The sequence below is a fragment of the Henriciella mobilis genome, from assembly GCF_003576285.1.
In the GTDB taxonomy this organism is placed as follows: Bacteria; Pseudomonadota; Alphaproteobacteria; order Caulobacterales; family Hyphomonadaceae; genus Henriciella; species Henriciella mobilis.
Map to the genome: position 1 here is coordinate 334,025 of NZ_QWFX01000013.1, position 57,369 is coordinate 391,393.

Annotated in this window: 55 protein-coding genes and 2 tRNA genes (2 of these 57 only partly in view); 33 read left to right on the plus strand and 24 right to left on the minus strand. The window is 56.1% G+C overall.

The features are described 5' to 3' along the window. Together secD and secF are read left to right on the plus strand one after the other, a co-directional pair. A protein-coding gene (secD, locus tag D1223_RS12120; protein ID WP_119376689.1) for a protein translocase subunit SecD crosses the window boundary here: on the plus strand, positions 1-419 show its 3' end. The gene continues 1,258 nt to the left of window position 1, outside the view; the window shows 419 of its 1,677 coding nt (coding positions 1,259-1,677); its start codon lies beyond the left edge, outside the window; its stop codon occupies positions 417-419. A 12-nt stretch (positions 420-431) separates the two neighbouring features. Beyond that, positions 432-1,400: a protein translocase subunit SecF gene (gene secF / locus D1223_RS12125; RefSeq protein WP_119376690.1), complete on the plus strand. Its 969-nt coding sequence runs from the start codon at positions 432-434 to the stop codon at positions 1,398-1,400. Here secF and D1223_RS12130 read toward each other — a convergent pair whose 3' ends face one another. Then, positions 1,401-2,165 (minus strand): NAD kinase, encoded by a 765-nt coding sequence (locus D1223_RS12130; protein WP_119377129.1) that lies wholly within the window; start codon positions 2,163-2,165, stop codon positions 1,401-1,403. It abuts the gene before it with no gap. A gap of 115 nt (positions 2,166-2,280) precedes the next feature. Here D1223_RS12130 and D1223_RS12135 point away from each other — a divergent pair, with 115 nt between their 5' ends. Both D1223_RS12135 and hemA read left to right on the plus strand, forming a co-directional pair. After that, on the plus strand, positions 2,281-3,057 hold the full coding sequence (locus tag D1223_RS12135) for a class II aldolase/adducin family protein (RefSeq protein WP_119377130.1): 777 nt from the start codon (positions 2,281-2,283) through the stop codon (positions 3,055-3,057). A 109-nt stretch (positions 3,058-3,166) separates the two neighbouring features. Beyond that, complete coding sequence (hemA, locus tag D1223_RS12140; RefSeq protein WP_119376691.1) at positions 3,167-4,384, plus strand: 5-aminolevulinate synthase; 1,218 nt, start codon at positions 3,167-3,169, stop codon at positions 4,382-4,384. Here the strand turns inward: hemA and D1223_RS12145 are convergent. Then, positions 4,381-4,791 carry a MucR family transcriptional regulator gene (locus tag D1223_RS12145; RefSeq protein WP_119376692.1) on the minus strand — a complete coding sequence of 137 codons (411 nt, stop codon included), beginning with the start codon at positions 4,789-4,791 and terminating at the stop codon, positions 4,381-4,383. The genes hemA and D1223_RS12145 overlap by 4 nt on opposite strands. Positions 4,792-4,996: 205 nt before the next feature. Here D1223_RS12145 and glyA point away from each other — a divergent pair, with 205 nt between their 5' ends. The 9 genes from glyA to D1223_RS12190 all read left to right on the plus strand — a co-directional run bounded on the left by glyA (position 4,997) and on the right by D1223_RS12190 (position 13,413). Continuing rightward, entirely contained in the window at positions 4,997-6,304 is a 1,308-nt protein-coding gene (glyA, locus tag D1223_RS12150) for a serine hydroxymethyltransferase (protein ID WP_119376693.1), read from the plus strand. A 2-nt stretch (positions 6,305-6,306) separates the two neighbouring features. Continuing rightward, on the plus strand, positions 6,307-6,777 hold the full coding sequence (gene nrdR / locus D1223_RS12155) for a transcriptional regulator NrdR (RefSeq protein ID WP_119376694.1): 471 nt from the start codon (positions 6,307-6,309) through the stop codon (positions 6,775-6,777). A gap of 2 nt (positions 6,778-6,779) precedes the next feature. Next, a complete protein-coding gene (locus D1223_RS12160) occupies positions 6,780-7,436 on the plus strand; it encodes a RibD family protein (protein ID WP_233353141.1) in 657 nt (218 codons plus the stop codon). Between the two features lie 81 nt (positions 7,437-7,517). Continuing rightward, on the plus strand, positions 7,518-8,147 hold the full coding sequence (locus D1223_RS12165) for a riboflavin synthase (protein ID WP_119376696.1): 630 nt from the start codon (positions 7,518-7,520) through the stop codon (positions 8,145-8,147). After that, positions 8,144-9,271 carry a 3,4-dihydroxy-2-butanone-4-phosphate synthase gene (gene ribB, locus D1223_RS12170; protein ID WP_119376697.1) on the plus strand — a complete coding sequence of 376 codons (1,128 nt, stop codon included), beginning with the start codon at positions 8,144-8,146 and terminating at the stop codon, positions 9,269-9,271. The genes D1223_RS12165 and ribB overlap by 4 nt, the downstream gene beginning before the upstream one ends. Before the next feature lies 1 nt (position 9,272). Beyond that, complete coding sequence (ribH, locus tag D1223_RS12175; RefSeq protein ID WP_119376698.1) at positions 9,273-9,701, plus strand: 6,7-dimethyl-8-ribityllumazine synthase; 429 nt, start codon at positions 9,273-9,275, stop codon at positions 9,699-9,701. Beyond that, positions 9,698-10,174 carry a transcription antitermination factor NusB gene (gene nusB, locus D1223_RS12180; RefSeq protein ID WP_119376699.1) on the plus strand — a complete coding sequence of 159 codons (477 nt, stop codon included), beginning with the start codon at positions 9,698-9,700 and terminating at the stop codon, positions 10,172-10,174. The genes ribH and nusB overlap by 4 nt, the downstream gene beginning before the upstream one ends. A 15-nt stretch (positions 10,175-10,189) precedes the next feature. After that, entirely contained in the window at positions 10,190-11,131 is a 942-nt protein-coding gene (thiL, locus tag D1223_RS12185) for a thiamine-phosphate kinase (protein ID WP_158588463.1), read from the plus strand. 131 nt (positions 11,132-11,262) lie between these two features. After that, on the plus strand, positions 11,263-13,413 hold the full coding sequence (locus tag D1223_RS12190) for a sodium-translocating pyrophosphatase (RefSeq protein WP_119376701.1): 2,151 nt from the start codon (positions 11,263-11,265) through the stop codon (positions 13,411-13,413). Between the two features lie 109 nt (positions 13,414-13,522). Here the strand turns inward: D1223_RS12190 and D1223_RS12195 are convergent, their stop codons facing one another. Next, positions 13,523-14,002, minus strand: a complete 480-nt coding sequence (locus tag D1223_RS12195) for an outer membrane protein assembly factor BamE (protein ID WP_119376702.1) — start codon at positions 14,000-14,002, stop codon at positions 13,523-13,525. A gap of 70 nt (positions 14,003-14,072) precedes the next feature. On the opposite strand from D1223_RS12195, the gene D1223_RS12200 reads away from it, so the two are divergent. The 6 genes from D1223_RS12200 (at position 14,073) to D1223_RS12225 (ending at position 17,688) form a co-directional block, all read left to right on the plus strand. Then, on the plus strand, positions 14,073-14,597 hold the full coding sequence (locus D1223_RS12200; protein ID WP_119376703.1) for a ubiquinol-cytochrome C chaperone family protein: 525 nt from the start codon (positions 14,073-14,075) through the stop codon (positions 14,595-14,597). Positions 14,598-14,694: 97 nt separating this feature from the next. Beyond that, positions 14,695-15,732 carry a phosphate acyltransferase PlsX gene (gene plsX / locus D1223_RS12205; protein WP_119376704.1) on the plus strand — a complete coding sequence of 346 codons (1,038 nt, stop codon included), beginning with the start codon at positions 14,695-14,697 and terminating at the stop codon, positions 15,730-15,732. Then, positions 15,732-16,700 carry a beta-ketoacyl-ACP synthase III gene (locus tag D1223_RS12210; protein ID WP_119376705.1) on the plus strand — a complete coding sequence of 323 codons (969 nt, stop codon included), beginning with the start codon at positions 15,732-15,734 and terminating at the stop codon, positions 16,698-16,700. The genes plsX and D1223_RS12210 overlap by 1 nt, the downstream gene beginning before the upstream one ends. Before the next feature lie 50 nt (positions 16,701-16,750). Next, a complete protein-coding gene (locus tag D1223_RS12215) occupies positions 16,751-17,047 on the plus strand; it encodes an integration host factor subunit alpha (RefSeq protein ID WP_119376706.1) in 297 nt (98 codons plus the stop codon). 20 nt (positions 17,048-17,067) lie between these two features. Next, positions 17,068-17,559, plus strand: a complete 492-nt coding sequence (locus D1223_RS12220; RefSeq protein ID WP_119376707.1) for a MerR family transcriptional regulator — start codon at positions 17,068-17,070, stop codon at positions 17,557-17,559. 52 nt (positions 17,560-17,611) lie between these two features. Continuing rightward, positions 17,612-17,688 (plus strand) — tRNA-Pro (locus D1223_RS12225). Positions 17,689-17,713: 25 nt separating this feature from the next. Here the strand turns inward: D1223_RS12225 and glpK are convergent. Beyond that, a complete protein-coding gene (gene glpK / locus D1223_RS12230; protein WP_119376708.1) occupies positions 17,714-19,216 on the minus strand; it encodes a glycerol kinase GlpK in 1,503 nt (500 codons plus the stop codon). Between the two features lie 122 nt (positions 19,217-19,338). Here glpK and D1223_RS12235 point away from each other — a divergent pair, with 122 nt between their 5' ends. Then, the gene (locus tag D1223_RS12235; RefSeq protein WP_119376709.1) at positions 19,339-21,768 is read left to right on the plus strand and encodes a putative bifunctional diguanylate cyclase/phosphodiesterase; all 2,430 of its coding nucleotides are present in this window, start codon (positions 19,339-19,341) and stop codon (positions 21,766-21,768) included. 3 nt (positions 21,769-21,771) lie between these two features. Here D1223_RS12235 and D1223_RS12240 read toward each other — a convergent pair whose 3' ends face one another. Further along, on the minus strand, positions 21,772-24,342 hold the full coding sequence (locus D1223_RS12240) for an AsmA family protein (protein WP_119376710.1): 2,571 nt from the start codon (positions 24,340-24,342) through the stop codon (positions 21,772-21,774). 138 nt (positions 24,343-24,480) lie between these two features. On the opposite strand from D1223_RS12240, the gene D1223_RS12245 reads away from it, so the two are divergent. Continuing rightward, a tRNA-Asp gene (locus tag D1223_RS12245) sits at positions 24,481-24,557 on the plus strand. A 68-nt stretch (positions 24,558-24,625) separates the two neighbouring features. Here the strand turns inward: D1223_RS12245 and D1223_RS12250 are convergent. From D1223_RS12250 to D1223_RS12275, 7 genes are all read right to left on the minus strand, one after another. Further along, positions 24,626-25,438, minus strand: coding sequence for a crotonase/enoyl-CoA hydratase family protein (locus D1223_RS12250; protein WP_119376711.1), 813 nt, complete (start codon positions 25,436-25,438; stop codon positions 24,626-24,628). Between the two features lie 108 nt (positions 25,439-25,546). Beyond that, positions 25,547-26,578: a 1,9-bis(guanidino)-5-aza-nonane synthase gene (locus D1223_RS12255; RefSeq protein WP_119376712.1), complete on the minus strand. Its 1,032-nt coding sequence runs from the start codon at positions 26,576-26,578 to the stop codon at positions 25,547-25,549. Between the two features lie 106 nt (positions 26,579-26,684). Next, the gene (locus tag D1223_RS12260; protein WP_233353143.1) at positions 26,685-27,920 is read right to left on the minus strand and encodes a type III PLP-dependent enzyme; all 1,236 of its coding nucleotides are present in this window, start codon (positions 27,918-27,920) and stop codon (positions 26,685-26,687) included. 57 nt (positions 27,921-27,977) lie between these two features. Continuing rightward, positions 27,978-28,112, minus strand: coding sequence for a hypothetical protein (locus D1223_RS19160; RefSeq protein ID WP_267896314.1), 135 nt, complete (start codon positions 28,110-28,112; stop codon positions 27,978-27,980). A 142-nt stretch (positions 28,113-28,254) separates the two neighbouring features. Then, entirely contained in the window at positions 28,255-29,415 is a 1,161-nt protein-coding gene (metC, locus tag D1223_RS12265) for a cystathionine beta-lyase (protein ID WP_119376714.1), read from the minus strand. Further along, complete coding sequence (locus D1223_RS12270; RefSeq protein WP_119376715.1) at positions 29,412-30,257, minus strand: sulfurtransferase; 846 nt, start codon at positions 30,255-30,257, stop codon at positions 29,412-29,414. Before D1223_RS12270 ends, metC begins: the two co-directional genes overlap by 4 nt. A 4-nt stretch (positions 30,258-30,261) precedes the next feature. Next, entirely contained in the window at positions 30,262-31,263 is a 1,002-nt protein-coding gene (locus D1223_RS12275; RefSeq protein WP_119376716.1) for a cysteine synthase A, read from the minus strand. Positions 31,264-31,388: 125 nt separating this feature from the next. Here D1223_RS12275 and D1223_RS12280 point away from each other — a divergent pair, with 125 nt between their 5' ends. Together D1223_RS12280 and D1223_RS12285 are read left to right on the plus strand one after the other, a co-directional pair. Then, a complete protein-coding gene (locus tag D1223_RS12280; RefSeq protein WP_119376717.1) occupies positions 31,389-31,919 on the plus strand; it encodes a cupin domain-containing protein in 531 nt (176 codons plus the stop codon). Beyond that, complete coding sequence (locus D1223_RS12285) at positions 31,916-32,623, plus strand: DUF6134 family protein (protein ID WP_119376718.1); 708 nt, start codon at positions 31,916-31,918, stop codon at positions 32,621-32,623. The genes D1223_RS12280 and D1223_RS12285 overlap by 4 nt, the downstream gene beginning before the upstream one ends. Here the strand turns inward: D1223_RS12285 and D1223_RS12290 are convergent, their stop codons facing one another. From D1223_RS12290 to D1223_RS12305, 4 genes are read right to left on the minus strand one after another with little or no spacing between them, the layout of a single operon-like run. Continuing rightward, positions 32,624-33,853 carry an SAM-dependent methyltransferase gene (locus D1223_RS12290; protein ID WP_119376719.1) on the minus strand — a complete coding sequence of 410 codons (1,230 nt, stop codon included), beginning with the start codon at positions 33,851-33,853 and terminating at the stop codon, positions 32,624-32,626. Between the two features lie 11 nt (positions 33,854-33,864). Further along, positions 33,865-34,653, minus strand: a complete 789-nt coding sequence (locus D1223_RS12295; RefSeq protein WP_119376720.1) for a DUF1365 domain-containing protein — start codon at positions 34,651-34,653, stop codon at positions 33,865-33,867. Further along, complete coding sequence (locus D1223_RS12300; protein WP_119376721.1) at positions 34,650-35,978, minus strand: NAD(P)/FAD-dependent oxidoreductase; 1,329 nt, start codon at positions 35,976-35,978, stop codon at positions 34,650-34,652. Before D1223_RS12300 ends, D1223_RS12295 begins: the two co-directional genes overlap by 4 nt. Beyond that, entirely contained in the window at positions 35,975-37,465 is a 1,491-nt protein-coding gene (locus D1223_RS12305) for a cryptochrome/photolyase family protein (protein ID WP_233353144.1), read from the minus strand. The genes D1223_RS12300 and D1223_RS12305 overlap by 4 nt, the downstream gene beginning before the upstream one ends. Before the next feature lie 125 nt (positions 37,466-37,590). On the opposite strand from D1223_RS12305, the gene rfaE2 reads away from it, so the two are divergent. After that, entirely contained in the window at positions 37,591-39,042 is a 1,452-nt protein-coding gene (gene rfaE2 / locus D1223_RS12310) for a D-glycero-beta-D-manno-heptose 1-phosphate adenylyltransferase (protein ID WP_119376722.1), read from the plus strand. Here the strand turns inward: rfaE2 and D1223_RS12315 are convergent. From D1223_RS12315 to D1223_RS12325, 3 genes are read right to left on the minus strand one after another with little or no spacing between them, the layout of a single operon-like run. Beyond that, positions 39,039-39,935 (minus strand): DUF3089 domain-containing protein, encoded by an 897-nt coding sequence (locus tag D1223_RS12315; protein WP_119376723.1) that lies wholly within the window; start codon positions 39,933-39,935, stop codon positions 39,039-39,041. The genes rfaE2 and D1223_RS12315 overlap by 4 nt on opposite strands. Beyond that, a complete protein-coding gene (locus D1223_RS12320; RefSeq protein ID WP_119376724.1) occupies positions 39,935-40,315 on the minus strand; it encodes a DUF6285 domain-containing protein in 381 nt (126 codons plus the stop codon). The genes D1223_RS12315 and D1223_RS12320 overlap by 1 nt, the downstream gene beginning before the upstream one ends. Beyond that, positions 40,308-41,351 carry a phosphotransferase family protein gene (locus tag D1223_RS12325; RefSeq protein ID WP_233353145.1) on the minus strand — a complete coding sequence of 348 codons (1,044 nt, stop codon included), beginning with the start codon at positions 41,349-41,351 and terminating at the stop codon, positions 40,308-40,310. The genes D1223_RS12320 and D1223_RS12325 overlap by 8 nt, the downstream gene beginning before the upstream one ends. Positions 41,352-41,395: 44 nt before the next feature. Here D1223_RS12325 and D1223_RS12330 point away from each other — a divergent pair, with 44 nt between their 5' ends. Continuing rightward, positions 41,396-42,139: a DUF502 domain-containing protein gene (locus D1223_RS12330; protein ID WP_119376725.1), complete on the plus strand. Its 744-nt coding sequence runs from the start codon at positions 41,396-41,398 to the stop codon at positions 42,137-42,139. On the opposite strand, the gene recG is transcribed toward D1223_RS12330, so the two are convergent. After that, complete coding sequence (recG, locus tag D1223_RS12335) at positions 42,089-44,191, minus strand: ATP-dependent DNA helicase RecG (RefSeq protein WP_233353146.1); 2,103 nt, start codon at positions 44,189-44,191, stop codon at positions 42,089-42,091. The two genes, D1223_RS12330 and recG, sit on opposite strands and share 51 nt — an antisense overlap. 127 nt (positions 44,192-44,318) lie before the next feature. Here recG and D1223_RS12340 point away from each other — a divergent pair, with 127 nt between their 5' ends. The 4 genes from D1223_RS12340 (at position 44,319) to D1223_RS12355 (ending at position 49,966) form a co-directional block, all read left to right on the plus strand. Then, positions 44,319-44,519, plus strand: a complete 201-nt coding sequence (locus tag D1223_RS12340; RefSeq protein ID WP_233353147.1) for a succinate dehydrogenase assembly factor 2 — start codon at positions 44,319-44,321, stop codon at positions 44,517-44,519. A 62-nt stretch (positions 44,520-44,581) separates the two neighbouring features. Next, positions 44,582-48,034, plus strand: coding sequence for a transcription-repair coupling factor (mfd, locus tag D1223_RS12345; RefSeq protein ID WP_119376727.1), 3,453 nt, complete (start codon positions 44,582-44,584; stop codon positions 48,032-48,034). 126 nt (positions 48,035-48,160) lie between these two features. Further along, the gene (locus D1223_RS12350) at positions 48,161-49,258 is read left to right on the plus strand and encodes a CaiB/BaiF CoA transferase family protein (RefSeq protein WP_119376728.1); all 1,098 of its coding nucleotides are present in this window, start codon (positions 48,161-48,163) and stop codon (positions 49,256-49,258) included. 336 nt (positions 49,259-49,594) lie between these two features. Continuing rightward, the gene (locus D1223_RS12355; RefSeq protein ID WP_119376729.1) at positions 49,595-49,966 is read left to right on the plus strand and encodes a helix-turn-helix domain-containing protein; all 372 of its coding nucleotides are present in this window, start codon (positions 49,595-49,597) and stop codon (positions 49,964-49,966) included. Here D1223_RS12355 and D1223_RS12360 read toward each other — a convergent pair. Next, positions 49,953-50,936, minus strand: coding sequence for a LysR family transcriptional regulator (locus D1223_RS12360; RefSeq protein ID WP_158588464.1), 984 nt, complete (start codon positions 50,934-50,936; stop codon positions 49,953-49,955). The two genes, D1223_RS12355 and D1223_RS12360, sit on opposite strands and share 14 nt — an antisense overlap. Positions 50,937-51,063: 127 nt before the next feature. Between D1223_RS12360 and D1223_RS12365 the strand changes: the two genes are divergently transcribed. The 4 genes from D1223_RS12365 (at position 51,064) to D1223_RS12380 (ending at position 54,515) form a co-directional block, all read left to right on the plus strand. Then, positions 51,064-51,633, plus strand: a complete 570-nt coding sequence (locus D1223_RS12365) for a hypothetical protein (protein WP_119376731.1) — start codon at positions 51,064-51,066, stop codon at positions 51,631-51,633. Next, on the plus strand, positions 51,630-52,274 hold the full coding sequence (locus D1223_RS12370; RefSeq protein WP_119376732.1) for a GNAT family N-acetyltransferase: 645 nt from the start codon (positions 51,630-51,632) through the stop codon (positions 52,272-52,274). Before D1223_RS12365 ends, D1223_RS12370 begins: the two co-directional genes overlap by 4 nt. Before the next feature lie 115 nt (positions 52,275-52,389). Beyond that, positions 52,390-53,328 carry a bifunctional enoyl-CoA hydratase/phosphate acetyltransferase gene (locus D1223_RS12375; RefSeq protein WP_119376733.1) on the plus strand — a complete coding sequence of 313 codons (939 nt, stop codon included), beginning with the start codon at positions 52,390-52,392 and terminating at the stop codon, positions 53,326-53,328. After that, positions 53,325-54,515 (plus strand): acetate/propionate family kinase, encoded by a 1,191-nt coding sequence (locus D1223_RS12380; RefSeq protein WP_158588465.1) that lies wholly within the window; start codon positions 53,325-53,327, stop codon positions 54,513-54,515. The genes D1223_RS12375 and D1223_RS12380 overlap by 4 nt, the downstream gene beginning before the upstream one ends. Positions 54,516-54,529: 14 nt before the next feature. Here the strand turns inward: D1223_RS12380 and D1223_RS12385 are convergent, their stop codons facing one another. The 3 genes in view from D1223_RS12385 to D1223_RS12395 are tightly spaced (each overlapping or abutting the next) and all read right to left on the minus strand, a layout consistent with a single transcriptional unit that may run on beyond the window. Then, positions 54,530-55,456, minus strand: coding sequence for a ribose-phosphate diphosphokinase (locus D1223_RS12385; RefSeq protein ID WP_158588466.1), 927 nt, complete (start codon positions 55,454-55,456; stop codon positions 54,530-54,532). Next, positions 55,453-56,964 carry a thymidine phosphorylase family protein gene (locus tag D1223_RS12390; protein ID WP_119376736.1) on the minus strand — a complete coding sequence of 504 codons (1,512 nt, stop codon included), beginning with the start codon at positions 56,962-56,964 and terminating at the stop codon, positions 55,453-55,455. The genes D1223_RS12385 and D1223_RS12390 overlap by 4 nt, the downstream gene beginning before the upstream one ends. Continuing rightward, a protein-coding gene (locus tag D1223_RS12395; protein ID WP_119376737.1) for an MBL fold metallo-hydrolase RNA specificity domain-containing protein crosses the window boundary here: on the minus strand, positions 56,961-57,369 show its final stretch. The gene runs 956 nt beyond the window's last position; 409 of the gene's 1,365 nt are visible here — the last part of the coding sequence; its start codon lies off the right edge, out of view; its stop codon occupies positions 56,961-56,963. The genes D1223_RS12390 and D1223_RS12395 overlap by 4 nt, the downstream gene beginning before the upstream one ends.

The following is a 57,369-nucleotide window of genomic DNA, read 5'->3' on the forward strand; positions in this document are numbered from 1 at the left end:
GCGGCTTTGCCGTGGGATCGCTGTTTGCGAACATCGTCCTCATTCTGGGCGCACTTTCTGGTCTAGGCGCGACGCTGACCCTTCCCGGTATCGCCGGTATCGTCCTGACGATCGGTATGGCCGTTGATGCTAATGTGATTGTGTTCGAGCGCATCCGGGAGGAACAGCGATCGGGGCGGTCTCCCGCGACCGCGGTTGTTGCCGGGTATGAACGTGCTCTTGCGACGATTCTTGACGCAAACATCACCACGTTCATTGCGGCGGCGATTCTGTACATGCTGGGATCTGGCCCGGTAAAAGGTTTCGCTGTCACGCTCGCCATCGGCATTGTGACCTCTGTCTTTACCGCTTTCGTTGTAACGCGCTGGTTCACGGCAATGTGGCTGAAAACCTTCAAGCCGCGCCGGCTGTCGATCTGAGGAGATAGAGCGATGCTACTTCAATACTGGCCTCAGAGCACGAATGTCAGATTCATGGCGTTGCGCTTTCCGGCCTTCGTCTTTTCTCTTCTATTGATCGCTGCCTCGTTCGGATTGATTTTCACCAAAGGGCTAAACTTCGGGATCGACTTCGCCGGTGGATCGGTCATCGAGATTGAGAGGCCCGCCGACGTAAACGAAGAGGATGTGCGCAGCGTCCTCCAGACGCTGGACCTTGGTGAAGTTGGCGTGAACGCTGCCCGGGGAACTGGCGTCGATGCAGTCGAGGTCATCGTCATTCGGTTCGCGACGCAGCAAGCCGGAGAGGGCGTCGATCAGGAAGAAGCGCAACAGGTGGCCAATAACAGCGTGCGTGCTGCTTTGGAAGAAGCCTTCCCCGGTGTGCAGATCCGGAGCAGTGCCGCTGTGGGACCTAAAGTTTCCAGTGAACTCCTGCGAAGCGGTCTGATCGCGCTCGGCGTCGCCCTGGCGCTGATGATGCTGTACATTTCGGTGCGCTTCCAGTGGAAGTATGCCCTTGGCGCCGTGGCTGCGCTGTTCCACGACGTCCTCATCACGATGGGCATGTTTTCGTTGACCCAGTTCGAGTTTAACCTGTCGACCATCGCAGCCTTGCTGACAATTGTCGGTTACTCAATGAACGATACGGTGATCGTCTTTGACCGGGTTCGTGAGGAAGCCCGAAAGTATAAGAAGATGGAGCCGGCCAAGGTTATTGATCTGGCTATCAATCAGACGCTTTCACGGACGCTTCTGACGTCCGGTACGACGCTGCTGGCGCTTTTCAGCATCTACCTGTTCGGCGGGACGGTGCTAAGCGGCATGAGCTTCGCGCTCATCTTTGGCGTTGTCATCGGGACCTATTCGTCGGTCTTTGTTGCGTCTGCCGTCGTGCTTATGCTGGGCCTCGACCAGGGAGAGAAACAGCGCCGCGAAGTGCAGGGCTTTCAGGGCGTCTGATCAGAAGGCAAATTGCTCGCGAAGAATTCGCTCATCAAGCGCGTGGCCTGGATCGAAAAGCATGGTGAGCGGTTTCGATCGATCCTCGAGTACGCTGACATGGGCAATGTCACGCACTTCCTGATTGTCAGCCGAGGCGGCGACAGGACGGCGATTTGGTTCGACAATATCAAACTCGACCTTCGCGTCGTGCCGGAGCAGGGCACCGCGCCAGCGACGTGGCCGAAACGCGCTGACGGGCGTGAGGGCCAGCAGGTTGGCACCGATGGGTAGGATCGGGCCGTGCGCGGACAGGTTGTAGGCCGTAGATCCAGCGGGTGTGGCGACCATGATGCCGTCGCAAGTGAGCTCACTCATTCGCTCACGCCCATCAACACGGATGCTGAGCTTCGCGCTCTGTGCCGTTTCGCGAAACAGGGACACCTCATTGATTGCGAGCCGCTCATAGCGTTCGCCGTGGACATCGGTAGCAATCATCCTCAGCGGCACGAGCGTGGCCTTTGAGGCCTTGTTGATCCGCTCGTAGAGATTGTCTTCCTCGAAGTCGTTCATCAGGAAGCCGACCGTGCCGCGGTTCATGCCGTATACGGGTTTTCGGTCGCTGAAGCGGCGGCGCATGGCTTCAAGCATGGACCCATCGCCGCCCAGCGCAACAATGATTTCAGCCTCATCCTCTGAGCACTGACCGTAGCGCTTTGTCAGTCTTTGCAGCGCTTCCTGGGCTTCGGGCCGGCGTGAGGCCCTGAATGCAATCTGAATCTTCATGGCGGTCATGTCAGCGGCTCAAAAGGTCTCGTCAAGCAAACACTTCTTCTCGCTGGCCATGTTCGGCTATTTTCCTGTAGAGTGTGGGCAGAAAAAGAAGAATCTGGAGGATCAAATGCCCGACGACATGAAACCAATCAGCGTCAAGGATGCAGTCTCGGCCGAAGAATGGAAGGCCCGCGTCGATTGCGCCATGCTGTACCGGCTCGTCGCGATGCACGGGTGGGATGACATGATCTTCACTCATATTTCCCATCGTGTCCCGGGGCCGGAACACCATTTCCTGATCAATCCCTATGGCATGTTCTTTGAGGAAATCACGGCCTCGTCGCTGGTCAAAGTCGATCTCGAAGGCCAGATTGTCATGGACTCACCGTACTTCATCAATCCTGCAGGATTCACGATTCACTCGGCAATCCATGCCAGCCGTGAAGATGCGAATGTCGTGATCCACCTGCACACCGATCAGGGGGTGGCGGTATCGGCCCAAAAGGAAGGGCTGCTTCCGATTTCGCAAACGGCCATGATTGTGCGCGAAGACCTCGCCTACCATGACTACGAAGGTATAGCCCTCGATCTCGATGAGCGTGAGCGTCTCGTCGCGGATCTCGGCACGGAAAAGTCGACCATGCTTCTCAAGAACCATGGCACGCTGACATGTGGAACGACTGCCGCTATGGCCTTTACGCGGATGTTCTTCCTTGAGCGGGCCTGCAACATGCAGGTCATGGCGCTTTCGGCAGGGCGAGACGGTGTTCTGGAATGCGACCGTGATATTCAGGAGAAAGTGGCGGGGCAAGGCTCTCGCGGCATGGAAACGCTTACAGAACGTCTTGTCTGGCCTGGCCTGAAACGCAAGCTCGATCGCGAGTTGCCAGGCTACGACGCCTAACGGCGATCAACTGCGACAATTGCGGCTTACGCACAATCACCTATGGAGATACGGCCTGTCGTTTGCCATATAGCCGCAAAAGAAGAGCCGGTGCACAGGAACAGCGATTATGAAACACCTGAAGGCATTTGAAGATGCGTTGACGTCCATCCGCGACGAAGGACGATACCGCGTATTTGTCGATTTGCATCGCCACCGCGGTCGTTTTCCCAAGGCGACCGCGCGTTTTGAAGACGGCGAGCGGGAAATCACCGTCTGGTGTTCGAACGACTATCTCGGCATGGGGCAGGACGATGATGTCCTGACCGGTATGCATGAGGCGATCGACAGCTTTGGCGCTGGCTCTGGTGGCACACGGAATATTTCCGGTACCACCAGATTTCACGTCGAGCTGGAAAACGAACTGGCAGACCTGCATGGCAAATCCGGCGCATTGCTGTTTACCTCAGGCTATGTCGCAAACGACGCCACGCTTTCCACGCTCGGCAAGATTCTTCCGGGCCTGATTATCTATTCGGACGAACTTAATCACGCCTCCATGATTGAAGGGATCCGCCGGTCTGGAGCGGATCGGCGGATCTTCCGCCATAATGATGTCGAGCATCTGCGTGCGCTCATTGAGAATGACGATGCGGACCGTCCGAAGCTGATTGCCTTCGAGAGCGTCTATTCGATGGATGGAGACATCGGTCCGATCGAAGCCTTCTGCGATTTGGCGGATGAATTCAACGCGCTAACCTATCTCGATGAAGTGCACGCTGTTGGCATGTATGGCGAGGAAGGTGCAGGCGTCGCGCAGCGCGAAGGCCTGATGGACCGCATCGACATCATTGAAGGAACGCTTGGCAAGGCGTTTGGCGTGATGGGCGGTTACATTGCGGCGCACGAATCCGTGATTGATGCAATCCGCTCAATGGCCTCCGGATTCATCTTCACGACGTCTACATGCCCCGTCATGGCAGCTGGAGCGCTGAACAGCATCCGCAAACTGCGCGGAGAGGAAGGGCGCCGACTGCGTGTCGACCATCAGGCAAAAGCGGCGCTGCTGAAGGAAAAGTTCAGAAAAGCTGGGCTGCCCGTCATGGATAGCGTGACGCACATTGTTCCTCTGCTGGTGGGTGACCCGGAAAAGTGCAAGGCGCTTTCTGACACGTTGCTGTTCGACTTCGGAATCTACGTCCAGCCGATCAATTATCCGACGGTCCCGCGTGGAACCGAGCGTCTGCGTTTTACGCCGGGCCCCGTCCACGACGAAGCAATGATGGATGAGCTTGTCTCTGCCATTCTTGCTGTGTGGAAGCAGCTGGGTCTGGAACAGGCCGCCTAGATAGCCGGCTTTTGCTTGCGTCCCAGACCAATCTGCTTTGCGAATTTCGACCGCTCAGCCGCATAGTTCGGCGCGACCATGGGGTAATCCTCCGGAAGCGACCATTTTTCGCGGTACTCTTCAGGTGTTAGCCCGTACCGATTGCGCAGATACCTCTTCAGCATCTTGAGTTTACGGCCATCTTCCAGGCAGATCAGAAAATCCGGTGTGATCGATTTTGCGGGTGATATCGCGGGTGCAGCTTTCGTCGCTCGCCTTGGACGTCCTTCAGCTAGCGAATTCAGGGTCGAATGTACTTCCTGAATAAGAGCAGGCAACTGGTTCTGTTGTATAGGATTCTTCGACACGAATGCAGCAATCACATCCGTTGTGAGTTCCAGCAGTAAATCTTGATCGCCCCCCGGCATGTTTTCTCCCCCATCAGCCAGCGAAGTCGGACACAAACTCCATTTGTTCAACTATATCAAGAGCATGCGCGAGGTTTGGTCGATAAAATTGAAAACTGACTGTACACCGGCGTAATGACCCATGCGGAAATGCGTGATGAGCAATCTTGCTGCGAAGGGCCAACGCACGTAAACCCACTTCGAAGCTGCTAGGAGAAGTCTGCACATGCCTGACACGTCCCCCGCGACACAATTCGATGCCACACGGTTTTTTTCGGCCGGCGTTGAGGATAGCGATCCAGCTGTTGCCGAAGCGATTCAGCATGAACTGGAACGCCAGCAGCATGAGATTGAGCTCATCGCGTCCGAGAACATTGTATCGCGTGCTGTGCTAGAAGTTCAGGGATCGGTTCTCACGAACAAGTACGCCGAAGGGTATCCCGGCAAACGTTATTATGGTGGCTGCCAGTTCGTAGATATCGCTGAAAACCTCGCGATCGATCGTGCCAAGGCGCTGTTTGATTGCGACTTCGCCAATGTGCAGCCGAATTCCGGGAGCCAGGCCAATCAGGCTGTATTTCAGGCTCTAATCAAACCGGGCGACACGATCCTTGGAATGAGCCTGGATGCCGGCGGTCACCTGACGCATGGCGCCAAGCCGAACCAATCGGGCAAATGGTTCAATGCGATCCAGTACGGCGTACGGGAGTCGGATCATCTCATCGATTTTGACCAGGTTCGTTCTCTGGCCAAGGAACATCAGCCAAAGTTGATTATCGCGGGCGGATCGGCCTATCCCCGTCAGATCGACTTCAAGACGTTCCGCGAAATCGCGGACGAAGTCGGGGCATACTTCATGGTAGACATGGCTCACTTTGCGGGCCTCGTCGCCGGAGATGTCCATCCCAACCCGCTCGACTATTGCGACGTTGCTACGACGACGACGCATAAGACGCTTCGTGGGCCGCGTGGCGGAATGGTGCTCACCAATGATGAAGCGATCGCCAAGAAGGTAAATTCAGCCGTTTTCCCGGGCATCCAGGGCGGCCCTCTTATGCATGTCATCGCCGCAAAGGCCGTTGCCTTCGGCGAAGCATTGACCCCGGCATTCAAGACCTATGCTGCAAGCGTGGTACAGAACGCGCGCGCAATGGCATCAGCGGCGAAAGACTGTGGTCTGGATCTCGTTTCCGGTGGGACGGATACTCACGTCGCGCTGATAGACCTGCGGCCGAAAAATGTAACGGGCCGCGATGCGGAAGCGGCGCTTGGCCGTGCCTTTATTACCTGCAACAAGAACGGCGTGCCCTTTGATCCCGAAAAGCCGATGGTCACAAGTGGCATTCGGGTCGGCTCGCCAGCAGGGACGACGCGAGGATTTGGAGAAGATGAATTCCGTCGAATTGGCCGCTGGATCGGTGAGATCGTCGATGCGGTCGCTCAGGGCGAGTCGGAAGGTGTTGAAGCCCGGGTTCGCGAGGAAGTGAAAGCACTAACTGCCAGATTTCCTATCTACGGCGGTGCGGGGGCTTAAACTTGAAGTGTCCGTTCTGCACCGCTGAGAACACGGCCGTTAAGGATTCCCGGCCTGCAGAAGACAATACGGCCGTTCGCCGGCGTCGCGCATGCGAGGTCTGCGGCGGCCGGTTTACAACATTTGAGCGGGTACAGCTTCGCGAAATCATCGTCGTTAAACGCGATGGCAAGCGCGCCCTGTTTGATCGGGACAAGGTGGCAAAATCCGTCACGATAGCGCTTCGGAAAAGAGCTGTCGGCGACGAGAGTGTCGAACGGCTTGTATCCGGTATTGTGCGCAAGCTGGAAAGCAGTGGTGAGACTGAAGTGACGTCAGCCGAGATTGGGGACCTCGTCATGGAGTCGCTGAAAACGGTCGATCCGGTTGGCTACGTCCGATACGCAAGCGTCTACAAGGATTTCAAGGATCCAAGCGATTTCGCTCGCTTTATCGAGACCTCGGCGCTTGATGACGGAAACGACGAAGAGTGACGGTGAGAGCATCCGTTACGCTGAAGATTGCGACGTCCCTGGATAGCCGGATAGCGCTTTCCAATGGTGTCAGCCAGTGGATAACGGGACCGGAGGCGCGCGCACGTGCACATCAGATGCGCGCGGCGCACGACGCGGTGCTGGTGGGCATAGGGACAGTTCTCGCTGATGATCCACTTCTGACGGCCCGAACGGTTCCACTTCCGCAAATGCAACCGGTCCGCATCGTCGCGGACAGCCGCTTACGGGCGCCGTCCTCGGCGCGCTTGCTACAGTCGGCGTCAGCAGGAAAAGTCGTCATAGCCCATGGCAGCGAGTTGGCTTCGAAGCGTGAAGCGATGCCCGCTGGCGTTGAAACCTGGGCAGTGGGCGGGGTGGACGGGCGGGTCGATCCATCGGAATTGCTCAGACGCGCTCGCGGCGAAGGGCTCAACCGGATTTTCCTGGAAGGTGGCGGTCAACTGGCCGCGAGTTTTGTCCGTCTGGGTCTCGTGGACCGTATCGAATGGTTTCGAGCGCCGATCATTCTGGGGGGAGACGGGTTGCCCGCAATTGCTGGGCTTGGCCTGGACGCGATCAGCAAAGCCAGTCACTGGCGGCTGAAGCAGTCCGAGAAGATCGGAAACGATATTTTGGAAAGTTGGGTGAAAGCTGACTAGGCGAGCCTGCTCTTCTTGACTTTACGTGACTGATTGGCGTCGCCGGCTCCGGCTCCTATATCGACGTCCTGGAGGGATGGAATGTTCACTGGACTGGTGACAGATATTGGTAAGGTGATGACGGCTGAAGACCGGAACGGTCTGCGGCGCTTCCGCGTGGTGTCAAACTATCCGGTTAGCGATCTCTCTATGGGCGCTTCCATCATGCATTCAGGCGTTTGCTTGACGGTAGTCGATTTCGGTGCCGGAAAGGATGGAAGTTGGTTCGAGGTAGAGGCCGTTCCGGAAACTCTGAGCAAGACCAATCTTGGGGAGCTATCCGCAGGTGACAGGCTCAATCTCGAATTATCACTGAAACTTGGTTCCGAACTTGGCGGCCACTTCGTTTTTGGTCACGTTGATGGGCTCGGTGAAATCGTGTCGATTCAGGACGAAGGCCAGAGCCACCGGGTGCGAATCCGCCCCCCAGCAGCGCTGGCACGTTTTTTTGCCACGAAGGGCTCTGTGGCCGTCGATGGTGTCTCCCTTACTGTCGCCGAAGCGCTCGACAACGGAGACTTCGAAGTCGCGGTCATCCCTCACACATGGCAGGTGACGACGCTCGGACAAATGCAGGTGGGCCGCAAAGTCAATCTTGAGGTCGACATGCTTGCACGTTACGTGGCCCGGATGGTCGGCGTAGATGCGCCGCGACAGGGGCCTGCTGGATGAGCGACACTATACACGACGCGATCTCCTCAATTGATGAGATTATCGAAGATGCCCGCAATGGACGCATGTTCATTCTTGTCGATGCTGAAGATCGCGAGAATGAAGGCGACCTTGTGATTCCTGCCAGTTTCGCAACGCCTGAAGCGGTTAACTTCATGGCCAAGTTCGGTCGAGGTCTGATCTGCCTAGCAATGACACGAGAGCGTGCAAAGACGCTTAATCTCGACATGATGGCCCGTGATAATCGCGAAAGTATGCAGACGGCTTTTACCGTTTCCATCGAAGCAAAGGATGGCGTGACGACGGGTATATCCGCAGCTGACCGCTCCCGAACCGTCGCTGTGGCGATCGATCCCACCAAGGACTACGACGACATTGTCTCGCCGGGGCATGTGTTCCCGCTCGTGGCGCGCGATGGCGGCACGCTCGTGAGGGCCGGGCATACCGAGGCGGCCGTCGACATCTCCCGTCTGGCGGGCCTCTATCCAGCCGGCGTGATATGCGAGATCATGAATGACGACGGCACCATGGCGAGGTTGCCCGAGCTCGTTTCGTTTGCTCAGCTGCATGGCTTGAAGATCGGTACGATTGCAGATCTGATAGCTTGGCGCCGGAAGAACGACCGATATCTCGAACGCCGCGTAGAGGCGCCGCTCGACAGTGAGTATGGCGATGGGTTCAAGTCCGTCGTCTTCCGCAACGCGCTCGATAATTCAGAACATATCGCCATCGTGCACGGTACGATTTCCTCCGATGAAACGGTGCTGGTCCGGGTACATCGCACGGACGTGCTTGCTGACATTCTTGGAGAGAAAGGACCACGCGCCAATCTCGTGGAGAAGGCGATGAACGCAATCGCCCAATCAGAGAAAGCAGGGGTTGTGGTATTCGTGAACACGATGCGTCCGAACTCCTTAGCGGCGCGTCTTGGTCTAAAGACCAGCGATGGTGATGACTCCCACCAGCCGCTTCGAGAATACGGCGTGGGCGCTCAAATCCTTCGTGAACTGGGTGTGCGGCGAATGATATTTTTATCCGACACCCAGCCAACCCGCGTGGCAGGACTCGAAGGCTACGGCATCAGCATTGAAGGCTGGCAGCGATTGACACAGGAAGAAGACTAGAATGGCGCACCGTATTCTGATTGCGACCTCACGCTACTATGATCACATTTCTCGGGAGCTCGAAGCAGGCGCGCTGGAAGCACTTTCCGACGAGGATGTGGTAACTGAGGTGATCGAAGTGCCCGGCGCTTTCGAAGTACCCGGTATAATCGCAATGGCTGCCGACAGCGGTCAGTATGATGGTTACATCGCGCTTGGGTGCGTGATCAGAGGCGAAACGTCCCACTATGACTATGTATGCGGCGAAAGTGCCCGAGGCCTGATGGACCTGGCGGTCAAGCGCCGTCTCGCGATCGGTTATGGTATTCTCACAGTTGAGAACGAAGCCCAAGCGCTGGCGCGAGCGGATCGAAAGCAAAAAAACAAGGGCAAGGATGCGGCTGACGCCTGTCTCGCCATGCTCAAGATGCGGAAGAAATTCGTTAGATGATCGAGAGCCAGAAACTGCCATTTGAGGTGATCCGCGCGCGCAGGGCAGGAGCCCGGCTGGCGGCCGTCCAGGCTCTGTATCAGATGGAACAGACGGGCGAGAGCGCGAAAGCCGTTATCCGCGAGTTCATGGAAGACAGGCTCGGCTTCGGGCCGGACGAAGAACCCGTTGAAGAAGCCGATCCCGATCTCTTCAAGGCAGTCGTCAACGCTGTTGTGAAGAACCAGGCGACCATCGATGCGGCAATACTGGCCCGCTTGTCCTCGGGCTGGAAACTATCGCGTCTGGACTCGACCACACGCGCGATACTTCGTGCTGCTTGTGCCGAGCTGATCGAACATCAGGAATTGTCGAACGCGGTTATCCTGGACGAGTATGTGTCGCTCGCCCACGATTTTTTCGACAAGACGGAAGCCAATTTCGTCAATGCCGTCCTTGAGAATATGGCCAAGGACGTACGAACGCCGCAATAGCGCGGGATGGGCCCGGTGTCCGAATTCGACTGGATTTCAAAGTACCTGAAGCCTATCGCAACGAGCGAAGGCGCAATGTCGCTTGAAAACGATGTGGGCATCCTGGCCTCATTGCCCCCTGATCGGCCGCTGATTGCTACAATGGATACGCTGGTTGAAGGCGTTCACTTCTTCCGTGGCGATCCTCCCGAGACGCTTGGGAAGAAGATCCTGCGTGTGAATGTGTCAGACATCCTCTGCAACGGGGCTGTTCCAAAAGATGCCTTACTATCCGTCGCGTTGCCAGACTGGTTCGATGAACCTCGATTCGAGCGCTTCTGCGGAGGGCTTGGGCATGACCTGGCGCAGTGGAATGTGAAACTTGTCGGAGGCGATCTCGTTTCAACGCCCGGTCCTCTGGTTCTCACGATGACGGTAACCGGAAGCTGCCTTTCTCCGAATCCTGTCGCCAGATCCGGTGCAATGGTGGGCGACGCTGTGTGTGTGTCCGGAACCATAGGCGCGGGGTACCAGGGCCTGGATGATGCAAAGGCGGGCAGGGACAGTCCGTTCGCCCGGCATTTCAGGGTGCCGGATATACCCGCCCCAGAGATTGCCGAGATTTTATCGGCGCATGCGAACGCCGCCATCGATATCTCTGACGGACTGATCGCCGAAGCCATTCATGTGGGACGAGCAAGCCGCAAGGCTATCTGCTTGGACATGGAAACCGTCCCATGGGCCCGGAACTGCGCTTCCGTGGCTGACATGATAGAGCTTGGGACAGGTGGAGACGACTATCAGGTTTTGATGACGCTACCAGAATCCAAGCTTGATATTGCCATCAAGGATGCCGCATCCGCAGGGATCAGACTGACGCGAATCGGGCATGTGGCGGCAGGTGACGAACTCCAGCTGAAACATCGAGGGAAAATCGTCCCGGTACCTGCGAAACTAGGCTTCGTCCACGGTAATTAGGGCCTCCGGGTCGCTTCGGACGCGATCCAGCTTGCTTAAACGCGCGGCATTTGGCAGTGACGAGTCATAAACAAACTGGCTCGATCCGTAATTATACAAGCGGAATCGGCCGAATGGGAGGAAGGGCACAAATGACCCTATGGTATTGGATTGCATTGGTCGCCGGGTTCGCGGCCGTAATATTTGGCTGGCTTCAGTCGAATTCGATTATGAAAGCAGACTCCGGGTCTGACCGGATGCGCGAAATCGCGGCAGCCATTCAGGAGGGCGCCAATGCCTACCTGAACCGGCAGTATACAACGATTGCCATGGTTGGTGCGGGCGTCATCGTATTGCTTTTCATTGCTTTCAGAAGCTGGGAGGTGCCGCTCGGCTTTTTGATTGGTGCCGTATTGTCAGGTGCGGCTGGTTTCATCGGCATGAAAGTGTCGGTCCAAGCGAACGTCCGCACGACGCAGGCTGCAAGCAAAAGTCTGCAGGGCGGTTTGGATATGGCTTTCAAGTCGGGCGCCGTTACGGGCCTGCTCGTGGTCGGCCTCGCGCTAATCGGCGTCGTTGCCTATTACGGCATCCTGACCGGGCTGGTCGGCTTTGCGCCGAATGACCGTTCGGTCGTGGATGGCCTCGTCGCACTCGGCTTCGGCGCGTCCTTGATATCGATCTTCGCGCGTCTCGGTGGCGGCATCTTTACAAAAGGTGCTGACGTTGGCGGCGACATGGTCGGCAAGGTTGAAGCTGGTATTCCTGAAGATGACCCGCGCAACGCTGCGACGATTGCGGACAATGTTGGCGATAATGTCGGAGACTGTGCCGGCATGGCAGCGGACCTGTTCGAGACCTATGCGGTCACCATCGTTGCTACCATGGTGCTGGGCGCGATCTACTTTGGTGGTCTGGGCTACCTTGGCTCCATTATGTTGCTGCCGCTGGCTATTTGCGCAGTCTGTATCCTGGCGTCGATCGCCGGGACCTGGTTCGTACGCCTTGGTCAGGGGTCAACCAACATCATGGGAGCCCTGTACAAGGGGCTCATAGCAACCGGCGTGTTCTCGCTCGCAGGGCTTGCCGTCGCCATAAACTGGGCACTTCCGAACGGCTTCGGCGTACTGGATGGTGCTGCCAGTGAACTTGGTTTGGTTGGTGATGTTACTGGTCTTGACCTGTTTCTGTGCGGTGTGGCGGGCCTGGGCGTAACAGCTCTGATCGTGGTTATTACGGAGTATTACACCGGAACGGGCTATCGACCGGTCCGCTCTGTGGCCAAATCGTCCGAGTCCGGGCATGGCACCAACGTAATCCAGGGTCTGGCCGTTTCGCTTGAGTCGACCGCGCTGCCCGCCATCACGATCATCGCGGGTATCATTCTGACCTTCAATCTCGCCGGGCTGTACGGCATCGCCATCGCGACGACGACGATGCTCGCGCTTGCTGGAATGATTGTCGCGCTGGATGCCTTTGGCCCCGTGACGGACAATGCAGGCGGCATCGCTGAGATGTCCGATCTGCCGAGCGAGGTACGCGACACCACCGATGCGCTCGATGCCGTTGGCAACACGACCAAAGCGGTGACTAAGGGCTATGCAATCGGCTCTGCCGGTCTCGGTGCTCTGGTGCTGTTTGCGGCTTATAATGAAGACCTCAAATACTTTGCGGAAACAGCAGAGCCGGGTAGCTTTTTTGCATCTGTAGGAGAGGTCAGTTTCTCCATTGCCAACCCTTACGTTGTTGTTGGCCTACTATTCGGCGGCCTCTTGCCATTCTTGTTTGGCGGGATGTCGATGATGGCTGTTGGGCGCGCGGCCCAATCGGTGGTCGAGGAGGTTCGCAGACAATTCCGTGAAATGCCCGGCATCATGAAGGGCGAGGTCAAGCCGGATTACAGCAAGGCGGTCGACCTGCTGACCAAGGCAGCAATCCGAGAGATGATCGTTCCATCGATGCTCCCTGTGCTTTCGCCAATTGTCCTGCTCGCCGTCATCTGGCTCATCGCGGGTCCGGCGTCTGCGCTGGCTTCTGTCGGAGCGATGCTGCTTGGCGTGATTGTGACAGGTCTGTTCGTAGCAATTTCCATGACCTCAGGCGGTGGTGCCTGGGATAATGCGAAAAAGTACATTGAAGACGGCAATCACGGCGGCAAGGGCTCGGAGGCCCACAAGGCTGCTGTGACAGGCGATACGGTCGGCGATCCTTACAAGGATACCGCGGGACCGGCGGTCAATCCGATGATCAAGATCACGAACATTGTGGCCTTGCTAATGGTGGCTGTACTCGCCCACTTCTAAGGCCTGGCGGCCGAACAGTAATCGGTCGCTTTCAAAAGCTAAGCCCTCCCGCAGATGAAGCGGGAGGGCTTTCATTTTCGAACATACTAGAATTCGAAAGCCGTCGTCTCTAGCGGCGTCCCGTCGGATTGCCAGGTGTGGCCTCGTCGGTTGCAGGCAAGGCAACCTGGCCCACTGTACCGAAGATCTGCTCCCATAGGCCAAGCTCGCGGCCACGTGTTGGGGTTTCTCTGGAGGCGTAGCTGATCACGCGGCCATCGTCCTGATTGTATTTGAGAACTTCTTCGACGACGTCTTCTTCGCTGAATCGAATCGCTGTGATGGTTCGCGTGGAAATCTCCGGACGGAAAAATGCGAAGCGCTCCTGTATCGTCGTGATATACATCCAGGTGTTGTCGTCGAATACGCTTTCCGTGCTCGGAGAGCCAAGCTGTGCCAGAACGCTGGAACGCGTATCGAGACCTGGCTCCACATCGGCCGGGTTAATCTCGTCTGGTGCGTAGCCATGATAGGCTTTCACAGTTGATATACAGCCTGTGGCTGAGAAGCAGGCGAGGGCCAGACTTGCGGCTATAATCGTTTTGCTCATGCGGCTTTCCTTCCTGTTCCCACTGGATTACAGGCGACATCATCGGATTGGCAAGTTACGGAGCGCATAAGTGAGTTTGTTGCGGCACTTCAAGCGTTCAAATCGTCGAAAGTCGGAAGAGGTCGCCAAACGGCTTCACCATGCAATTGTGGGCAAGGCGCGTGATCCGGTCTTGTTTGGTGAAGATAAAATACCCGACACGTTCGACGGGCGCTTCAATGCAATTTGTCTGTACTCGGCTCTGCTGTTCCCCAGACTTGAGAAAGCAGGGGAGAAGGGACAGGCGATCTCCAGGATCTTGAACGATAGGGTCTTCAGCGACATTGACGGCGCGCTCCGGGAAACTGGTGTGGGTGATGCGTCAATTGCCAGAAAGGTTCGAAAGCTTGGGGAACGCTTCTTTGGTCTGGCCAGGGCGGCGAAGGAGGCTCTCGAGTCTGAGCAGGCCGTCGAGTCTCTGGCCAACGTCTTCGAACGAAATGAAGTTACATCTCCAGGAGGGGCTTTGGAGGTCGCCGAGATAATCGTTCAGGATGCGCAGATGCTCCCGTCCGTCGCGGATGAAGCTCTTCTCGCAGGCAAGGCGCCTTGGTAGGTGCATGGTCATGCGCAGCCTGCTTGCGTTCCACATGTTGCGGATCGGAGGGCAGGGGCGTACTTTCCCCGACTCTGGCAGCGGGTAAGAACTTGAAATGTCCTCAGTAACTCTATCGATTGACGCGATGGGGGGCGATCACGCCCCTGAAGTGGTTCTGGAAGGGCTGCAGCTCTTTTGCCGGAGGCGATCGGATGTCAATTTTCTGCTTCACGGCCAATCAGACGCACTCGCTCCGCTAGTCTCAAAGCACAAGCTGGCAAGCCGCTGCGCACTGATTGATCACCCCGATGTTGTCAGCATGAGCGCGAAGCCATCCTCCGCTCTACGAAAAGGCAAGACGACCAGCATGTGGGGCATGATCGAATCGGTGAAACAGGGTGAAGCCTCTGCCGGCGTTTCCGCGGGGAATACGGGTGCCCTCATGGCCATGTCGATGATGATCCTGCGCAAGATGCCCGGCGTTCATCGACCAGCCATGACGGCGATCTGGCCAACTCTGAATGGTCGGTCGGTTGTTCTGGATGTCGGTGCCAATCTCGATGCGGATGCGGACCAACTGGTTGAGTTCGCCGTCATGGGCGAAGCCTACGCACGCGCAGTATTTGGCACGAAGCGTCCAACGGTCGGACTCCTGAACATTGGGGCGGAAGATGAAAAAGGGCGGGACGCGGTAAAGTTCGCTAGCGAAATCATGCGGACACGGGATATTGGAATCGAGTTCAAGGGATACGTTGAAGGCAACGATATTTCGATGGGTGTCGCCGATGTTATCGTAACAGACGGCTTCACGGGTAATGTTGCTTTGAAGACAGCCGAAGGCACAGCACGCCTTGTGTCGCGATATGTCCGGGAAGCACTAACGTCGAGTTTGCTATCCAAGGCGGGTGCAGCGCTCGCAGCCTCTGGATTGCGGGACCTGCGCACAAAGCTCAACCCTTCGAGTGTAAACGGCGGGGTCCTGTTGGGTCTCAACGGTGTGATTGTTAAAAGTCACGGCGGGACAGACGCCGAAGGGTTCGCGACCGCTATTAAACTGGCGGCGGACCTTGCCAACAGCCACTATATGGAAGAAGTCTCCTCAGGCTTGAAACGCGTATCCCAACTCGGAATTGCGCCGGAAACGGTTGAGTAATGAAGACCACGAAAAGTTTTATTCGAGGCACGGGGGCCTATCTGCCACGCCGTGTTCTGACCAATGACGATCTGGCTAAAATGGTCGACACGTCCGATGACTGGATCCGCGAACGGACGGGTATCCATCAACGCCATATTGCGGCGGAGGGAGAGCTGACATCGGACTTGGCCACGGAAGCCGCGAAGGTTGCCTTGAAGAATGCAGGCCTGGTCGCGAGCGACGTTGATCTGATTGTTCTTGCCACCACAACACCTGACAGGACCTTTCCCGCAACGGCGACCGCCGTTCAGGCCAAACTCGGCATCTCCGGAGGTGCCGCGTTTGACGTCCAGGCGGTATGCTCGGGTTTTCTATTCGCCATGGCTACTGCAGATTCCATGTTGCGTCAGGGACTTTTCAAGACTGCGCTCGTTATCGGGGCAGAGACGTTTACGCGAATTCTGGACTGGTCTGACCGCTCAACATGCGTTCTCTTCGGCGACGGAAGCGGCGCAGCAGTGTTGCAGGCGGACCAAGGTGCAGCAGATGAAGGCGTGATCGCGCATCATATCCGGACGGATGGTACCAAAAGCGATTTGCTCTACGTCGATGGCGGGGTCTCTTCGACAGGCACCATCGGTCATGTCCGCATGCAAGGGAATCAGGTTTTCCGGCATGCTGTAACGAATATTTCCAACGCGATCGAGCGTGTGCTTGATGATACAGGTCACACGATTGATGATGTTGACTGGTTTGTTCCCCACCAGGCCAACCAGCGGATATTGAATGGTGTCGCTAAACGGCTCGGACTGGATGAAGACAAGGTCATATCGACTGTTTCCCGTCACGGGAACACATCAGCAGCCTCAATACCGCTCGCCCTACACACGGCAATAGAAGACCAGAGGATAAAAACCGGCGATCTTGTGCTAAGTGAAGCCATGGGGGGTGGCTTTTCGTGGGGTGCCACTCTCTTCCGGCTGTAATTCTTTCGTTAAGATATCGGCCGTATCTGTTAACCAGAGGAGCTGATTACGTGACCAGCAAAACCATAACTCGCGTCGAACTAGCCGATGCCATTGTACGGGAAGTCGGAATTACCCGGCAGGAGTCCGGCGACATTCTCGACCGGATGCTCGAATTGATTGGGAAAAGCCTCGAACACGAGAACGAGGTCAAACTTTCGAGATTCGGCAATTTCGTTGTTCGCAAGAAATCTGCCCGTGCAGGCCGCAATCCAAAAACCGGTGTTGAGGCTAAAATTTCAGCTAGACGCGTGGTCACGTTCAAGCCCTCTCCCATGCTGAAGAGCAAGGTCGAAGACGGCAATTAAATAGAAAGAGGGAATCCCAAATGTCAGCAGCTGCCAAGAAAGTCGAAAAGTCCGCCGATGCCTACCGGTCCATCGGTGAAGCGGCGGATGAACTCGGCTTGCAACCGCACGTGCTGCGCTATTGGGAGGGGAAGTTTACCCGGCATCTGAAACCTCTGAAGCGGCCTGATGGTCGTCGCATGTTCCGGCCGGAGGACATGGAGGCCCTGCGGGCCATCCAGTTGCTCGTACATGAGCGTGGCATGACGCTTAAAGGCGCTCAGCAACTTATCAACGAGCAGGGGATCGCACGGGTTCTCGCCGGACAGGCCACGCTTTCGGCTGGAAGTCAGGACGTTCCTCAGCGAAGCCCTGCACGGGAGCTTCAGGAAAGTATCCGCACCGCATTTGCATCTGGCGAGAAAGCGGTATCGGAGGACAGCGATTCCCGAGAACGGCTGGAGTCGATGCTGGCGGATCTGGTCGACATCAAGGCACGTCTGGACAAGGCCCGGATCGCCAAGGCTGCGTGAAGCAGTCTCGGTCATTGCAATCATCTGCAGGCGAGACTAAAGCACTCGACGTCGGAGCGTAGCGCAGCCCGGTAGCGCACTTGTCTGGGGGACAAGGGGTCGTGGGTTCGAATCCCGCCGCTCCGACCATTTACCGGTTCTGAAAGTTGCTAAGTCAATTCAGGCTGGCGTGAAAGAGTGTAGCCTTTACGGCTGCTTGCCAGCCCGAAACAAGGGCTTGCCGTTCCGAGGCCAGCATGGACGGTGTAAATTGACGATCGTGCGCCCACAATTCCTCAAGCTGTTCCGTATTGGAAAAAATGCCTGCCTTGAGGCCTGCCAGGAAAGCGGCCCCCCGCGCGGTGCTTTCGATAATCACCGGGCGGTCGATACGCACTTCCAGAATATCCGACAGGAATTGCAGAAACCAGCTATTTGCGACCATGCCACCATCAACGCGGATGGCGTCGACTGAGAGACCGTCGGAAATGAGGGACGCGACGAGATCGTTTGTCTGATAAGCGACCGCTTCGATTGCGGCGCGAGTCAGGACCGCCCGGCCGGTGTTTCGTGTCAGTCCAAATATCGCACCGCGGGCTGTGCTGTCCCAGTGAGGGGCGCCCAGGCCCGTAAAGGCCGGCACGACGTAGACGCCTTCATTGCTTGATACCGACGCTGCTAGACTTTCTGTTTCAGCGGCGTCCTCGATTATGTGGAGTTCGTCTCTCAGCCATTGTGAAACGGCTCCGGCTATGAATATCGAGCCCTCGACCGCAAACTGGCGTTCAGCGCTTGTGCGACAGGCGACAGTCGACAACAGTCCGCTTTGGGAGCGCACGATCTTGTTACCGGAGCTCGCAAGCATGAAGCATCCAGTGCCGTACGTGCTCTTGATCATTCCTGCATGCCAGCACGCTTGTCCGAATGCAGCGGCCTGCTGATCGCCAGCAACGCCAAGTATAGGAATGCTCCGGCCAAAGATTTGAGGATCAGTTTCGCCGAATGAAGAGCTGCTTGATCGTATATCAGGCAGGACGGACCTTGGTATTTCAAACAGGTTCAGGAGCCAGTCGTCCCAGTCGCCTTCGTTGATGTTGTACAAGAGCGTACGGCTGGCATTCGTTTCATCCGTCAGATGATGCTTGCCGCCTGTTAGTCTGTAGATCAGAAACGCATCAATCGTCCCAAAGGCCAGATTGCCTTGCTCGGCCAGATCAATTGCGCCTTCGACGTTCTCGAGAATCCAGCGCAGTTTGGTTGCCGAAAAATACGGATCGATCGTTAGACCGGTTCGCCGTACAATTTCGTCTAGCTTGCCGGATAAGCGAAGTTCCTCGCAATGGCCGGAAGTTCGCCGATCCTGCCATACAATTGCGTTTCCCAAGGCCTGCCCACTCCGCTTGTCCCACACGACGGTGGTTTCCCGCTGATTGGTGATGCCGATGCACTCGATCTTACCGCCTGTCTGCTGTTCCGCCGCAGTCATCGCTTCATCAGCCGTCTGCACTGTCGTGCGCCATATATCGTCTGGATTGTGTTCGACCCAACCCGGTTTCGGAAAGTGCTGTTTGTACTCACACTGAGCCGAAGAGACGATTCGGCCGTTGGCGTCGAAGACGAGGGATCGGCTAGAAGTAGTCCCCTGGTCGATGGAAAGGATGAGAGGTGTGGAAGCCATAGCGGAAACCTAGCGGCATTGGAGGCACGCGACCAGATAGATCAAATTTCAAGCTTCGGTCTTCTGCGATGTTTATACATTTGTCGTAAACCACACTCGGATTTTCCGATCAGGAGTTCGGGGTGAGAAAGTTTTTTCGGGCGATTGATAGCGATAGCCATTCACTGGCCGCCCTGGTTAAGTCGATCGACGTCCCTGAAGATCAGGCGGCCAGCATAAGGGCAAGACAGCTGGAAACAGCCGGGCGCCTGACGCCAGTGATGGTGCTGGCAAACCTCGTCAACGCATCCGTGGTTATTGTTTCCTTCTGGCACTCACCTGCCATAAGGCTACTTGGCCTGTGGGCGGCCCTGCTTTTCGTCGCCTCGGCCATCCTGCTGATTGCAAATATGCGTGCCCGTCGGAAGGCCAAACTTCGAAAGAAGAATGGAATAGCCGGTTCGACCGATAAGACCCAGCAGGGGATTGAACGGTTTTCTCGCCTCGCATCTTTTGTTGGGCTGATCTGGGGCATTCTTCCGCTCCTGATCATGCCTTTTGATGATGCAACGAGCCAGTTGGCTGTCAGCATCATCATGGCCGGCATGATGTTTGGCGGTGTTGTTCTGATTAGCCGGATCCCGGAAGCGGCCCAGGCTTTCCTCATCCCAACAACGATCGGATTTGTTGTTGGACTTCAGCTCGGCAACGACCCAAGAAATGATTTTCTGTCCATCCTGGCCCTAGTTTACGCATCCGTGCTCTGGATATCGATTCGCTGGTCTTATCGACAGTTCGTTGAACAACATCTCAGCGGGGCTGCTGTTCAACATCAGGCGCAGCTAATTGGACTTTTGCTTCGTGATTTCGAAGAGAGCACCTCGGACTGGTTGTGGCAAACCGACGAAGCCGGATTGCTGGAAGACATCCCACTTCCGGTCTCAGGAAAGAAGTCAGCCGTAAGTGCGATGGTGCAGGGAACGGCGATCTCATCCCTGTTCACGGACAATGATGCGAAAACCCTGCTGATAAGCAATTTGGAGAACCGTCAGCCGTTCCGTGACATTGCTCTTCAGGTCGCCGGCGAGGATGGCGTCTGGTGGTCACTAACAGGCAAGCCGGTGTTTGACAGCGCGGGCAGTTTTTCCGGCTTTCGGGGCGTTGCATCAGACATTTCGCAGTCAAAAGAGATCGAAGATCGTATTGCGTTCATGGCGCACTTTGATCCGCTGACGTCTTTGCCAAACCGCGCCTGCCTTAACGAACGTCTGGATCAGTTATCCCAAACACCCGCGCCTGACGGGATGCTTCGCGCACTTCTCTGGCTGGACCTCGATAACTTCAAGTGGGTGAATGATACGCTTGGACATCCGGCAGGCGATGAGTTGCTCTGCCAGGTCGCATCGCGGCTCAAACAAGGGACAAAGGACGCTCTCATCATTGCGCGTCTGGGTGGTGATGAATTTGCTATCCTGGTTGAAAGCCGCGGGAAGGAAGAACTGGTCGCGCAAGTTCGAGCCTTGAGCGAATCGCTCAATACGCCATACGAAATCTGGGGATCTTCAGCCCATTGTGGCGCGAGTATTGGCGTCAAGATCATCGATAACTACAGCACGGACATCTCCACGCTCCTCAAACACGCCGACCTTGCCCTCTACCAGGCGAAAGAATCGGGTAAACGAACCTGGTGCATCTTTTCAGATGAGCTTGCCGAAAGAGCTCGCATTCGCCGTGAGACCGAAGTCGACCTCCATCGGGCACTTGAGAACAACGAACTGCTGACCTACTTCCAGCCACAAATGTGCGCCAGCACAGGTGAAATTGTTGGCTGCGAGACTCTGCTTCGGTGGAAGCATCCGACGCGAGGCCTGATAGGTCCTGGAAGTTTCATCAAACACGCCGAAGACACCGGTTTTATCACCCGGCTTGGCGACTGGACCTTGCGAGAAGCTCTGCGTGTCGCCAGGCGATTTCCTGACAATATGCGCGTCGCGGTGAACATTTCGCCACTCCAGATACATAGCGCCAATCTGTTGAACACAATCGTCAATGCTCTGGCGGTCAACCAGATCGCCCCGTCGCGGTTAGAGTTGGAAATTACCGAATCCGTATTGCTCAGCGACACCGAGTTCACACTTGAACGCCTTCGCAAGTTCAAGGAATTGGGCGTGCGGATTTCGCTCGATGACTTTGGTACAGGATATTCTTCGCTGAGTTACTTGAGACGGTTTCCATTCGACAAGCTCAAAATCGACAAAGGTTTCGTGCAAGATATTGATCACAGCGAAGAGTGCAGAGCGATCGCGAGGGCGACACTGCAACTCGCCAAGGCGCTCAATATGGTCTGCACAGCGGAAGGCGTGGAAACCGAAGGCCAGAAACAGTTTCTGACCGAAAACGGGTGCGATGAACTTCAAGGCTTCCTGATCAGTCGTCCCCAGCCGCTCGACAAACTGACCCACCTCATCGACATTCGAGACGTGCCGTCCGGATCGGATGAACACGTTGAGGAAGGGGATAGAACCGGCAACGATTCCGCAGACAGATTGCCGAAAAAATATGCGGCGGGGTGAGGCCTAATTTGGCCCCAGAATTAGCCCCAATACATCCATTGCCTTCTCGCTTTCGCTTTCTTCGTCGTCCTCGCCCTCACTCTCGTTCGGCGCGTCTGCCTCAGACGATGTCGTAGACTCTTGTGAATCGTCTGCTGGGCTTTGTGGCTGGCTTCCCGTCTTGTCCGCCGATGCGCCAGGTTGGCGACCGCCGATGACATCCGAAGCAATAGCTCCCAGTTCGCCGCCTATCCGGTCCTGAAGCTCCGATGCCGCCCTGTCTCGGACATTCGACGCCAGCGCCGACTGGACACCAGAGAAGTCAGGAGTAAATCGGGGAGCATTCCAGCTGCCTTGGACCCGAAGTGGCACCGGGATTCCGTTCAGCTGAACCGTTGCTGTATTGCCTTGCCCAGCCCGGTCGATGGCCGGGGTAAGCTTGACGTCGAGTGTGCGTCCGCCAATACCAATCTGTCCTGCGCCGCTGACATTCATCACTGAATTGACGAGAGAAAGCGACTGGATTTGTGCCAATCCATTCTGAATATCCAGAGTCGCCGAGAAATTGGTGAAGTCTGTTTCAGCCTGCGGCGAGACGACCTCTCCGAGTGACTGCAGCGTCAGATTTCCCGATGACAATGCTTCGCGCAGCGAGCCCGCGGAACGGACGAGTTTACCGAGGTTGACACCCTGTAACGCACCATTGCCAATTTCGAGCGACAGGCTGCCATCAATAGCGTTGACAATCTGATTGATGCTGGCGCCGGACGCCGCAACATCAATTGAGAACTGTCCGCCCCCACTGAGCTTGTCGAAACCGGCAAGGCTGGACAAAAGGGATTGCGCTTCGACGCTCGAGGCTGCCATTTCGAAGTCGAAAGCCGGAGTCGATCCAGCGGCATCAACGATCGCCTTGCCGTTCCAGCTTCCACCAAATGCCGAAAACCGGTTCAGGTTGGCATCAAGCCTTCCAGATTTCAGCGAAACCGAGAGATCCGAGTTTTTGAGCTGGATCTTTCCGATATCAATTTCGTCGGCCACCAAAGCAATCTCGGCATCCAGCAAGTTTAGCGCTGCGAGGTCTAGAGGAGCCTCGCTCCACGCAGAAGGCTGGCTTGCCGCTGGCTGGTCGGCATCTGAGCCAAGGAACGGGGATAGATCCAGGCGACTGGTCTTCAGGTCGGCTTTGACGGCTGGAACAGCCGCGCTCAGATCGGCGGAAATCGAACCGGTAGCCTGCGTGTCGTCGAGCGCAAATGTTCCGCTTTCGAGTCCGAGTCGCTGGAAGTTGCCGCGCGCCCTACCGGAGACTGAGGCTGACTTCAGCGATGTGCCTTCTGGTAGTTCGACGCCAAGCTGGGATAGCAGTTGGCGCAGCTGGTCGCTTTTTGCGGACAGATCACCATCGACCCGGCCGTCGTCGGCCAGTGAAATTGATCCGGAGTAGGATGCACTGAGCGACGGGCTGTTGCTGCGAGCCGTCATTCCGGCGAAGTTAAGTGCAGTCGCAGGCCCTTCCAGTCTAGAATTAATTGAAAGCTGCTTGAAGGCGCTTAGCGGTTGCAGAGGCAGTCCAAGTTCCCGGCTCAACGCAAACGCGTCCCTTACATCCAGACTGGCCTGTCCGTCGAACTCTGGTGTATCGCGGATATGAAGCAGCCCATTGTAGTTTAGATTCAGCCCGTCACCGGAAACGGTCAGGTCAGAAAAATTAAGAGACAGATCTGGCAGCGCGCCCTCAATGGATCCGCTGGCGCGCAGCCCACCCAGCGGTGCCAGATCGACAGGTAGAGCGATTTCCAAGAAGGATGTGACGTCGCTTAACTGAGGAATGTTTGCAGAATAACGCCCTGAAACGTTCATGGCGTCTTTGTTGGTTATGGTTCCGTCAAAACTGACGTTGCCGAGATCCGAACCGAGCCGGGCGTCGACTGTGGCCTGAACACCGGACAGGAGAGCTTCAGGTGACGTCAAGGTCAGATCGAACTCGAACCGTTCATTCTGGAAGACGCCATTCGCCCGAAGGGTCATCGGCCGATCAGCCGATTTCAACGAAGCTTCTGCATTGAAGTCGGAGAGATCGTACCGAATGCCGCTTTGAAGGTCTTCGTAGACCAGTGATGCGTTGCGCAGCCGCGCCCTGTCGATACTGGCAGAAAAAGGGTCACCTGAAGGCTGCGGATTCGCGCCGTCGTCGGGCGCTGTATTGCGTTCAAACTCCCAATTGACCTCTCCGGCGGCGGTACGAGTCAGGCGCACAGATGCGTCCTCGAATGAGATCTCTTTTACCTCTACCCGCCGAGAAAACAGTGGCAGCAACTTTACCGAGCCGCGCAAGGCCCCCGCTTCGATCATATTGGGCGCTTCAAAACCGTCGGGATTGGCAACGCGCACGTCTTCTACCGACGCTGAGATCACCGGGAAGATTGATATCCTGGCCTCGCCATCGACACTTACCGGGCGACCAAGTGCATTGCTTGCAGCCGTCTCAATCTGCGCCTTGTAAACAGACGCAGGTATGAAAAAGGGGAGGGCCGCGAGAACAATAAGAAGCAGACCGAGTCCGGCACCGGCGAAAATGAAGACACGTTTCATAGGTCTAGAACACCCGATTCCTGAAGTCTGCTAAGCCCTAGCTGCAAGTCATGGCATTCTCATGGCACTTCCCGCTTGACCAGCCAAGCCGCCTTGTCTAATCAGGCGCCTCACCGCGGGATGCGGTGGCCGATCTGTGCGGGTGTAGCTCAGTTGGTTAGAGTGCCGGCCTGTCACGCCGGAGGTCGCGGGTTCGAGCCCCGTCACTCGCGCCAGATCAGGCCAACGATAAAGCCGGAGCCTTCAGGTTCCGGCTTTCGTTGATTCTGGAGCTTGATTTCAGTCACCCGTCATCGAAAACCGGGGCACGCTTTTGCAGCTCGGCCATGACGGCTTCAATCTGATTCTTTGAACCAATGATCTTGTCCTGAAGGACAGATTCCTGAAGCAGTGATTCCGCAGCATTGAGGTCAGGCAGGTTGTTGAATATCTGCTTGTTTGCCCGGATTGCATCGGGGTTCTTGGAAGCGATTGTCTTGGCCAGCTCCATAGCCCGTTCGTAGGGCTTTTCGCTGACCTCAGTTGCGAATCCATAGTTCAGAGCATCCGCGCCTGAGAAGATCCGGCCCGTATAGGTAAGCTCCCGCAGGATATCATCTCGACATAGATTCCGCATGATGGCTGTCCCCGCCATGTCGGGGACAAGACCCCATTTGATTTCCATGATCGACATTTTCGTTGCCGGATGAACGATGCGGATATCAGCGCCAAGCGACAGCTGGAAGCCCCCGCCGAGGGCCACGCCGTGTACGGCCGCTATGACTGGAACCGGGAGCGCGTGCCAGCCCCATACAGCCTGCTGGGGCCGGTTGGCGACTCCATGAGTGCGTTCGGCGAGCGGGGCCCGGGCGGTTGGTGACCCGCCACCGCTGCCTTCGGCCATTTTGCCAAAATTGCCCATGTCGAGACCGGCACAGAACGCGCGGCCCTCGCCTGAGAGAACGACGCACCGGACCGAATTGTCATTTGCCAGTTCCTCGGTCGTGGAGACGAGAGCTGAGAACATCTTTTCATCGAGAGCGTTCATCTTGTCTCTGCGGACAAGTCTCACGTCTGCAACACCATCAACATTCTTCACTTCAATCCGATCCGACATGGCTTTCTCCCGCTGAGGTTCTGACGGCGAAGTTGGACTGTGCAGAATCAAAAACGCCGGGACAATGGATGCCCCGGCGTCATGGAATTTGTGCTTAAGGCCGGTGCCTTAAAGGAAAAGTTTCGCGAACTCTCTTGGTTTGCGTTTCTTCCATTCGCCCTTGTGCCAGGATGCTGAAGCGAGGAGCGGTATCACGGTGCTTGCTTCCGCAAAGACCATTTGCTCGTACACGGTCTGCACCTTGCCCCAGCTTGCCGCTTCCTTGAGCGTCGAGGACGAACACGCGCCGTCGCGAGTGTCCGCTACCGTGATTTGAACGGCGTATTTGTGCATCTCGACTTCCTTGCCGAGAATTTCGGCGCAAACCACAGTGTCCTGGACAAAGTTCTTGGGGACGCCGCCGCCGACCATAAGAAGGCCTGTAGACCCTGCCGCAATCTTCACATCGGTCAGTTCACGGAAGTCTGCGACGCTGTCGATAGACATATAGTTGCCGGGGTTTTCGACCTGGTGTTTGACCAGTCCAAAACCTGCTGAGCAATCCGAGAATGCCGGCACAAAGATTGGAACATGGTGATCGTAGCAGGTCTCGATCAGGGAATCCTTCTTCTTGGCGTTTTCCTTGAGCCATTTACCCATTTCCCAAATGAATTCCCGGGAAGAATAGGGGCGGCGCTCAAGGCTGTCGGCGATGTCCTTGATCGTGTGATCACAGGCCTGCAGTTCTTCCTCGTCGATGAACGTGTCGTAAATCCGGTCGATGTAGAGATCGCGAAGCGTGTTATCATCGACTTGTTCAGGTGCCTGATAGTGCTGATAGCCAAGTGCCTCGAAGAAATCCATGTCAACGATTGAAGCACCGGTGGCGACGATGCAGTCGACCAGTCCGTATTTCACGAGATCGCGATAGACATGCATACAGCCGCCGGCGGACGTGGAACCTGCAAGCGTGAGGATGATCGAGCAGTCCGGGTCTTCGACTGCCATGTTGAAAATCTCGGTGGCGCGAGCGGCATCTCTTGAGGAGAAGGACATCTTGCCCATCGCCTCGATTATCGGACGAGCGTCGAATTTGGTGATATCGACGTGTTCGACTGGCTTGCTGAGTAGCTCTGCTTTGCGATTTGTGGGTGCGTTCATTTGGGGACTCCGGAATCGGGTTCGCTCGCCTTCTAGCGGGCGGCGAGGGTAGGGTCCAGACAGGCGCCTCTTTCGAGAATTGACAGAGGCGCCTGACTGACGTGAGTTATGACATTACGGCGACAGTTGTCTCCGAAAAGAAACCGTTGAACCGGGAAGCCAGGGCCTGGCCGTAGGCACCAAGATGGCAAATCTCGATCCAGTCGCCCTCTTCAACATCTCCGGGCAGTTCGAACGGCCCTTCCATGACATCGAGACTGTCACAGGTAGGCCCAAAGAAACGGAATGCAGTGTTATTATCCGCTTCGCGGGGCGCTGAACGGTGAAGTTTCACCGGAAACTTCCAGGCGCACTGGGCTGCATCGAACAGTGAACCGTAGCTTCCATCATTCAGATAAAGATCGGTCCCTTTGCGAAGCTCAACACGGGCAAGGGTCGAGCCGCCTTGGGCGCACAACGCGCGCCCAGGCTCTCCGAGGACTTGTATGTCCTCAAAGCCGTGAACCGCCAGAGCCTCCTTTATGGCCGAAAAATAGTTGCTCATCGGCCTTGGAGACATACCAGGATAAGCAACTGGGAAGCCGCCGCCGCAATCTATTGAGTCGATTTTAACTCCGGCGTCGTCAGCGATTTCGCGCGCCCAGGCGAGAGCACGGCCATAATCATCGGTATTCAGGCATTGCGAACCAACATGGAACGTCATGCCAAGCATCGCCACGTGTGGCCGGGCGGACGTCAACAGGTCTACGGCTTCGCTGCGATCAGCACCGAACTTGCCGGAAAGCGGCATGACTGCATCGCCTTTTGGCAATGCAAGACGAACATGGAGGTTAAGGTCGCCTGGATAGCCAGTTTCTTCGAGAATCTTATGAAGTTCGTCGATGCAGTCGAATGAGAAGTCGCGAACACCCTCGGCATAAGCATGCCGAATGGCCGCACGCGACTTTACAGGATGCATGAAGAACAGCTTCGCAGACGGGGCGATTGCCTTCACGAGATCGACTTCACGGGTCGAGGCGACGTCAAAGTGCCGAACGCCCGCTGTCCACAACGTCTTCAGAACAGTCGGGTGCGGGTTCGCCTTAACGGCGTACATAACTTTCCCCGGGAATCCGTTCAGGAATGTGCGCGCTGCCGCCGCGATCTTTTTGGGATACAGGACAAAGATGGCATCGTCGCCTTCATAAGCGCGAAGAACGTCTCCCACGCTCGCGAAAGCCGGAAGGCCGGAGCGGTTTGAGGAATCGGGAAGAATGGCGGGACGCGCCAATGTGGCGTAATCAGACTTGAACATGATAGGAAAGATTCGGATTTGTAACTGGCAGTACGCCAGTGAACTCATTGACTGCTCAATCCACTAACGGATCAAACGCGGCATGGTTCGGCGGGCGCGAGCCCGCTAGGGCCTTATGAGTTCCGCAATAGCGGCCCGATAGTCCCCGAATTTCCGATCATAATAATTATAGAGGCCGGTGTCGAACGCGACATCCTTACGGCTCTGCATCGTCGCAAAAGCGAACTTGTTGGGCGTCATCCAAGTATCCTCGGCATGCATGACTGGCTTTCGGCCAGTGATGAAGTGAAGACAGTTGGGCTCACCCGTACTGACGCCCTTTCGGGACCGTCGTAGCTCGCTTGCTTGTCGGCGGTGGAAATATGTAAAAATGTGCCTCAGATCAAGTATTTTTTTTCCGGCTTAGTGCATCGAAACCGAGCTGAAAATCGGCAATGAGATCGTCAGGGTCCTCAAGGCCTGCATGAACGCGTAACAGGTGTCCGTTTTTCTCCGACGTCCAATCGGATTTCAACCGCGTAAGCTGCGCATCGCAAGGGATAATGAGGCTTTCGAAGCCGCCCCAGGAAAAGCCGAGCTTGAATAGTTCCAACGCACCAAGAAAGGCATCGAGCTCTGATTGGTTTGAAGCATCAAGCAGAAAGCCAAAAAGGCCGGAGCTACCGCTGAAATCGCGCAGCCAAAGTGCGTGATCGGGGTGCGACGGCAGGGCAGGGTGGATAACCTGGTTGACGCCTGGCACGCCGCTCAACCAATTCGCAAGCTGGAGCGCCGAGGCTTGATGTTGCGAGAGGCGGGTTTCGAGCGTCCTGGTGCCCCTGAGGGCTGAATAAGCGTCATCGGGCCCGATTGAGATGCCCCAGTCCTCCGTCAGGTCTCGAATTTCCCGCACGATGCCGGGATCGCTTGTCATAACTGCGCCGCCAAAAGCATCAGCATGACCAACAACGTACTTGGTCAAGGCTTGTACCGAGACGTCGACACCGAGGTCGAGCGGCTGGCAAAAGACACCGGCAGACCACGTATTATCCATTATCGTTTTTACGTTGTGTGCCCTCGCAAGGGTAACGATCGCGGGCGTATCCGAGATTTCGAATGTCAACGAGCCCGGCGACTCCAGAAAAATTGCGGCGGCGCCCTCGGACATGAGCATTTCGATCTGACCCAGATTTCGAGGGTCAAAGCGCTCGGATTCAACTCCCATGCGCTTTAGACGGCGCTCACAGAACCGACGGGAAGGACCGTAGATGGAATCTGATACCAGGATGCGGTCACCTGCCTTGACCAGAGCTGCGGCGGCAACGGCGCATGCGCTTAGGCCCGACGGAGTCAGCCTGGTGAAATCGGCTTTTTCCAGCGTGCAAAGCGCTGCTTCGAGCTCCTGATGAACTGACAGTCCCATCCGGCCATAGGCGGGGTTCTGCGAGTACAAGGAGGCTGCATCTGGTAAAATGATCGTAGAGGCGTGCTCAAGCGGTGGATTCACCGTTCGTCTCGGACCGGTACCCGCTCTGTTATGAATGAGGCGGGTGGATCGTTTCATGCTGTGGACGTTTCTACCGGATTATCCTTGTCGCTCGCCCACTCAGTCCAGGAACCGTCATACAGCGCCGCTTCCCAGTTGCCCAATTGAGCCAGTCCAAGTGCTAGCACGGCTGCAGAAACGCCAGAGCCACAAGTGGCGACAACCGGCCCAGCTCTGTAGTCGTCGAAGAGTTTTTTTAGCTGGATTTCATCAGCCATACGACCATCAGGGGCGACCAGTTTCGCGGATGGAATGTTGACGCTGCCGGGGATATGTCCGGAAGGCAGGCCAGCGCGAGGCTCTTCCTCGGTGCCGTTAAAACGTCCGGCAGGCCTGGCGTCCAGAATTGGAAGCGTCGCACCTGACGATGCTTCGCGGACCTGTTCCCGGGATTTTATGAGGTGTGCCTGCACGCGGGGTGTAAAATGCCGTCCCCCAGTGACAATTGGAGGGAGATCCTCAAGATCGCCTCCCTCCGCTTCCCACGCTCGTAATCCGCCGTCCAGGACTACGACGTCTTCATGTCCCATGACCCTGAACATCCACCATACCCTTGCGGAGGCAATGAAGTCATTGGAGTCGTAGACGACGATGCGGTTGCCGTCCCCAACGCCCAGTTTGCGGACCCGGGAAGAGAACTTCACCGAGTCGGGCATCATGTGGGGCAGGTCGCTTTCCTCGGCACAAATGTCGTCAATATCAAAATAGACGGCGCCCGGTATGTGGCCTCGCTCATATGCGGCGCGACCGGCATTAGCCGACGCGATCCATGAAGGAAACCAGCTTGCGTCGATAATGCGCAAGTCGGGTGCCGAAATATTGGATTTGAGCCAGGCGGCTGAAACGAGCGGGGAGGTCATGAGTTTAGTCCTCCATCCATGGGGGCGTAGGCAGATCCTTTGAGCGAAGGAATTCCGGATTGAACAGCTTGGACTGGTATCGATTGCCGTAGTCGCAGAGAATGGTCACGATTGTATGCCCAGGTCCAAGATCCTTCGCCAAGCGTACAGCGCCGGCGATATTGATACCAGCTGATCCCCCCAGGCACAGGCCTTCGTGCAAAATGAGATCATACAGGATTTCCAGAGCTTCGGTATCCGTGCAGCGGTAGGCGTAGTCGACCTCGAGTTCCTCGATGTTCTTGGTAATGCGACCTTGCCCAATTCCTTCAGTGATTGATGTACCTTCAGCCTTGAGTTCGCCGGTTTTGTAATACTGGTAGAGCGCAGCGCCTCCTGGATCGGCGATACCGATTTTCACATCGGCGTTCTTTTCCTTGAGAGCTTTTGCAACCCCGGCAAGCGTTCCGCCCGATCCGACGGCGCAGATAAAACCATCAACGGCACCCTCAGTCTGCGTCCAGATTTCCTGACCGGTTGTATTATAATGGGCGTCGCGGTTCGCTATGTTATCGAACTGGTTGGCCCAAATCGCTCCGTTTGGCTCTGACTTAGCGAGTTCTTCTGCCAGCCGGCCTGAATAGCGGGCATAGTGGTTCGGATTGGAGTAGGGCACTGCATCGACTTCGATGAGCTTGGCCCCCAGCAGCCGGACTGCGTTCTTTTTTTCCGTGCTTTGTGTTCGTGGCATCACGATAACGACACGGTAGCCAAGTGCGCTGCCGACAAGTGCGAGGCCGATGCCGGTATTGCCCGCAGTGCCTTCCACGATCGTGCCGCCCGGCTTCAACAGGCCGGATTCCTCAGCATCGCGTACAATGCCCAAAGCAGCCCTGTCTTTGACAGACTGGCCCGGGTTCAAAAACTCCGCCTTCCCAAGGATTGTGCAACCGGTTTGTTCGGAAACGCGTTTGAGTTTGATCAGCGGGGTATTCCCGATCGCATCGAGAACCGAATTCAGCACCATGTCTACACTCCAGTCTTCGAACCCGTTTAGCTGCCACGCCATGCAGTGACAACACTCTGCGGGGTGATCCGAAATGCATTCGGCGACGTAAAGCAGATTATCACGAAAAGGGAAGTTTCCGCGGGATGACGACGCAAGACACCTATCACGCATTTATGCTGGATTATGCAGCCGGCAACCTGGCGCCAAGTCTGAAGGTCGCGGCAAGCATCCATCGGCTTATGTCGAGCTGTGGAGACGAGGCGGCTACGCTCTGGGAAAGCGTGAGAGAAGTGCTTCTTGAAGACGACGCAAACCCTGGTCAGAAGGCGCAAGACGATGCAGCCGTATCGGCTGCTCTGGATATCATCCACATGGACTACGAAGAGGTACGGTGGAGGCGTGGACTGTCCGGCGTCCGGTATTCAAATGTCTCGAACGCTTCCGGGCAGCTGATGCGGCTGGAACCGGGGCAAAACGTATTCGCCCATGGCCACTCAGCTTTGGAAGCGACGGTCATTCTGGAAGGCGCTCTGGAAGATGGGCACGGATCATACCAGCAAGGTGACATCCTGCTTGCTATACCCGGGGTTAAACATAGGCCCGCCGCACTCGGTCAGTGCGCCTGCACTTGCTATGTTGCCCGGTCGCCGAGACCATTCTGGAGGCTGACATGAAGCATGTCGCTGCTGTTGTCGCGATTATTGGCATAGGATCCGGGGTTGCGTTCGCCGACAGCGGAACGCCGGATCAGCAATCAGCGCTGGTAAGTGCAAAGGCTCCACAGCCTTGGAGCCCTCAAGCGGGTGACGAAATCCGTTTTGACGTTTTCCGCCAAGGTGACAAGAAGTTTGGCTCTCACATTGTCAAATTCGATTCCGGACAAGACGGTCAGCTAATCGTCACCTCTGACGTGGATCTCAAGGCTGGGCTCGGCCCGATCACGCTGTTCCGCTATTCGTTGGACTCCGTTGAAACATGGGATGAAGATCGTCTTGTCGCCCTCGACGGTCAAACGAATGATGACGGCGACACGAAGCGCGTGACCGCTTCCGTCAAGGGAAACGCGCTTGAAGTGACCGGATCGGGCTATTCCGGCGAGGTGCCTTTAGGGATAATTCCCTCCAGCCATTGGAACATCCAGCAGGTTTTCAGTAAGGCGATCTTGTCCACAGAGAATGGGGAAATTCTGGATACTAGCGTGACCAGGCTGGGCACGGACACGATCCAGATCAACGGCAAGCCCGTAGAGGCCACGCACTACAGGCTTGTTTCAGACCTGACGGTTGATCTGTGGTATGATGATCAGAACCGTTGGGTTCAGCTAAGTTTTGAAGCACGCGGCCAAAAGATTGATTATCGTCTATCCCGCCTTTATTGATCAGGCCGACGACACCTGAAACTGGCCGACATTGATGCGGCCATTGCGGAAACCGGCTTCGCAATAACTCAGGTAAAATCGCCAAAGGCGATGAAAACGCTCATCAAATCCTAGCGACTGGATGTGATCCCACGCGTCTTCAAACCGCTGAGCCCATAGCTTGAGCGTCCTAGCATAGTCCTGACCGAAATACTGGACACCTTCATATCTCAAGCCGGCCTGTGAGAATGACGCTTTGAGCGCAGATTCGCTTGGAAGCATGCCACCGGGAAAAATATAGTGCTGAATGAAATCGGCCCGCTTGCGATAGCGTTTGAAAAGATCGTCATCGATCGTGATGATCTGCAGCGCCGCCCGTGCGCCGTCCTTCAGGCACTCCCGGACTTTTGCAAAATAACTGGGCCAGTAGGATTCACCGACCGCTTCAAACATTTCAATTGAGGCGACGCCATCATAGGATCCCCTGTGATCGCGATAGTCTTCCAGACGGATCTCGACGCGGTCCGACAATCCATTCTTCTGAATGCGGTTTATTGCATACGCCCGCTGCGCCTCCGAAATTGTAAGGCAGGTCACCTTGGATCCCCGGACCTTCGCTGCATATTCAGCAAATCCGCCCCAGCCGCACCCGATCTCAAGCAAATGACTATCGGGGCCCGCGCCAATACGGTCGGCGATGGCTTGATATTTCGCTGCTTGCGCCTGTTCGAGAGAAAGATTGGGGTTTTCGAAAAGCGCTGAGGAGTAGGTCATTGTGTCGTCAAGCCACGACTCGTAGAACGCATTGCCAAGGTCATAATGCGCCATGATATTTTGGCGCGCACCAGCTTTACTGTTTCTGTTGAAGAAGTGCCGGATATTGTTGAAGAATTTTACAACGGAACCGCCGACGGCGAGTTTGCCGGCCGCCTCAAAGTTCTCCGAAAAGAACTCAAGAACCGCCGTCAGATCGGGAGTCGACCAAGCGCCGTCCATGTAGCTTTCCGCAAAGCCGATGTCGCCACCGGCCAATGCACGTTTGGCGAAGGAAAAATCATGCACGTCGACAATGGCACGTGGACCCGATTTTCCTTGATCAAACAAGACAATCCTGCCGTCGGGCAAATTGAACTGAAGTGATCCGTTTTCTGCCCGCAAGAGCATTATGCCCGCAAGCTTGAAGGACGCTGGCAAATCGTTCATCGCGCGGATGGTTGAAACGCTGGTAGGAACAATCTTGTCCGTTTTCATCTCTTGCGTCCTCAATTTTCCTGACCGGAAGTTCGGGCCAGTGTCGGATCGTTTTGTACTTTCAGCGGTTTCTTGTGGTACCTGGCACCCATAGCCCACAGTTTCGCTGCCTCCCAATGGATGCCTAGTGTAACACCTATCGTGGAGAATGGCATACGCATCGCCAAGGCGGCGAGAGAGCGGTCGCTGGCTGGTGCAACCGACGTGGCAAGGCCAGCGGAATGGACGGGGCGGCCATTCTGGATCGTCGTTACACCAAGCCGCAATGCGTCGGCATCATACCTCAGTGAGAAGCTGTATCGGCCGGTCACATCAAAAAACGGAGAGACGTGAAACCGCTTGGGGGCTTCGTGCCGGCTCCAATTGCCTTGGAGGGACGCAGCATATGTATGACGTTCGCCAAACGTATTGCGTACCTCATACAAAATCGCCTCGGGGTGCCCCTCTGGAGTGTGCGCGATCCAGAGCGAAATGGGGGCGAACTTATAGAAGGCGTGCCTTGGAAATGTAACCAGGCGAATAGCGCCTTTGGGGGGCTCTATACCGGCATCGCTAAAGGTCGTCTCAGCCCAAGGACGCAAAGCAGTTTGCTGTAGTGAGCCATGGTCATTCCGGCGAAAACCAAAGAGCCCAAGCTTTTCGACTGAAAAAAGGCGTGTCTGTCGGCTAGCCTCTTCAAGTCGGTCGATATCGACATCGATCATAGCGACCCGATAACGAAAGGACGACTTGAAGGGGGTGAAACGCTTGTGGCGTGTCTCCCCCAAATGAAGTCGCAAAGCAGGCGGCGTGGTTGTCATTTCACCACCGATAGTCGGCGATCTGCTTGGGTTGGCGCGTGCCGGTCCGGCAGGTAAACCGTTTCGACGCCTACGGGGTCCCACTCAACCTGCCCGCCAAGCGATAGGGCCGCCCGCAAGCCGCTCTTCAGACCGTCCTCGTGGAATCCGCTACCGAGCCAAGCGCCAGCAAACCATATGCCGTGCCGACCCTGGATGCGCTCAAGAGATCGAACAGCGGCATATGCGGCGCCGTCGTACTGCGGGTGGTCGAACACGACCTCTTTAAACACCAGATTCTCATTGGGCGGCGTTTCAGGGTTCAGCGTAACGAATAATGGGCATTGGCGGGGCAGACCCTGAAGCCGGTTCATCCAATAGCTGAGGCAGATGTCGTTCTCCGTTGAATGCTTGCCAAGCACATTCCAGCTGGCCCAGGCGGACTTCCTGCGGGGCATATATGATGGATCCCTGTGCAGAAAAATTCGGTTGGGTCGATAGTGAACGGATTTGAGTAGGAATTGCGCTTCCGGATAGGTGCCAGACAAGAGACGACGAGTCGTATCGGCATGGGTGGCCATGATCACTTCATCAAAAATTTCGCTTCGCCTATCGTCGAAATCCAGCCGAACGCCCGTTCCAAACGGGGTGACGCGTTCAACACCTGAGCCAAGACGCAGTTTATCGCCGATCAGCTCTGAAGCCTTGGTCACATAGTGCCTTGAACCGCCTGACACTGTGCGCCATTTCGGGCGCTCACGATGCATCAGCCTGTGATTTTCGAAGAACTGAAAGAAGCTCCGCGCTGGATAGTCGAGTATCTTGCCCGGTGGGGTGGACCAGATCGCGCCCCCCATAGGTAGAATATAATTCTGGCAGAAGTCGTCGCTGAAATCATGCCGACGCAGCCAAATTCCAAGACTCTCCTCGGTGACTTCGCCATTCATCAATGCGGCCCGTGCCACATCATTGAACCGGAGAATTGTTCGCCAGAAGGCATGAAAACGGGGCCGAAAGAGATTCCGCTTTTGGGCGAACATGCCATAGGCGGTCGACGCCCACTCAAAACCTCCCGGATTGGATACCGCGAAGCTCATATCGCTCGCTTGGGTCTCGACACCGAGAGCCTCGAAAAAGCCAGTCAGATTCGGATAATTGAGCCCGTTATAGACAATAAAGCCAACATCCACATCGATCGGCGTTCCGTCATAATCGATTGATACCGTGTGCGCATGGCCGCCGGCGCGGTCGCGTGACTCGAAAACCGTAATATCGGCTGAATTCCTGAGTGCATAAGCTGCGCCCAGACCGCTGATGCCAGACCCGATAATCGCTATTTTCTTCATGCGGCGTCCTGCTTTTCTTTTAGAGCTTCCCAGGCCGTCAGTGCGCGCTCACGGCCCTCAGCATGATCAATAATCGGCTTTGGATAGGTGGTGCCCAGATCAACTTTGGCACGCTTCAGGGTTTCGGGGTCTGCCGTCCATGGCGCATGCAGGTACTTGGTCGGCAGATCCTTCAATTCCGGGCACCACTCTCGAACATATCGTCCACTGACATCGAACTTTTGCCCTTGGGTGATGGGATTAAAGACCCTGAAGTATGGCGCAGCATCGGCACCGGAGCCGGCGGTCCATTGCCATCCTGATGAATTGGATGCCGGGTCTGCATCCACGAGCGTGTCCCAGAACCAGTCCTCGCCGTCTCGCCAGTGTATCAAAAGATGTTTTGTAAGGAAGGATGCGACAATCATGCGCACTCGATTGTGCATCCAGCCACGCGCCCAGAGCTGCCGCATGCCCGCATCCACGATGGGATACCCAGTTTGTCCTTTTTTCCACGCCGTCAGTGATGCGCTGTCTTTCTTCCAGGGCATGGCGTTGAATTTCGGATTGTAGTTCTCCCAGCCCATATCCGGGTTGAAGTACAGAAGAACATAAGAGAACTCGCGCCAGACAATTTCGGACAGGAACGACCAGGCGCTGCTCTCCGGTTGGAGACCGCTATCGATCCTGGACTTCACAGCGCGCCAGACCTGCACCGGGCTTAATTCGCCGAAGTGCAGATGGGGTGACAGTCCAGACGTTCCGTCACAATCTGGACGGTTTCGCATATCCTCGTACTGGCGCACGCCATGATCAAGGAAATCCGACAAGCGAGCAGCGGCTCCGGCCTCTCCGGGAGTCCACATCGTCGCGAAACCTTCGGACCAATAAGGTTGGGTTGGGTGCAGCGCCCAATCCTCAATCCTTTCACCATTAACCCCCATACCTCCCAGCTTCTCTGGTCGAGGTAGCGTGGATGGCGCCTCATAGCTTTCTCGCACTGCTTTCCAGTACGGCGTAAAGACCTTGTAATAGCCCCCGGACCCCGTTTCGATCTGCCACGGCTCTGTCAGGAGGGTTGTATTGAAACTCCTGGCGTCAATGCCGTTATCCTGTAGCGCCTGCTTTATACGACCATCGATCTCGCGTTCAGCCTTGCCATAGCGCCTGCCCCAGAAAACTGATGTCGCTTTCGTTTCTTCAACCAATGCTGGAACGATTTTCTCCGGATCGCCTTTGCGGCAAATAAGCTTCCCGCCCAACGAAGATATGTCAGAGCGAAGGGCTCTCAGAGATTTGTCGAGCCACCAGAGTGAGGCGCCACCTTTCGCACGCAATGCGTCCGTTTCTTCGAAAATGTAGACACAGATCACCTCGCCGCCTCTCTCGGCCGCGGCAGCGATTGCGGGGTGATCGGTGAGCCTGAGATCATTTCGAAGCCAGACCAGGGTTGGCTGCTGGGTTTCTTTAGGCAGAGCGGCCTCCTGTAATGAACGTGTCAGGAACAATTACGTGAATGCGCGGCTATTGGATCAAACTCAGCTGGTCCACATTCCGTTTCTGGTTCAATTGAACGGAATTGGATAGGAAAAGTCTGACGGGCCTATGAAGTCAGCGCATCCGGAGACCCTTCATGCGACAGCATCTTGCAGACATTATTACGAAGGCGCAGGGCCAGACGGTCCTTTGCGTCGGTGACGTGATGCTAGATCGCTTTGTATATGGCACGGTGGATCGAATATCGCCGGAGTCACCCGTACCTGTCTTGCGAAAAGTATCGACGGTGGAGATGCCAGGTGGGGCCGGTAACGTTGCCCGCAATATGGCTGCGATGGGACTTCAGGTTATCGTTGCTGGCTGCATAGGCAACGATGCTGAGGGCGAGGCTCTTGAAGCGTCGCTCAATGCTCATGAACGGATTGAGACCCGTCTCGCGAAGGTCAGTTCTCTGGAGACGGTTGTCAAAACGAGATTTGTTGCCAGTAATCAACAGTTGCTAAGGGTGGACAGTGAAGAATCGTCTCCAGCATTGGGCATCAGTGAAGCGGTCCTGATCAGCGCGATCGAGAAGGCCGCAAAGGCTTGTTCGGCCGTCGTCGTTTCGGACTACGCAAAAGGCGCAATCACGCCCGCGACCTTCCACGCATGTCTTGAGGCGTCGAGAAAGAACAGGATTCCTCTGCTCGTTGATCCGAAATCGCAGAACCTTTCCGTTTACGAGGGTGCTCATCTCATCAAACCGAACGCGTCAGAACTGGCGCAAGCCACAGGATTGCCCACGTCGACAGACGACCAGGTTGAAGTGGCCCTCAGAACGGTTGCCGCCTCGGTGCCCGGAACAAACATCGTTGTGACGCGAGCCGGGAAGGGCATGTCCTGGATAAAGAACTCGGATATTTCTCACAAACGCGGTGAAGCGAAGCAGGTTTTCGACGTATCAGGCGCGGGCGATACCAGCATGGCCGCACTGACCCTTGGTGTCGTCGCTGGCGCCAGTCTAGCCGACTCTGTCGCACTGGCGGTTACGGCTTCGGGGCTAGCCGTTGCCAAGACGGGGACTGCAACCGTGGACGCCGAAGAAATCCGGACGGCGCTTGATCCCGCTTATCACCATCTGCGTGCACCCATATTATCTGAGAGCGATGCTCAGGCGCAGGTCCGAACCTGGAAAGCGGCTGGGCTGAGGGTGGGCTTCACGAATGGTTGCTTCGATATTTTGCATCCGGGCCACCTCGCACTTCTGGAGGAAGCACGGTCCAGGTGCGATCGGCTGATCGTTGCAATCAACACAGACGCTTCAGTGAAACGACTGAAGGGTGAAACGCGGCCAATCAACTCTGAACAGGACAGGGCGCGCATGCTTGCGGGTATTGGCGCCGTTGATGCCGTGACATTTTTTCCCGAAGACACTCCAAAGGCTCTGATTGAGGCCCTCTTGCCTGACCTTCTGGTGAAGGGAGGGGATTACACGATTGAAACCATTGTCGGAGCATCCGCGGTTCAGGCTAATGGCGGGGATGTTCACATCGTCAAACTATTAGATGGACAATCGACGACCGCGATTCTCGAGCGATCAAAAACCTAGTCCCCTCGTTCGCCTGAGATGTCTTCATCGCCGTTCGGGCGACGTATTGGCGCGACATCGACAACTTCGTCAGCGGCCCAAGTGTCGAACGGTTCTGCTGGTTTTTCGGCATTTAGATCAAGCCAGTTGCTGAGCTCCTGCATACGCGTAGCGATTTCGTCGCCCAGGCCAGGATCGCCAGCATAGGAGAGCTTTTTCCGGGGAAGGTTCGGCGTGAGCCAGCTGAGACTTTCCGTTGTCTCGACAAGGGTCGTCGCCCGCGCGCACGCCTCGAATGCGGGGCTGCATGTGCCAATAAAGTCGTTCCAACGGGATTCGTCTTTCCGGGATGGCATGAGAACACCGCCAAACCGTTCGCGGAACTCCTGGGATTTCGGAAGTTGCTGCAAAGCAGCGTAAAGCATCGGCTCTGTGTCCGGCGTTGCAAGAATGACAAGCCCACGGAGCCTGTTGTCCGTAGAAAGATAGCGCTTCATCGCGGCTGCGATATCGTCCTGAGCGAATTTGATTTCATGATCGCGCTCGGAGTTTGAAGACGCCGGGGAAGGTGACCGGTAAGACGGTGCGTATATAACAAGGTCCTGGTCGGCTAATCCCAAATCCTCAATGAGCGCTTCGTACTCATCTTTCAGCACATTATTGTCGGCGGCTATGGCGCCCTTGGGCATCGGAGTCGATACAGGGGGTGCAATCAGGAACAGATCGATACCCCACGGCACTTCCCACCCACCGGACGTCGGGGTGGTTGGCCTTGATAGCCAGACTTCCTCAAAATAGTAATCTGGTGCCTCGGGTGTTGCGTCGGACTTCCCTTGCAATGCGGTATAGGCCCAGTCCTTTAGGGCAAACCAACCGACGACGAGTATGGCGGCGGCAATAAGGACTTTGCGCATCACGGCTCCTCAATGGCTTTCTTCAGTGCGGAATAGTTGGGTTGGTCAACCTTTAGCTGGTCAATTGCGGTCATTTTTAGGTGACGCATCAAATCATCCGACCTTATCGTGAGTTCTCCCGCGCGTATTCGCTGGCGCAAGTCTTCGTTAAGCTTGCTAAGCGATGTGTCGGCAGGAGCCTCGAGTAAGTCCAAAAGGCGGTTTTTTTCGCTGGCATCGGCGTCAAAGCGCGTGTCGATGTCCCTGAGGATCGTGCCTAGCACATTGGAGGCGACGCGGGCGTGGAAACCTGCTCTGCCTGTCAATTCCGGCATAGCCGTTTCGTCCACGAAATTCTTGACGGCCTGCACCAGCTCACGAACGCTTGGCTGATCATGCATGACGTTGTGCCTCCAACAGTCTGATGAGATCCATTTCTGTCTCCGACACACGCCGTCCAATCGCTGCACGTTCAACAGTCGGCTCTGCGCCTGTGCGGAAAGATTCGTACATCATCATGCACATAACGCCCCATTTCACACTGCCCATCATTTCCCACCAGTCGATGTCGTTCGGTGAAATCACGGGCCCGCCATCTGCCGCGTATGCGTCCAGCAAAGGCTCCAAGTCTCCGAAGCCGCCTAGCCGTTTGTCGATGTTCCCAAATCTCCAGGAATTGGTGCACATCCACGCAATATCCTCGCGCGGATCCCCCAGGTGGCACAGCTCCCAGTCAAGAACAGCGGCTAGACCGGTCTCGTCGACCATGATGTTGCCGAGTCGGAAGTCGCCATGAAGCAGCACAGGCGTCAGAGGGTCCGGGGCGTTCTCCCGCAGCCAGACCATCGCCAGATCGAAGATCGGCCGACACGCGCCGAGGGAGAGGTAAAAGTCTTCGTATTGGGATAACTGATCCAGTCCCTGGCTAAGATTCAATGCAGGATCATCCCCGATACCTATCGAATGTATACCGGCCAGGGCCTGTCCGCATTGAGCTGGCAGAGCCGAGCGGGCCTCGGCATAACGGTCCTCCCGCAGGATTCGACGGGCGATCGTTTCACCCGGAACACGGCTCATAAAGTAGCCTTCACCGAGGCCATCGTGTTCCTGAAGCACGTAAACAACGTTCGGAACGGGCACGCCTGCCTTTTCTGCGTAGCCAATAATTTTCGCTTCGTTGGGAAGCCCGATCGCAGCGGAGCTAGGTGCATCCTGCGAGCGCTGCGGCGCCCGGCGAAGGATCAGCGTTTCTGGCGCCGAACCGCCCGAAAGATTCATTAGCCACGTCTCCTGGCTGGCACCACCGGACAGCCTGTTGACGTCATCGACACGCAGCTTATCGCCGTATACCCGTTTAAGGACGGTTTGAAGCAGCTGACGGAATTCTTGCAAGTCACTCATCTTCGCCACAATTAACGGAAAGAAGAGCAACTCCAAGCCATACTCCAACGTCAACCGACCGCAGTTTCAGGAGCGCCTTGATGGCCAAAAAGCCGACCTTGGACGAGAACGGGATCATGAATCCAAAACCCCGGCGGATCAGTCTATGGGCCTGGCTGCGAGGTCGATTTCTGGCAGGCATGGTGATTGCTGCGCCCATCGCTATTACGTTTTACGTTCTGCAGTTCCTGATTAACTTCATCGACAACAGGGTGAAGCCGCTTCTGCCTCCGGTTATACAGCCGGAGACTTATACAAACTACGCCATCCCGGGATTCGGCGTGCTCGTGATGATTGTAGCCCTGACAATTCTTGGAGGGGTCGCGACCAACTTGATCGGCAGGTCAGTCATCAGCGCGGCTGATCGGATCCTGTCCCGATTGCCGATCGTTCGGAACGTTTATGCGGCGTTCAAGCAACTCACCGAAGTCATCGCCAATAACCAGCAATCGTCTTATGATCGCGTCGTCCTGATCGAATACCCGAAGAGGGGATCATGGTGCATCGGTTTCGTTTCAACCGGGGCCAAAGGCGAGATTCGAACGCGGCTCGGGGAAGGCTATATCGGCGTTTTTGTGCCAACCACGCCGAATCCGACCTCGGGTTTTCTGATGTATGTAAAGACCGAAGAGTGCATCGAAATGGATATGACGATCGAGGAAGGGGCTAAAATGATCCTCTCTGCAGGTCTCGTCGTGCCGGACCACTTTTCCGACGAACCCGACGACCAGAGATCACTGCCGCTCCCGGACGAGGGGGCTGAGAAGCTCGCGAAGAAGGCTTAGGGCCTTCCCGCGTTCTCCGGTCAGTCCGGGATCGCCTTCGATGGCATAACGGGCATCAGTTCGCGCGACTGGAATCAGGTCTGCATGCGCTGCGAGATCAACGACTCGGTAATCGACTGCGCCAGACTGGCGTACACCGAGAAGGTCTCCCGGCCCCCTGAGGCGGAAATCGGCTTCGGCAATCTCAAAGCCGTCTTCAGTCCGCCGCAGGGTTTCAAGGCGCTCCTTGGCCAAATCCCCCAGCGGGGGGCGGTACAGCAGGATACAGTACGATTTCTTTTGCCCGCGTCCGACGCGTCCTCTCAGCTGGTGGAGTTGCGCGAGGCCAAATCCTTCCGCGCGCTCAATGACGATTATTGTTGCGTCCGGGACATCCACGCCAACTTCGATGACTGTCGTGGCGACCAGAATACGTGTCTGACCCGTCCTGAATTGTTCCAGAGCCAAATCCTTGTCTTCGCCGCGCATGCGGCCGTGCACGAGACCGACAGGAACGTTGAGCTGTTCCTGCAGCATCCTGGACCGCTGAATGGCGGAGGAATCGTCGTCGTCTGCATCGACACGTGGGCAAACCCAGAAAACGCGTTCGTTGCGAGCACTTGCACGGCCCACAGCGTCGATAACTTCATCGATACGAGTGTCTGAAATTATCCTGGTTTCGATGGGCTGACGGCCTTCGGGCTTTTCGTCGAGGATGGAGATATCGAGATCGCCATGGACGGCCTGAGCCAGTGTGCGGGGAATAGGGGTTGCGCTCATCACCAGCATGTGTGGAGCGGTCGCTTTGCTCGCCAGGCGCATGCGATCCATGACGCCGAAACGATGCTGCTCATCGACAATGATCAGTCCCAGTTTCCTAAAGTGGACGCCTTGCTGGAACAGGGCCTGAGTCCCCGCAACGATCTGTATTGAGCCATCGGCAAGGCCAATGAGCGTTCCTTCGCGGCTTGCGCCTTTGTCCCGCCCCGTCAGAGCGGCGACCTGATATCCGAGCGGTTCCAGCAAACTTGCCACGCTATCAAACTGCTGTCGGGCGAGGACTTCCGTCGGCGCCATGAAGGCCGCCTGATAGCCGGCATTGACCGCTTTGACAGCCGCAAGGATTGCGACCAGTGTCTTGCCCGCGCCAACATCGCCCTGAAGCATCCGGCGCATGGGGTGCGGTTGTTCCAGGTCCTCGGAAATCTCTTTTACCGCCCGGATCTGTGCCGACGTCATTTTATAAGGCAAACACTTCGCTACCTCATTCAGTGGCTGACTGTCCGAGCGTAACGGCGGCGCATCTTTCTGGCTTCGGGACAGGCGTGCAAAGGCAAACACGGTCTCCCTGGCAAGAGCCTCATCATAAGCAAGCCGTTCCCGGCACTTTGCGAAACGGGCTTCGTCGTAGATGTCCGGTGCATGTAGCCCTATCAGCGCAGTCTTGAATGAAGGCCAGCATCTTTCTGCCAGCAAATCGCTGCGCAACCACTCCGGGAGGTCATCGGGGACATGGTCGAGCGCTGCAACTGCGGCATTGTGAAATCGCTTGTTCGACAGTCCGGCTGTCAATCCATAGATGGGCTCAACAGCGGGAGGACGCTCGGGTTTGGCTGGATCTATTATGTAATCCGGATGCGACATTTGCCGTTCGCCCTGGAACTCTCCTACGACACCGGAAACAATGCGCTCTTTTCCAATCGGAAATTGCCCTTGTAACCATCGGGGGTCAGCTCGAAAGAAGGTCAGCGTTAGAAACCCTGTTCCGTCAAACAGCTGTATTCGATGCGGTGCGCGGTCTGAGTAGGGAGCTTTGTAGGAGTGGACTTCGCCCTGAACCGTTGCCACTTCGCCAGAAACCAACTCTTCAAATGATGCCTTTACCCGGCGATCGAGCCACTTTTCCGGCAGGTGCAGCAAAACGTCCCAAACGGTCTCACCGTCCACCAACCGCTCGAAGACCGGGCGCAGCTTCGGGCCGATACCTGGCAAGCTGTCTATAGGTTCGAACAGGGCAAAGAGTCGCTCGTCGCGCATGGCGCCGGACAATAGCGAAAGCGCCGTCAGGAGCAATTGATGTTCGCCTCTGGGAAGTGTGGCTGGATTGCACTAAGTCACCGGACGGGCAAACGGAATGAAAGTCATGGACGAGAGACGACGCAAACTGAATTTCCGCGCTTGGCGCCGTGGATTTCGCGAAATGGATCTTATCATGGGCCAGTTCGCGGACCAGCATATCGGGGCCATGTCTGAAAATGAGCTTCAGGAGTTCGAACGCCTGCTGGCGACACCTGACTGGGAGGTCTACGCTTGGATTGTGGGTAACAAGCCGGTTCCGCCTAATTATGCAGGCCCGGTTCTGGACCGGCTTCTGAGCTTCGAGTACGACCCTCGGGCCTGATCCGGCCGTGTGTCGGCTTTCAGTCGCTTCGTCCATCTGCCAATACTGAAATCGTCCCCCAAATGCCGAACAGCGAGTTTCTCAGTGCCTTGTCTGCGCCGACAATCGTGTCCGGTGCACCATTCGGATTTGATCTTTTAGCGCTTCAGCAAGCGATAGACTCCGCTGGCAAGTGGGCATTGTACGTTGCAAGAGACGAAAAGACGGCGTCGACGGCACTGAAGATCGCCCAGTTCAATCGACCGACCATGGATGTTATCTACATTCCGGGTTGGGACATCTTGCCCTTCGACCGAATGAGCCCGAGTCCGGCCATCGCATCTCAAAGGTGTGCGGCCCTCGCACGGCTGGCGAACGCAAGCCATCACTCAAAGCCGGTGCTCGTTGTCACAACAGGGTCCTCGCTTGTCCAGCGCGTGCCGCCTCGCGAAACGATGCGCAAGGCCAGCTTTTCCTTGGCGGTAGGCGAGCGTGTCGATGAAAAGGCCCTGGTAGATTATCTCAATGTGAACGGATATGTTCGAGCAAGCACCGTACGTGAGCGAGGCGATTACTCAATTCGCGGCGGGATCATCGACATTTTTCCGCCCACGAGTGCTGAACCAATACGGCTGGATCTCTTCGGGGATACTCTGGAACACCTGAAGTCGTTTGATGCCGAGACGCAAGTCTCGACCGGCACTTTGCGTTCTGTTGCACTGGCCCCAGTTTCTGAAATTCTCTTCTCGGACGAAACGCTCAGCCTTTTTCGGGAAAAGTATCTTTCAGCCATAGGAGCGCCGTCGGGTGACACGATGTATGAGGCGGCCCGGGCCCAAATACGTCGCCAAGGCCTGGAAAACTGGCTCCCCTTGTTTCACGAGCATCTGGAAACCCTGTTCGATTATATGGGCGAAGATGCGCTGATTGCCTTCGGTTACCTCGCCGGCGAAGCCGCTGCAGAAAGACGCACTCAAGCTGAAGACTATCACGCAACGCGCATGGAAGCCGCGAGCGACGGCCGGCCGGCTCGCGTCCTGCCCCCCGACGACCTTTACATCAATCCCGCCGAGCTGGATGCGACGCTCTCTCACCGCGGCGTCGCAAGGTTCCAGCCGTCCTCGGGAGCGGGTGGCTTCGATCTTGGCGGACGGCCCGGGCGCGATTTCGCGCCGGAGCGGGCTAAGCCAGATTGCAATGTCTTCGAGGAGGCTGCAAAACACGCAAAACATGTTCGCGAACAAGGCCGCACTGTCGTTTTTGGCGCCTGGACCGCTGGTTCTGCGGACCGCCTCGTCAATGTTCTCGAAGATCACGGCCTGGCTGATCTGCCAATCGTCCATTCCCTCGAGGCCGCGCAGTCGGCTGGACTGTCCGTTGTAGAGATTCCGCTCGAGCAAGGGATTGAAAGTGACGGTCTGGTCTTCATCGCCGAGCCCGACATCCTGGGTGACCGGCTTGCCGCCCCTCGGCGGAAGCGAAAGGCAGCAAATTTTATAGCTGAAGCTGCTTCGCTAAACACTGGGGACCTCGTCGTTCATGTCGATCACGGTGTCGGGCGCTATGAGGGGCTGAAGACGCTTGAGCTCACCGGAGCGCCTCATGACTGCCTGGAACTCAGCTATGCCGGTGGTGATCGGATATATTTGCCGGTTGAGAATATCGATCTGATCAGCCGCTACGGCAGTGAAGATGCGGAAAGCGCGATTGACAGGCTGGGCGGTGCTGGCTGGCAGAGCCGCAAGGCCAAGGCCAAGAAGCGAATTCTGGAAATGGCCGCGGAACTGCTGGAGATTGCCGCTGCACGCGAACTCAAACGCGCCGAGCCGACAACGACGGGGCAGGGGCTTTATGAAGAATTTGCCGCCCGGTTCCCCTACGAAGAAACCGACGACCAGCTGAATGCCATCGAAGACACGCTGGAAGACCTGGCAAGTGGCAAGCCGATGGATCGTCTCGTCTGCGGCGATGTGGGCTTCGGCAAGACGGAGGTGGCTCTGCGCGCAGCTTTCGTTGCCGCGATGAGTGGCATGCAGGTCGCTGTCATCGCGCCAACAACCCTTCTCGCACGCCAGCACTTCAATTCCTTCAGCGAGCGGTTTGCGAGCTGGCCTGTGAAGGTGCGCCACCTTTCCCGCATGGTCAGTCAGGGCGAAGCAACGAAAACGCGGGATGGATTGGCGAGTGGCGAGATAGATATTGTGGTTGGCACTCATGCCCTGCTGTCCCAGTCGATGGAATTCAAGCGGCTCGGCCTTCTGATCGTTGATGAGGAGCAACGATTTGGCGTGAAGCACAAGGAACGGCTGAAAGAGCTAAAAGCTGACGTACATGTGTTGACGCTGTCCGCCACGCCGATTCCGCGCACGCTTCAGATGGCGCTCACGGGCATTCGCGACTTGTCAATCATCGCCACACCGCCCGTCGATCGGCTCTCTGTGCGTACTTACGTAACGGAGTTTGATACGGTTGCCATGCGCGAAGCCCTTTTGCGGGAGAAGTATCGGGGCGGTCAGGCATTCTTTGTCGCCCCACGGATCGCAGACCTCGACGAGCTTGAAGCCTTCATGCGGGATAACGTTCCCGAAGTGAGCTTTGTTGTCGCACACGGCCAGATGCCAGCGACTGAACTAGAAGACATTATGACGGCTTTTTATGAGGGCCAGTATGATGTCCTTCTTTCGACCACGATCGTCGAAAGTGGACTGGACATTCCGCGCGCGAATACGTTGCTCGTTCACCGCGCAGACCGTTTCGGACTTGCGCAGCTCTACCAACTTCGGGGGCGGGTCGGCCGCTCGAAACTGCGGGCGTATGCTTATTTGACGACACCACGTGATCAGGTCATGACCCCCGGTGCCGAGCGCCGCCTTAAAATCCTCCAATCGCTAGATAGTCTCGGTGCCGGGTTCCAGCTCGCAAGTCACGATCTCGACATGCGGGGCTCGGGTAACCTCCTGGGAGACCAGCAATCGGGACATGTCCGCGAAGTAGGGGTCGAGCTTTACCAGTCCATGCTGGAAGACGCCGTGAATGCCCTGAAGGCCGGAAAAGGTGGTGAGGACCAAGAGGTCGCTGATGACTGGTCCCCGCAGATCAATTTGGGTGTCGCCGTTCTGATACCTGAAGACTATGTCGAGGACTTGAGCGTCCGACTGGGGCTTTATCGTCGGCTTGCTGATATTGATACAGAGCAAGGTAGGGAAGGCTTCGCGGCAGAACTCATTGATCGCTTCGGCCCTCTGCCGGAAGAGACCAAGCAACTCCTGGATATCACTTCAATCAAGGCCGCTTGCAAAGCGCTGGGAATATCGAAGCTGGATGCCGGGCCGAAGGGTATTGTTATGGCGTTCCGGGAAGACACGCCTCTCGACCCGGGCCAGTTGATGGCACTGGTTCGGTCGAGACCGAACCTGTATCGGCTGCGTCCAGATTCAAAGCTGGTGATATCGCAGTCGCCCGCCGAGAACGACAGGCGTGTGAAGCTTGTTCGAAATCTACTTGGAGAGCTATCCGGACTGTTGGTCTCGTCCTGAGCCTTCGCATACCATCGATAGACGTTGGGGAATGCCTTCACAGTGCACTTTCCGCGCGTATGTTCCCGACCACAACTTGAACCAAACAGCGCGCAGCCGGCGCACTGACGCAAGGGAGGGCCTTCAATGGCAAGCGGACCACTCGACGGAATAAAAATTGTGGAATTTCAGGGCATAGGCCCGGGGCCATTCTGCGGCATGTTGATGTCGGATCTCGGCGCCGACGTGATCCGCATTGATCGGGCTGGTGGGGGCGGCCGAGCTGCGACACCTGCAAATGTGGAGTCGCGCGGGCGTCGTTCCATTGCCTTGGATCTGAAGAATGCCTACGACATCGAAACGGCGCTGAAGCTCATTGAAAAAGCCGATGGCCTTATTGAGGGGTTTCGACCTGGTGTCATGGAACGGCTCGGGCTAGGGCCGGACGTTGCGTTAAAACGCAATCCGAAACTGGCTTATGGCCGAATGACAGGTTGGGGACAAACGGGTCCGCTCTCACATGCGGCTGGCCATGACCTGAACTATATTGCCCTGACGGGTGCGCTCGGCGCGATGGGACGCAAGGGAGAGGCTCCATACCCGCCCCTTAATCTTATCGGTGATTACGGAGGCGGCGCGCTTTACCTCGCCTTTGGGCTGCTTGCCGCGATTATAAGCGCCCGCAACACAGGCGAAGGTCAGGTCATTGATGTGGCGATGACAGACGGCGCAGCATCCCTGACGTCGATGTTTTACGGAATGCGCGCCATGGGTATTTGGACAGACGAACGTCAGGCCAATCTGCTTGATGGCGGTGCGCCATTCTATGACTGTTACGAGACCAGCGACGCCAAGTATGTTTCGATTGGATCAATCGAACCTCAGTTCTACGCGCTGCTACTGGAAAAGGCGGGCCTGGACGATCCGGCATTTCAAAACCAGATGGCGCGCGACCAGTGGCCAGAGCTCAAAGAAAAGATCACGGCCGTCATCAAGACAAAAACCAGAGACGAGTGGTGCGCTTTAATGGAGGGGACAGATGTGTGTTTCGCCCCCGTCCTTTCCCTTGCTGAGGCACCGCAGCATCCGCACAATTTGGCGCGCGAAACGTTTGTCGAGGTCGAGGGGGTCACGCAACCAGCCCCAGCGCCAAGGTTTTCCAAAACCCCCGGGGCTATTCAGCGGCCGCCGGCATCTCCGGGCGCTCACAATGACGAAATCCTCAAGGACTGGAAGATCGCCTGATACAGCTTCTAAGGACTTGATCACTTCGAGAAGCTAGATGAACAGCTCACAACAACCTGTCATTTATAACGTTCAGCTTGCATCTGTTAGAAAGTGACTGTCAGCCTTGAAAGCGACGTTACTACGTTGAGTTCAAAGGATGACGTCCTTCTTGCTATAACTAGGCCGCCATTTCGGCGGCCTTCTTTTTTTGATCGTTGTGCCAGCTTGGATATTTCTTCGAATCGAACCCACATACAAAGTTATTGTAACACTCCCCCGTATTGCTCTTACGCGATCTTAGGTCGAAACTATAAAGGTAGGAATTCACGCTAGTTCAAGTAGAATGAGGGGAATATGGCAACTGTGCTTTCAGCCTCACCAAGAAAGGTGAGCGATGCAGATCGTGGGATTGGACAACTGGTCAGACAGGCGCGACGTCGCGTCGGTATGACCCTCGATGACCTCGCAAAGAAACTGGGTTTGTCCTACCAGCAGGTTCACAAGTACGAGAACGGCACGAACAGGATTAGTGCCGGGACTTTGGCTGCCATTGCCAACATCTTGTCGGTTCCCGTTGATCACCTATTCCCGGAAGATGCTCTTGCAGATTCGGGTAATGGCGACACCGAACTGGATCGTAGTCGTGGAGAGATTGCGCGGCTGATCCGGACGATCGATGATCCAAAGAAACTTGAGGCAATCGCCACGATCCTCAAGACGATCTAGCAGATTTGGCTTGGTCTGATTGTTCGCCGTCTGGCCGACTTCGTTTGGCCGGATGGACGAACGTATCCATGAACCACGGGCTGACATCCTCACTAAACTGTTTCCGCATCCAGTCTATGACAATTCGACCGCGGGAGAGGCGTTGCATTCGCTGCGTATAGACTAGCCAGAATCGGATCGGCGCTATTTCAGGAAGCGCCAGAGGAACCAGGCGCTCCGGATCGAGTTCAGCCACATAAGATGGCAACACGGCTATTCCGCCACCCCGTGCACAGACTTCGCGAAGAACAGTTCCTGAGTTTGTGATGACAGAATAAGAAAGCGCTTTCTTCAGGTCGTGGGCACGTGTGCTCCATGCATCGATCTGATTCTGGTAGTTTGAGTGTAGCAGGCAAGTATGTCCCTGCAGATCAAACAGGCTTTCCGGCTCGCCGTGTTGTGCCAAATATTCGGGCGAAGCAAAAAACATGTAGTGCAAAACCCCAAGGCGCTGTGACAGCAGATCGCGGTGGCGTGGCTGCTCCCACGCAATTGTCATGTCTGCGTCGCCCGACAACAGGTTTACTTCTTCGTCCGAAATTTTCAGTTCGAGTTCTATTCCGGGGTGTGTATCCAGGAACTCCGGAATGGTTCTCGTTAGCCAGTGAGAGGCAACGCCATCGCCAGCGGCCATCCTGATTCTACCGGTTCCTTCGATGTCGAGCGCGCAAACATCGTACCAGATCGAGTTGGCTTTTTCCGTAATTGCGTGAACGTGCGCCTCCACGACACGTCCCGCTTCCGTCAGCTCGACGCCCCTATGTGTCCGTAGAAGGAGTTCGCAGTTAAGCTTCCGCTCAAGGTCATCGATCTTGCGGCTGACTGTTGGCGTCGATTCACCAAGTTTCTTGGCAGCGGCCGTGAAGCTTTTCAGATCGGCAACTACGCTGAACACGCGCAGCTTGTCCCAGTCCAACTGGTTTTGGCTCATGATCAGATCCTTCCGACATCTCAGCGGCCTCGTTTGGCTAGTAGCAAGGCATGGGCCGAAAAGTAAATTCGCTGGTTGACAACTTACACGCGAATTAACAAACATCTCCCGTGAAGGGAGAATTACGATGACGATTCACCAGTCGGTTGTGCCATTTACCAGCTATCCGTATTGCACGGTTACTCCTGAGGAGATGACTGAGGCAATGATGGCCCATGGCCTGAGGCGATGTGAGCCCAGCAATATTGAAGCGGCTCTCGCGCTCGGCGAAATGCTGATCGGCGGCACACTTGCGCGAGCAGAAGTTGTGTACACGCTGGATATGATTACCAAAATGACGATCTGGGTCACAGGAGATCCAATAGACGGGCTCTATTTAATCGTTCCGTTGACCTTCGAGGGTAGGGCCAGCGTTGAGGATGGAGAATTCGACCCGTCTGATCCGGCCCTTCGCCACGTTGCTCCTGCCAATACTCCGATATTCGGCTTGTATGTTGGATGCTATGCGGGGGGAACAAAAGCAGCGCGCCGTTCCGTCATGTCTGCTTCTGCGTCGGTCAGGGTGTCTCTGTATGCACCCGTGCCGTGTTATGCACGTGGCGCAACGGAGGATGGCGCGCGGTCCATGATGTCACTCGGTTTCCGGCGTCTTCAAGGAGGACTTCCGGACCTCTTTGTTTTTGATCCTGTGGCATGAAGAATTCAAATTCACTTGATTATCCGGGTACTGGTGCTGCGGTGCTTCGCACGAAACCCAGCAGGCATAATTTTGATCGAACGACGGTCAAAGTGGCTAGGACATTGGACGACCTGCAGAAAGTCTTCGCCTTGCGGGCTGCTGTCTTCCTGGCCGAACAGAATTGCCCATATGATGAGGAGTATGACGGAAATGACCTCGCAGGTTTGCATCTGCTTGGCTTTATTGACGACGAGCCTGTTGCCACATTGAGGCTGAGATGGTTCTCCGCTTTCGGAAAAATCGAAAGGGTTTGCATTCTTCCGCGCGCCCGAGGGCGATTTCTGGATCGGATCCTGCTCGCCCACGCCTTTGAAATAGCAGCGATAAAGGGCTACAGGCTGATGATCGGACAAATTCAGGCCCGCCTCTGGCGGCTCTGGTCAAAGGTGCTGATCTGCAAGCTCCGCGAAGACCGACCGAGTTTTTCTTTCTCAGGCTATGAATATCTTGAAATCGATATTCCCGTACCGCTGCACCCATCCACGATCACGCCGTACTCGGATCCATACGTCTTGATCCGACCGGAGGGCGCTTGGCATCGTCCTGGCGTATTGGAATCAGCCATCACGAGCAATAATCCCGTTGGGAAAGCGGCTTAGGCTGCGGAACCAGTCGCGTAACGAGCGAGGCGCTGCGTATTTCGCTTCGCTGGCTCTTGATGCGGGCCGTTCAACGGGGCTCAATGGATCGCTGACAGCCAAAAGGTACGCGTCGATGTCTTCTTCCGCCGCTTCGGACCCCACGCAAGCATTTCAAGAGATGATTGCCAAAGCAAAAGGCAAGCCGCTTCGAACGGCTGTGGTGCACCCAGTTGATCACCTTTCTCTTGGCGGCGCTATGGATGCAAAGACTGCGGGACTGATAGAACCGGTTCTTATTGGCCCGAGGGACAAGATTGCATCTACGGCTAAATCCACAGGAATCGATCTATCGCGCGTGGAGTTGATAGACACGCCTCACAGCCACGCTGCGGCCGCCATGGCAGCGAAAATAGCGGGCGAAGGCAGTGTGAACGCCATTATGAAAGGTGCAATTCACACAAACGAGCTCATGAAGGCTATCATCGACAAGTCGAACGGCCTGCGGACTGAACGCCGGATGAGCCATGTCTTCGTCATGGAGACACCGGCTTACCCCAAGCATCTCATGATCACGGATGGCGCCATCAATATTACGCCGGACCTCAAAACGAAACGGGACATCGTTCAAAATGCAATAGAGCTCGCCATCGCGATTGGTGTTCCAACGCCGCTGGTGGCGATCCTTTCCGCCACAGAAGAGGTCGACCCGAACATTCCTTCGACCATCGACGCGGCCGCCTTGTGCAAAATGGCGGACCGGAAGCAGATCGTTGGCGGCCTGCTGGATGGTCCGCTTGCATTTGACCTGGCAATTTCTGCTGAGGCGGTTGCGGCTAAGGGAATGACCTCACCTGTCGCAGGAGCAGCAGATATTCTGGTGGTGCCTTCACTCGAGGCGGGCAACATGATCGCGAAGCAACTTGACTATTTGGCCGGCGCCGCCGCTGCTGGGCTCGTCATCGGGGCAAAAGTGCCAATAATTCTAACGAGCCGCGCCGATAGTGCTGCAGAGCGCGTCGGTTCTTGTGCCCTTGCCAACCTGTTTGCGCGAGCGATGGGGATGACGCATTGAGACGAGAGGCGATCCTGACGGTCAATACCGGCTCATCAAGCATCAAACTGTCGGCATATGAGCGCTCGGGCATGACCCTTGGAAACTGCCTGCTGAAGGTCAACCTGTCTGGTTTACCCAATGATATGCGCTTCGTGGCGAAGACACCGGAAGAACGCCTGGACCGAATGCCCGAGGCCCTTTCGTCTCGTGTGTCCCACCAGAAAGAACTCGTTGGCGCGCTGGCTAAATGGGCTGCGGATGCGCTGCAGGATGTCGACCTAAGAGCAATCGGCCATCGCGTCGTACATGGTGGACGTGACTTTGATGGTCCCGTGCTCGCGAATAAAAAAATACTCGAACATCTGCGCGGTTTATCCAGCCTTGCGCCATCGCACCAGCCCGCCAACCTGGATGGCGTAAAGGGGATTTCCAGGATTTGGCCCGAAATCCCCCAGACACTTTCATTCGACACAGCTTTTCATCGAACCCAGCCTCGAGTAGCGCAGCTTTATGCAATACCCAGACATCTATCTGAAGAAGGCCTCCTTCGCTTTGGATTCCACGGTCTTTCCTATGACCATATAGCTTCTCAGCTTGAAGGACTGACCGAGGCAGGGAAACGTTCGAGAGTTATTGCGGCACATCTCGGTAGCGGTGCGAGCGTTTGCGCCATGCTGAACGGAAAAAGCATAGCAACGTCGATGGGCCTGACTGCATTGGATGGGGTGCCAATGTCGACCCGGGCAGGCAGCGTGGATCCTGGATTGCTCCTTCACCTGATGATGGATAAGGGCATGAGCGCCCGCGACTTGTCCACAATGCTCTACAAGGAGTCAGGATTGCTGGGCCTTTCGGGTATCAGTGGCGATGTCCGCGAACTTCTTGAGAACTCTGAGACCGCTGCAATGGAAGCTCTGGCTGTGTACACCTACCGGATAGCCCGAGAAATCGGATCACTTGCGACGGCTCTCCACGGCGTGGATACGCTTGTGTTTACTGGCGGAGTAGGGGAGAACTCGGCACCCGTGCGTCAAGATATCTGCGCCCATCTCGAGTGGATGGGGCTTCAAATCGATTCGAGCGCAAACGATGCTGGGCACCGAGAGATCCAGACACCTGCGTCCAAGGTGCAAGTGCTTGTTATTCCCGCGAATGAAGAAGTCGTGATCGCCCGCGACGCCTTGTCAGTCCTCGAAGCCCGATAAGTTCAAAAGCTACGTCACTTAGCGATGTTTGTCCCCATGTTCGCGATAGTGGAAAAAGTCGCCTTAGTGGATTCGGCAAGTGCTTCGGAAATGTCGACCGCATTAGTCCTGTGAGAAATCGAATTCGTTGTGATTACGCGGTCAACGCGCGCGCCAAGAATTCTGTCTTCGACATCGCTTGAAAAAAGTGCGTGAACCACACAGCAGATCGCAGGCCGGCTACCAAGCCGGGCGAGTTCCTTCGCCAAAGACATGACCGTTCCGCCCGTTGAAATGATGTCGTCGATTATCACCGGGGTATAACCGGATATGTCCAGATCGGGTGCAACTGCGACCTCAACGGATTTCGCGTCGTATCTTGTTTTCTGGAATACGAGATATGGCGCACCGCAAGCCCCAGCGATCTTGCTGACCCACTGTTCACTTTCAGAGTCAGGACCGCATATGATTGGGCATTCCGTATTTTTGATTATCCAGGCGGCCATCGCGTTAGTGGAAGATGCGACTGATGCAGGGATCGAAAATACGTCTGCCATTTGAGTCAGTCGATGCAGGTGGGGGTCAACGGTAACCACCCATGAGAAATTGTCTGACAGGATTGCCCCGATATGGCGGGCGCTCACGGATTCACCTGGCCTGAATGCGATGTCCTGGCGGAAGTAAGGCATGTATGGCGCAATCAGCCCAACTGAAGCCGCCCCCAGATCACGAGCCGTTCGCGCCGCCAGAAGCAATGAAACAAGCTTCGCATCTGGGTCATTCAGGCTTGCGAACAGGGCGATATGTTTTCCTTCTGGATTGGTCTCGAACCTTAAATAACTTTCGCCATCCGGGAAGCGGCTCACCTCAAGCAAACCACCGTCAAAGCCTCCCGCGCTGAGCATGGCGTTGTACAGTTCATCGTTCCCCGGAAGGGCATATAGTATCTGCTGTGGGCTCAATGTGTCAGCTCGATGATGTCCGGGTTGGCATGGACATAGTCCAATACATAAGTTAGCTCGCCGATCGTCTCGGTATGTAAGACAAAAAGCGCTTCGCCCTGACCGACCTGGTCACCAAGGCGTACTTTGAGATCAAGACCAGCCGCCTTGTCGTCCGGTGCGCCAGCCAGTTTGGCCGCACGCGCGAGTTTCCTGTTATTGATCGACGCCACGCGACCGTTGAATGGCGCGTAAACCGGACGCTTGTATTTCGCATCTGGCGGTTCACGCAAACCGCCTTGCGCTTCGCAAATCGCTAAAAATTTTGCCCAGGCCTTTCCATTCGCGATGGTATCCTCGGCCATTGATTTGCCCTCGCCAGGCGGCGCGATGCCCGCAAGCTCCAGGATGGCGCCTGCCAGCAGACATGACTTCTCAAACAAGTCTGCAGGTGCGTCCGGCTCGTTTCCCAGCACAGCAAGGACGTCGCGTGCCTCAAGCGCCGGCCCGATGCCCCTTCCAACGGGTTGAGAGCCATCTGTTACCTCGATCCGCAAATGAATTCCAAAAGCGGATGCGACCGTATCGAAGACGTTTGAAAGTTGGCGGGCTTCGACGACGTTCTTGACTTTTGCCGTCGGTCCCACGGGCATATCAATAACGATGTGGGTAGACCCGGCCGCGATCTTCTTGGATAGGACGGACGCGACCATCGTCCCCGGGGCATCAAAGTTCAACGCTCGTTCGACACGGATGATATCTGTATCGGCCGGACTGAATCCCACCCCGTCACCCCAGACAAAACACCCTCCCGTCTGACGAACAACCTCTCGCATTTCGTCTCCAGAAAGATCGACACGTGTGAGGACTTCCATTGTGTCGGCGGTTCCCGCGGGAGACGTGATTGCTCGCGACGACGTCTTTGGAATTAGCAAACCATGTGCGGCAACGATGGCAACAACAATTGGCGTTGTCCGATTTCCGGGCAGGCCACCCACGCAGTGCTTGTCTACGACGGTTTTTTCATCCCACTCTGTTTGATCCCCGGTTTCGATCATCGCTCTCGTAAGCGATGTTACCTCGCCATCCGAAAGTGGGCGGGCTGAGATGGCCGTGACGAAAGCCGCAAGATGGATATCAGAGTAAGCACCACTAACGATATCGCGGACAATAGAACTGATTTGGCGTTCATTCAGGCCATCATCAAAAATTCGCTGGCGGACAAAAGAGAGAGACTGAACTGGCGGGGAGTGCGTGACAGTGACCTCTCCCTTGTCGTCAAGACCAAGCCCGGTCCAGGCCGTTTCTGATAGTCCAATGGTATTCGTCGCGAGCCAGTCAGCTGATACTTGGTAGAGCGTAGCAATAATGGATTTGCCACCGCTGGTGAGGGTCACCCGGCTATGCGCGCTCACACCTTCCGATCGGCAAATGGGGCAATCCACATGAACCAGCGCGACGGCTTCATGCTGACTGAGAAGTCCGAGGCGACGCGCATGCAACTGATTGATTGATGAGGGAGCATTCATGGGAGGTCCCGCGTTTCGCCATGTTCCGGCATCACGACGGACCATCCGAGCTCCTCAGCAATCCGCAGGCGCAAAGCATCAGAGGCCACGGGCTCGCCGTGAACAATGAACGTTTCTTTCGGGCCGTGTCCGAAACATCCCAGCCAACGCATGATTTCGTCGGAATCCGCGTGGGCCGAAAGCATATGAAGGTTTTGCACTTCAGCGCGAACCGGGTGATAGGAACCATGGATTTTGATCTTCGTTGCGCCGGCAAGCATCGCGGCGCCTCGCGTTCCGCCGGCTTGGTATCCTGCGAACAGGATTGTATTTCGTGAATCTGGAGCGAACGCTTTCAGATGATAAAGAATACGACCACCCGTGGCCATGCCACTTGCCGAGATAATGATTTTGGGAGTCTGGTCC

Coding starts and splice junctions, on each gene's coding strand:
- secF (WP_119376690.1), top strand. CDS start 432: ATGCTACTTCAATACTGGCCTCAGAGCACGAATGTCAGATTCATGGCG.
- D1223_RS12130 (WP_119377129.1), bottom strand. CDS start 2,165: ATGAAGATTCAGATTGCATTCAGGGCCTCACGCCGGCCCGAAGCCCAG.
- D1223_RS12135 (WP_119377130.1), top strand. CDS start 2,281: ATGCCCGACGACATGAAACCAATCAGCGTCAAGGATGCAGTCTCGGCC.
- hemA (WP_119376691.1), top strand. CDS start 3,167: ATGAAACACCTGAAGGCATTTGAAGATGCGTTGACGTCCATCCGCGAC.
- D1223_RS12145 (WP_119376692.1), bottom strand. CDS start 4,791: ATGCCGGGGGGCGATCAAGATTTACTGCTGGAACTCACAACGGATGTG.
- glyA (WP_119376693.1), top strand. CDS start 4,997: ATGCCTGACACGTCCCCCGCGACACAATTCGATGCCACACGGTTTTTT.
- D1223_RS12165 (WP_119376696.1), top strand. CDS start 7,518: ATGTTCACTGGACTGGTGACAGATATTGGTAAGGTGATGACGGCTGAA.
- ribB (WP_119376697.1), top strand. CDS start 8,144: ATGAGCGACACTATACACGACGCGATCTCCTCAATTGATGAGATTATC.
- ribH (WP_119376698.1), top strand. CDS start 9,273: ATGGCGCACCGTATTCTGATTGCGACCTCACGCTACTATGATCACATT.
- nusB (WP_119376699.1), top strand. CDS start 9,698: ATGATCGAGAGCCAGAAACTGCCATTTGAGGTGATCCGCGCGCGCAGG.
- D1223_RS12190 (WP_119376701.1), top strand. CDS start 11,263: ATGACCCTATGGTATTGGATTGCATTGGTCGCCGGGTTCGCGGCCGTA.
- D1223_RS12195 (WP_119376702.1), bottom strand. CDS start 14,002: ATGAGCAAAACGATTATAGCCGCAAGTCTGGCCCTCGCCTGCTTCTCA.
- plsX (WP_119376704.1), top strand. CDS start 14,695: ATGTCCTCAGTAACTCTATCGATTGACGCGATGGGGGGCGATCACGCC.
- D1223_RS12210 (WP_119376705.1), top strand. CDS start 15,732: ATGAAGACCACGAAAAGTTTTATTCGAGGCACGGGGGCCTATCTGCCA.
- D1223_RS12220 (WP_119376707.1), top strand. CDS start 17,068: ATGTCAGCAGCTGCCAAGAAAGTCGAAAAGTCCGCCGATGCCTACCGG.
- glpK (WP_119376708.1), bottom strand. CDS start 19,216: ATGGCTTCCACACCTCTCATCCTTTCCATCGACCAGGGGACTACTTCT.
- D1223_RS12240 (WP_119376710.1), bottom strand. CDS start 24,342: ATGAAACGTGTCTTCATTTTCGCCGGTGCCGGACTCGGTCTGCTTCTT.
- D1223_RS12250 (WP_119376711.1), bottom strand. CDS start 25,438: ATGTCGGATCGGATTGAAGTGAAGAATGTTGATGGTGTTGCAGACGTG.
- D1223_RS12255 (WP_119376712.1), bottom strand. CDS start 26,578: ATGAACGCACCCACAAATCGCAAAGCAGAGCTACTCAGCAAGCCAGTC.
- D1223_RS12260 (WP_233353143.1), bottom strand. CDS start 27,920: ATGAGTTCACTGGCGTACTGCCAGTTACAAATCCGAATCTTTCCTATC.
- D1223_RS19160 (WP_267896314.1), bottom strand. CDS start 28,112: ATGACGCCCAACAAGTTCGCTTTTGCGACGATGCAGAGCCGTAAGGAT.
- metC (WP_119376714.1), bottom strand. CDS start 29,415: ATGAAACGATCCACCCGCCTCATTCATAACAGAGCGGGTACCGGTCCG.
- D1223_RS12270 (WP_119376715.1), bottom strand. CDS start 30,257: ATGACCTCCCCGCTCGTTTCAGCCGCCTGGCTCAAATCCAATATTTCG.
- D1223_RS12275 (WP_119376716.1), bottom strand. CDS start 31,263: ATGGTGCTGAATTCGGTTCTCGATGCGATCGGGAATACCCCGCTGATC.
- D1223_RS12280 (WP_119376717.1), top strand. CDS start 31,389: ATGACGACGCAAGACACCTATCACGCATTTATGCTGGATTATGCAGCC.
- D1223_RS12285 (WP_119376718.1), top strand. CDS start 31,916: ATGAAGCATGTCGCTGCTGTTGTCGCGATTATTGGCATAGGATCCGGG.
- D1223_RS12290 (WP_119376719.1), bottom strand. CDS start 33,853: ATGAAAACGGACAAGATTGTTCCTACCAGCGTTTCAACCATCCGCGCG.
- D1223_RS12295 (WP_119376720.1), bottom strand. CDS start 34,653: ATGACAACCACGCCGCCTGCTTTGCGACTTCATTTGGGGGAGACACGC.
- D1223_RS12300 (WP_119376721.1), bottom strand. CDS start 35,978: ATGAAGAAAATAGCGATTATCGGGTCTGGCATCAGCGGTCTGGGCGCA.
- rfaE2 (WP_119376722.1), top strand. CDS start 37,591: ATGCGACAGCATCTTGCAGACATTATTACGAAGGCGCAGGGCCAGACG.
- D1223_RS12315 (WP_119376723.1), bottom strand. CDS start 39,935: ATGCGCAAAGTCCTTATTGCCGCCGCCATACTCGTCGTCGGTTGGTTT.
- D1223_RS12320 (WP_119376724.1), bottom strand. CDS start 40,315: ATGCATGATCAGCCAAGCGTTCGTGAGCTGGTGCAGGCCGTCAAGAAT.
- D1223_RS12330 (WP_119376725.1), top strand. CDS start 41,396: ATGGCCAAAAAGCCGACCTTGGACGAGAACGGGATCATGAATCCAAAA.
- D1223_RS12340 (WP_233353147.1), top strand. CDS start 44,319: ATGGATCTTATCATGGGCCAGTTCGCGGACCAGCATATCGGGGCCATG.
- mfd (WP_119376727.1), top strand. CDS start 44,582: ATGCCGAACAGCGAGTTTCTCAGTGCCTTGTCTGCGCCGACAATCGTG.
- D1223_RS12350 (WP_119376728.1), top strand. CDS start 48,161: ATGGCAAGCGGACCACTCGACGGAATAAAAATTGTGGAATTTCAGGGC.
- D1223_RS12355 (WP_119376729.1), top strand. CDS start 49,595: ATGGCAACTGTGCTTTCAGCCTCACCAAGAAAGGTGAGCGATGCAGAT.
- D1223_RS12360 (WP_158588464.1), bottom strand. CDS start 50,936: ATGAGCCAAAACCAGTTGGACTGGGACAAGCTGCGCGTGTTCAGCGTA.
- D1223_RS12365 (WP_119376731.1), top strand. CDS start 51,064: ATGACGATTCACCAGTCGGTTGTGCCATTTACCAGCTATCCGTATTGC.
- D1223_RS12370 (WP_119376732.1), top strand. CDS start 51,630: ATGAAGAATTCAAATTCACTTGATTATCCGGGTACTGGTGCTGCGGTG.
- D1223_RS12375 (WP_119376733.1), top strand. CDS start 52,390: ATGTCTTCTTCCGCCGCTTCGGACCCCACGCAAGCATTTCAAGAGATG.
- D1223_RS12390 (WP_119376736.1), bottom strand. CDS start 56,964: ATGAATGCTCCCTCATCAATCAATCAGTTGCATGCGCGTCGCCTCGGA.